The sequence below is a fragment of the Streptomyces sp. NPDC101219 genome (assembly GCF_044767675.1).
Classification (GTDB): domain Bacteria; phylum Actinomycetota; class Actinomycetes; order Streptomycetales; family Streptomycetaceae; genus Streptomyces.
On record NZ_JBIWOK010000016.1, the window covers coordinates 88,029 to 145,699 of the forward strand.

The window sequence follows — 57,671 nt, forward strand, 5'->3', positions numbered from 1 at the left end:
CCGGGCCGTCGTCACGATCCCGGGCCGTCGTCACGATCCCGGGCCGTCGTCACGAGGGCAGCGGCCACACATGCGGTCCTTCGGGGCCGTCCAGCCAGGCCCGGGCGCCGTCGCGGCCGACGGTGAGCCCGTAGCGCTCGCGCCCCGGCCCGCCCTCGCGCTCCCAGACGTCGTAGGCGTCCCGCGGCTCGACGGCCCCGGCGGTCAGCGTCAGCAGGAAGCGGAACAGTTCGTCCCGCGTGGCCCGCCGGGGCAGCCCGCTCGTGTCGGGCAGCACCGGCCGGGCCCGGCTCGCCCCGCGCAGCGGCACGAAGTAGGCGGGCGTCGACAGGAAGCGGCCCTCGGCGTGCCCGGCGTCGCGCACGGTGAGGACGATCAGCCCGGTGGCGAACGGCGCCAGGATGCGCGCGCCCGGCCGGCACTGGCCGAGCCAGGCGGGCGGCACCCCGGGCAGCGCGCAGGTGCCGATGATCCGGTCGAAGGGGGCGCGGGCCGGCACCCCGCGCGCCCCGTCGCCGGTGACGACGGCCGGACGGTACCCGGCGGCGTCCAGGTGCCGCCGGGCCGACTCGGTGATCTCCGGGTCGAGGTCGATCGTGGTGACCAGGTCGTGGTCGCCGAGCCGGTGGGCGAGCAGGGCGGCGTTGTAGCCGCTGCCGGTGCCGATCTCCAGCACCCGGTCGCCGTCCCGCACGCCCAGTTCGGCCAGCATCACCGCCATCAGCGACGGCTGGCTGCTGGAGGAGAGCAGCTCCCCGTCGCGCAGCCGGGTCGCCAGCGCCATGTCCTCGTAGGCCCCGCGCAGCCATTGGGCCCGGTCGCGGGGGTCGGGGCTGCCCTCCCAGCGGCGTTCGTGACCGCCGACGACGCCGATGTAGTAGTACGGCACGAACAGGTGCCGCGGCACGGCGGCGAACACCTCCCGCCACACCGGGTCGGTCTTGAACGCCCCACTCGCGTCGATCACGCGCACCAGTTCCGCCCGCGCCGCGGCGGCGGCACCGTCCCCGTCGGCCCGGTCGCCGGCTGCCTCCTGCCGCCCCGCGTGCGCGCCCATCCCTCCACAGTACGAGCAGGCGCCCGCGGCGGCGGCCCGGCGGAGGGCGCTGGGGGCCGGCCACGGGGAGGCCCTGTGCACCGGGCGAGGGGGGTCCTAGGCCTGGAGTCCTATGACCCCGCGTCTGAGAGCATGGACGGCGTGACAGAGATTCGGCGCGGCACGCTTCAGGAGCAGACGTTCTACGAGCAGGTCGGCGGGGAGGAGACCTTCCGCCGGCTGGTCCACCGTTTCTACCAGGGGGTGGCCGAGGACCCGTTGCTGCGGCCCATGTACCCCGAGGAGGACCTCGGCCCCGCCGAGGACCGGCTGCGGCTGTTCCTCATGCAGTACTGGGGCGGGCCCCGGACGTACAGCGACACCCGTGGTCACCCGCGGCTGCGGCTGCGGCACGTCCCGTTCAAGGTCGACCGGGCCGCGCACGACGCGTGGCTCAAGCACATGCGCGACGCCCTCGACGAGCTCGGCCTGTCCGAGGAGCACGAGCGCACGCTGTGGGACTACCTGACGTACGCGGCCGCCTCCATGATCAACTCGCCGGACTGACCGGGCCGGTGTCCGGCAGGGCCGCCGCCGGGCCCCGCACGCCTGTGCTCGCCCTCGCCCGCTTCTGCCGGCGGCGGATCCGGTCACTGGACGTGCGCATTCCGGTATCCGTACACCGGATTTCGGTCACGAAGTGGTCAAGTCCCGTCCGAGAGCGCTTACATCCGAGCGGTTGCCTCTGACAACATCACCCCCGGGTCAAGACGACACAGGGGGCACGGGTGGGGAGCGCCGGGGGGCTCGCACGGTTCGTTATCGCCCGCGCACGGGCCCACCGGCCCCTGCTGGCCGCCGCCCTGCTGACGGTCCTGCTCACCACGGCCGTCCTGGCGACCCTCACCGCCTACTCCGGGGCCATCGGCGACGCGGCCCTGCGGCACGCCCTGCGGGACCCTCGGAACGCCGCCGACACCGCTCTCGTCGTCAGGGCCGCGGTGCCCCCGGACGAGCGCGCCGCCGCCGAGGCGGTCGTACGCGAGCGCGCCCGCACGGCCTACGACGGGCTCCCGGTCACCCTCGGCACCCTGACCCGCTCCGGCCCGTACGCACTGCCCGGCACCCTGCGCCCCTCCGACGGGCGCGACACCCCGGCCGAACAGGCCGAACAGGCCGAACAGGCCGAACAGGCCGACAGCGGCGCGCCGGGCGCCCGGCAGCCCGACCTCACGCACTTCGCCGCCCTCGAACCGGCCAGGATCCGGATCACCGGGGGCCGGATGCCCGCGGCGCCCTCCGCGACGGCGGCCGGCACGGCCGTCGAGGCCGCCCTGCCCGAGGCCGCCGCCGGCCGGCTCGGCCTGGAACCGGGCGCGCGGCTGCGTCTGACCGACCGCCTCGGCGGACCGGCCGTCGACGTACGGATCACCGGCGTGTACCGGCCGGTGGACGCCACCGCGGCCTACTGGCAGCTGGACGACCTGCGCGGCCGCGGCACCGTCAAGATCGACTTCACGACGTACGGCCCCCTGCTCACCGACCCCGCCGTCCTCACCGGCGACCGGGTCAGCGCCGGGGAGTCGGCCTGGCTGGCGTCGGCGGACTTCGCCACGGTCGGCACGGACCGGATCGGCGCCCTGCGCACCGCCGTGCGGGACGGCGCCGCCGCCCTGCGCGAGGAACCGGCACTGGGCGGTGCCGCCGAGGCCACCAGCGCACTGCCCACCGTCCTGGACCGGACCGAGCGGTCGCTGCTGGTGTCCCGCACCACCCTCCTGATCGTCGGACTCCAGCTCGCCCTCCTCGCCTGCTGCACCCTGTTCCTGGTGGCCCGGCTGCTCAGCGCCGAACGCGCGGGCGAGAGCCGGCTGCTGCGGGCGCGCGGCGGGTCCCGCGCCCAACTGGCCCGGTTCGCGGCGCTGGAGGCCCTGCTGCTGGCCCTCCCCGCCGCGGCCGTGGCGCCCCTGCTGGCGGGGCCGCTCACCGGACTGCTGGCCGGGCGGGGCGCCCTGGCCCGGATCGGCCTGCACCTGGACACCTCGCTGGGTGCGGTGGCCGGCCGGGGTCCGGTGTGGCTGGTGGCGGCGGGCGTGGCGCTGGGCTGCGCCCTGGCCGTCACCGTGCCCGCCCTCACCTCGTCGTTCGCGGCCGGACGGGCCCGGCCGCTGCCCGGGGCGGTGCGCGCGGGCGCGGACGTGGGACTGCTGGCGGTGGCCGCCGTCGCGTTCTGGCAGCTCGGCCGTCAGCCGACCGGCGCCGTCGGCCGCGACCTGAGCGTCGACCCGCTGCTCGTCACCGCGCCCGCCCTGGCCCTGCTGGCGGGCACGGTGCTGACCCTGCGGCTGCTGCCGCCGCTGGCGCGGCTCGCCGAGCGCCGCGCTGCCCGCGGGCGAGGACTGCCGGGGGCGCTCGCGGGCTGGCAGATCAGCCGCCGCCCGATGCGCGGCGCGGGCCCCGTGCTGCTGCTGGTGCTGGCCGTGGCCCTGGGCATGCTGGCGATCGGCCAGGGTTCGTCGTGGGAACGCTCGCAGAACGACCAGGCGGACTTCCGCGCGGGCGCCGCGGTGCGCGTCCTGGGCGCCGGTGACGGCGAGCCGGCCACGACCGGGGCGTACGCGACCGTGCCCGGCGTCCGGGCCGTCGCCCCCGCCCACCGCACGACGGTGCCGCTGTCCGGCAACCGGACGGCGACCGTCCTGGCCCTGGACACCGCCCACGCCTCCGGCACCCTGCTGATGCGCTCCGACCTCGCGGACCGGCCGGTCTCGGGCCTGCTGGACGGTCTGAAGCCCGAGGGCGCCACGGCCGGGACGCCGGTCCCCGCGGACACCGCCCGGCTGTCCCTGACCGCCCGCATCCAGGGCTCCGCCGCGGCCTCCGGGGGCGCGAAGAACGGCGACACGGACGGCGGCGACGACGCGAAGAACGGCGACACGGACGGCGACGACGACGCGGGGGACGGCGCCCCGGACGGCGGCGACGACGCGGGGGACGGCGCCCCGGCGGCCGAGGTCCGGGCGACCCTGGTGGACGCCCACGGCATCCCCCACAAGCTCCCCCTCGGGCGGCTCCCCGCCGACGGCCGCGCCCACACGCTCGCCCTGGACCTCGCCGGAACCGGCACGGTCCCGCCCGGCAGCATGACGCTGACCGGCCTGCACCTCGCCCTCACCCAGCCCGTCGGGGACGCCGAACAGCACCGGTTCACCGTGTCCCGGCTGACCCTGACCGACACCGGCGGCCGGGACCGGCGGGCGGACCTGCCCACCGACTGGGAGGCGACCGCGCGGGCCCCCGCCGCGGTCGCCTCCGCCGACGAGGCCGCCGCCCCCACCCGGCCGCGGGTCACCTCCACCCGCCCGCTCACCGTCACCTACGGCACCGGCTACGTCCCCCGGGACTCCGCCCGGGAGGTCTCGCCGCTGACCGTGCGTCTGCAGGTGCCCCAGCCGTCGGCCTCCGAGGTCACCGCCCTCGCCACCGACCGCTACCTGGACTCCACCGGTGCCCGCCCCGGCCAGCGGGTGGACGTCGCCCTCGACGGCTCCACCGTCCCGGTGCGCATCGTCCGCTCGGTGCGGGACCTCCCGTCCACCACACCCGGCGGCGCCGACGACGGCGGGGCGCTGCTGCTCGACCTGCGCGCGGTCAACCGGGTCCTGCAGACCCGCCACGACGCGAGCGCGCCACCGAACGAGTGGTGGCTGCGGACCGCGCCCGGCGCCACCGACCGGGTGGCCGCCGCGCTGCGCGACCGGCCCGACGTGGAACCGTCGAGGGTGCTGGTGCGCGACGAGATCGCCGCGGAGCTGCGCGACGACCCGTTCGGCGCCGGGCCCGAGGCGGCCTTCGGCGCCGCGGCCCTCGCGGCGGCCGCCCTGACCGCGGTCGGCTTCGCGGTGAGCGCGGCCGGCGCGCTGCGCGAGCGGTCGGCGGAGTTCGCGGTGCTGCGTGCCCTGGGCGCCTCCCGGCGGCGGCTGGCCCGGGTGGTGCTCGTCGAACACGGGGTGCTGGTCGGGCTGGCGCTGGCCGTGGGCGTACTGCTCGGCGCGGTCCTCGCGCGGGCCGTGATCCCGCTGATCATGCTGACGTCGGAGGCGGCCCGGCCGGTGCCGCAGGTCCTGGTGGAGCTGCCCGCCGGGCGGGTGGCCGTGCTGCTGGCCGCGGTGGCGGCCGTTCCGCTGGTGGTGACGGCGGTGCTCTCGCTGCGCCGCGCCGACCCGGTGACGTCGCTGCGGGAACGGGGAGGTGAGTGAGGTGACCGTCCGGTCCCCGAGGTCGAAGGTGATCGCCCCCTGGGTGCGCACCCGCCTGCGCACCGCCCCCGGCACCGCCCTCGCCCTGGCGCTGCTGGTGGCGGTGACCGCGTTCCTGGCGGCCGCGCTGCCCCGGTCGGTCGACCGGTACGGCGACAGCGGCCTGCGGCAGGCCGTCGAGTCGGCCGGGGCGGGCCGCACGGTCGTGCAGTTCAACGCCCCGCCGGACTACGGGGCGCCCCCGCCGGAACGCGACGCGGGACTGCGCGGCGCCGCGCTGGAGAAGGACCACGCCGGCATCCTCCGCGCGACCGGCCGCTCCCTGCCCCTCGACCGGGCCCAGTCCGCCTCCGGTGTCCGCAGCACCGAGCCGCAGGAGATGGCCGAGCCCTGGCTGCCGCGCCCGGACGGGCTGCCCCCGCGCCTCGACGTGGTCGCGCAGAGCGGGCTCGCCGAGCACTCCCGGCTGGCAGCGGGCCGGCTGCCCCGGGCCCCCGAGGACGTCACCGCCCGCACGCCCCGCGTCGAGGGCGCCGTCAGCACCGACACCGCCCGGCGCCTGAACATCGAGGTCGGGTCCGTCCTGCGCTTCCCCGGGGTCCAGCGGGGCGCTCTCGAAATCCGCGTCACCGGCATCGTCGAGCCGCGCGACCCCCGGGGCTCGTACTGGTCCGTCGCACCCCTGATGCGCACCCCGGTCCTGACCGTCCTGTACGGCGACCCGGAACTGCGGCAGTACTGGAAGGGCGCGCTGCTGCTGCCGCCGGACGCCGCCCCCGCCCTGCTGGGCACGGCCACCGAGCCGTACCGCTACTGGAATCTCGCCCCCGCCGTCGACAGCCTGCACGGCCACGACGTGCCCCGGCTGCGGACCGCCGTCGCAGCCACCGAGTCCGGCCCCGCGCTCCAGCGGGTGCGCGAGGCCACCTCGCCGCTCGTGTCCGCCACCAGCGACCTGGACGAGGTGCTCGCCCACTACGAGAGGCTGCGCACGGCCATCGGCCCGCTCGTCGCCGTCGCCGCCTTCGGCACCGGCACGGTCGCCGCCGTGGTCCTGCTGATGGCGGGCGGACTCGCCGCCGGCCGGCGGCGCGCCGAGCTCACCCTGCTGCGGGCCCGCGGCGGCTCACTGACCGGCCTCGGCGGCCGGCTGCTCGCGGAGACCGCCGTGGTCGCACTGCCCGCGGCCGCCCTGGGACTCGCGGCGGCCTGCCTCGCCGTCCCCGGTACCCGGCTGCCGTACGCGGTCGCCGCCGCCGGCGGGGTCGCCCTCCTCGGCTGCCTCGCCCTGCCGCTGCGGGCCGTCGCCGCCCACCGCGCCGTCGGCGTCCACACCGCCCGCGAGGACGTCACCGCCGCCCGGCCGTCCCGCCGCCGCACGGTCGCCGAACTGACCCTGCTCGCCCTCGCCGTGGGCGCGGTGGTGGCACTGCGCACCCGCGGCACGTCGGACGGGTCCGACGCCACCGGCGACCAGCTGGTGTCGTCGGCCCCGGTCCTGGTCGCCGTGATCGCCGCCCTGGTCCTGGTGCGCCTGTACCCGCTGCCGCTGCGCGGACTGGCCCGCCCGGCCCGGCGGCTGCGCGGCGCGGTCGGCCCGCTGTCGCTGGCCCGCGCGGGCCGCGGCTCGGGCTCCTCGGTCCTGCCCCTGCTGGCCCTGCTGACCGCGCTGACCACCGCCGCGTTCGGCGGTTCCGTGCTCAGCGGCGTGGCGGACGCCCGCGACCGCACGGCCCTGCTCACCGTCGGCGCCGACGCCCGCGTGGAGACCCTGCACGTCCTCCCGTCCGGCCTGGTCGACCGCGTGCGCCGCACGGCGGGCGTCGACGACGTCACCGTCGCCGGCATCTCCTACTACGCCCGCCCGCAGGACGGCCGCGACGCGGTGCCCGTGGCCGCCGTCGACCCGGCCCCGTACGCGGCGCACACCCGGCGGACCGGCATCGGCGCGTTCGACGCGTCGGTGCTGCGGACGGGGGGAGCCTCCGGGACGGGCGGGGCGGACGGGGCCGGGAGCCCGGCCGCCGGTCCGGCCGGTGGGCCGGCCTCGGGTGACGGCGACGCGGACGCGGCCGGCCCGTTGCCGGCGGTGGCGTCGCCCAAGGTCGCCGAGCGGCTCGGCACCCGTCCGTTCCCGGTGCGCATGGAGGACGGCAGCACCGTCACCCTGCGGATCACCCAGGTCCGGGAGCGGACACCGGCCGTCGCCGGCGACCACTTCCTGGTCGTGGACCGGGCCGGGCTCAGCGCCCGCGCCGCCCGGCCCACCGCGCTCCTCGTGACCGGCGACGGCCTCGACGGTGCCGCGCTGCGCCGGACGGTGGGCGACACGGCTCCCGTCCAGGTCCGCGCCGACGAACGCGCCACCTACGTCGACTCCCCGCTCCAGGCCGGCGCCGAACGCGTCTACGCCACCGCGGTGGCCGCGGGCGCCGGGTACGCCGTCCTCGCCCTGCTGCTCACCCTGGTGCGCGCGGCGCCCGAACGCTCCGCCCTGCTGGCCCGGTTGCGCACCATGGGCCTCACCCGCGCCCAGGGCCGCCGCCTGCTCGTCCTGGAGTCCCTCCCGCAGGCCCTCCTCGCGGCGGTCGGCGGCACCCTCACCGCGTGGGCCACCGTCCGGCTGCTCGCCCCCGGCATCGACCTGACGACCATGGCCGTCCCCGGCACCGTCTCCTCCCCCGCTCGCGCCGCCCTGCGCACCGACCCGGTGTCGCTGCTCGTCCCGGCCCTGGTGGTGGTCGCCCTCACCCTCGGCATCGCCGTCGCCCAGGCATGGTGGACGGGCCGGCGCAGCTCGGTGCGCGAGCTGAGAGCGGGGGACGCGCGATGACGCCGGCCGCCCCGGCACTGGACGCCCCCGGGGACGACGTCCACCTGAGGACCACGCCTTCCGGGCACGTCGGGCGGGCCTGGGGTGCAGGAGACCGCCTTCGCCCAGGAGACCACCCGCCTCGTCCAGGAGACCGCCTTCGCCCCGAGGACCCGCATCGTCCAGGAGACCGCCGATGACCACCCACCCCACGCTGGCCGATCTGGCGCGTCGCGTCTCGGCCGACCGGAACCGTCCGGCCTTCGGCCACGACGCGCTGATCACCTGCGACCGCCTGGTCCGGGTCTTCACCGCCGACGGCGTGGAGGTCCAGGCGCTCCAGGGCCTCGACCTCCTGGTGCGCGAGGGCGAGTTGATGGCCCTGGTGGGCGCCTCCGGAAGCGGCAAGTCCACCCTGATGAACATTCTCGCCGGGCTCGACACCCCGACCGCGGGAGCGGCCCGGGTCGCCGGGCGGGACCTGCTCACGATGACCGCGAAGGACCGCCTCGCCTACCGGCGGGAGGTCGTCGGCTTCGTCTGGCAGCAGACCGCGCGCAACCTGCTGCCGTATCTGACCTCCGCCCAGAACGTGGCGCTGCCCATGCGGCTGCGGGGCGGACGCGGCCGGGCCGCGCGCCGCGCGAGTGCCGAACGCGCCCTGGAACTCCTCGACCTGCTGGAGGTCGCCGACTGCCGCGACCGCCGCCCGCACGAGATGTCCGGCGGCCAGCAGCAGCGCGTCGCCATCGCCGTGGCCCTGGCCAACGAGCCGTCGGTGCTGCTCGCCGACGAACCGACCGGCGAACTCGACTCCCACACCGCCGAGCAGATCTTCGCCGCGTTCCGGACGGCGAACGAGCGGCTCGGCACCACCATCGTCATCGTGACCCACGACCAGGCCGTCGCGAGCGAGGTCCGCCGCACGGTCGCCATCCGCGACGGCCGCACCTCCGCCGAGGTGCTGCGCCGCAGCGAGGTCGACGAGGCCACCGGTCACGAGACCCTGGTCGCCCGCGAGTACGCGATGCTCGACCGCGCGGGCCGCCTCCAGCTGCCCGCCGAGTACACGCAGGCCCTGGGCATGCGCGACCGCGTCGCCCTGGAACTGGAGCCCGACCACATCGCCGTCCGCCCCGACGACAGCGAACGCGACTGAGCACACCGCTCAGGTGAGGGGGCGCACCTCAGCGACGTCGTATTCGGCCACCGCGGCGGCGAGGATCGCCGCGCCCTGCTCGTCGCCCGGACCATCGCCCCGGAACGCCTCGACGTCCGCCTGCGTCGCCCACCGCTCGAAGACGTTGACACGCCCGGCGTCCACCAGGTCCGCGGTGAGGGCGAAGTCGAGACAGCCCGGCGCGCTGCGGGCCTGCTCGACGACGGTGACACAGCCGGCCAGATACGCCTCACGCTGCTGAGGGTCCACGACGATGTGCCCCGCGATGATCACCACTGCTGCTCCCTGGTCGGGTCCGAACCACCTGTCGCCGACTATGACCGTCGGCCGGGGCAGGACTCATCGGCCGGGGCAGCACTCGTCGGCCGGGGCAGCACCCTTCGGCCGAGGCGAGGATCATCGATCGGCGCCGGACGGTGGTCGAGGCCGGACCCGTCGACGCCGGGGACGCCGGGGACCGGGGACGCCGGGCAACCCGGGGACACCGGGGACCGGGGGAACGGAGGTCGGCACCGGATCCGGGCGAGCAGAGACGGAGATCGTCGGGGGACCCGGGCGCCCGGGGACGGAGATCGGCACCGGATCCCTATGCCCGTGGGCCGGGATGGGCCGGGGCCCTGGGGCCTGGGCCCGCTCAGCGCACGCTGAGTCCCAGTCCCGCGCCGAGTCCCGCGCTCCGTACGGCGATCGACCCGTACGGCGTCCGCAGGCGCAGCCAGGCGCCCGAGGCGAGGAGGGCGGTCGGTTCGGCGCCGCGGAGGAAGCCCAGCGACTGGGCGGCGTGCACGGCACGGACCGGCAGGCCGGTGTCGCCGACCGTGCGGGACCAGATGTCCCGTCCGATCGTGTCGAGTTGGGCGCGGGTCCGCGCCTCGGGCGCCAACTCCCCCGTCCGCGTACGGAATTCCGCGACCGCGGCGGAGACGAGCGCGCGCAGGGCGTCCGGTTCCGGCAGCCCCGGTTCGGCGGCCCGCCAGCCCCGGCGGGGCGGCAGCACCCCGGCCCAGGGCGGGCCGGTCACGGCCGCCGGAACGTTCGCCGTGGCAGCCGCGAGGTCCAGCGCCTCCAGCAGCTCACCGGCGGACACGGTCACGTCGAGGGTGACGTCGAGCCCGTTCTCGTACGGCTTGGCCAGCCGCACCGCGCGGATCGCCAGCACCTCGAAGGACGGCGGCCGCCCGAAGACGGCGAGGGCGGTACCGGCCGCCTGGAGCCGTACCGCCGCCGCACGGTCGTAGTGGAGCAGCCGGGAGAGGAAGGCCGCGAGGTCCGCCGCCTCCCTCTCGTCGGCGAGCTGGAGCGCCGTCATGCCGCGACGGCCTCCTCCTCGGCGTCGTCCGTGTACTCGCGCAGGAACTCCCGCTCCTCCTCCGTGAGTCGGCGCGGGCGCTGCGCCGCGAAGTCGAACGGCACGATCACCGTCGACGCGCGGACGTAGACCAGGTCGTCGTCCTTCACCTCGTAGGTGAGGGTGAAGGACGCCGCCCGTATCTCGGTGACCCACAGCTCGATGTCCACCGGTGTGTGCCGGTGGACGAGCTGCCGCTTGTAGTCGATCTCATGGCGTGCCACCACGGACCCCTGCTGGAAGTCCTTCTCCGGGCGGAACAGGAAGTCGATACGGGCCTCCTCCAGGTAGCGGAGGAACACCACGTTGTTGACGTGGCCGTACGCGTCCATGTCCGCCCAGCGCAGCGGGCAGCGGTAGATGTGCCGCAAGACCGATCAGCCCCGGGTCAGCTTCTTGTAGGTGGCGCGGTGCGGACGCGCGGCGTCCGCACCGAGCCGCTCGATCTTGTTCTTCTCGTACGACTCGAAGTTGCCCTCGAACCAGAACCACTTGGACTCGCCCTCGTAGGCGAGGATGTGCGTGGCGACGCGGTCCAGGAACCACCGGTCGTGGGAGATGACCACGGCGCAGCCGGGGAACTCCAGCAGGGCGTTCTCCAGGCTGCTGAGGGTCTCGACGTCCAGGTCGTTGGTCGGCTCGTCGAGGAGCAGCAGGTTGCCGCCCTGCTTGAGGGTGAGCGCCAGGTTCAGGCGGTTGCGCTCACCGCCGGAGAGGACGCCGGCCGGCTTCTGCTGGTCGGGGCCCTTGAAGCCGAACGCCGACACGTAGGCGCGCGACGGCATCTCGACCTGGCCCACGTTGATGTAGTCCAGTTCGTCGGAGACGACGGCCCACAGCGTCTTCTTCGGGTCGATGTTGGCGCGGTTCTGGTCGACGTAGGAGATCTTGACCGTGTCGCCGACCTTGATGGTCCCGGAGTCGGGCTCCTCGATGCCCTGGATCATCTTGAACAGCGTCGTCTTGCCGGCACCGTTGGGGCCGATGACACCGACGATGCCGTTGCGCGGCAGCGTGAAGCTGAGGTTGTCGATGAGCAGCTTGTCGCCGAAGCCCTTGCTGAGGTTCTCGACCTCGACGACGACGTTGCCCAGGCGCGGGCCCGGCGGGATCTGGATCTCCTCGAAGTCCAGCTTCCGCATCTTCTCGGCCTCGGCGGCCATCTCCTCGTAGCGCGCCAGACGCGCCTTGGACTTGGCCTGCCGCCCCTTGGCGTTCGACCGGACCCACTCCAGCTCGTCCTTCAGGCGCTTCTGCCGCTTGGCGTCCTTCGCGCCCTCGACCTTGAGGCGGGCCGCCTTGGTCTCGAGGTACTTCGAGTAGTTGCCCTCGTAGCCGTGCAGGCGGCCGCGGTCGACCTCGCAGATCCAGCCGGCGACGTTGTCCAGGAAGTACCGGTCGTGGGTGACGGCGACGACGGTGCCCTCGTACTTGGCGAGGTGCTGCTCCAGCCAGTTCACGGACTCGGCGTCCAGGTGGTTGGTGGGCTCGTCGAGGAGCAGCAGGTCGGGCGCCTCCAGCAGCAGCTTGCACAGCGCGACGCGGCGCTTCTCACCACCGGAGAGGTTGGCGACGGGCCAGTCGCCGGGCGGGCAGCCCAGGGCGTCCATGGCCTGCTCCAGTTGGGCGTCGAGGTCCCAGGCATTGGCGTGGTCGAGCTGCTCCTGCAGCTTGCCCATCTCGTCCATGAGCTCGTCGGTGTACTCGGTCGCCATCTGCTCGGCGATCTCGTTGAACCGGTCCAGCTTGCCCTTGATCTCGGCGACACCCTCCTGGACGTTCTCCAGGACGGTCTTCTCCTCGTTCAGCGGGGGCTCCTGCAGCAGGATGCCGACGGTGTAACCGGGGGTGAGGAAGGCGTCACCGTTCGACGGCTGCTCCAGCCCGGCCATGATCTTGAGAACGGTCGACTTACCGGCACCGTTCGGGCCGACGACTCCGATCTTCGCTCCCGGCAGGAAGCTCAGGGTGACGTCGTCGAGGATCACCTTGTCGCCGTGCGCCTTACGCGCCTTGCGCATGGTGTAAATGAACTCAGCCAAGAGAAACCGTCCGGCAGCTTGAAATCAGGCAGTGGGCAGATACACCCCATCTTGCCGCACCGCCACCCCTGGGAGGAAACGCGTTCAGCGCGGGCGCTCTGACCTGCGGGTTTGCCGACGTCGAGGGTGAGGTGTCCGTGACGGTGAGTGGTCGGCCGTCGGATTCCGGCCGGTCGGAGGGCACGGGCCGGGTGAGGGCGGAGCGCTGGGGAGGAGGCGGGGGCCGGGGAGGCTGGGGGCGCGGATGCCGCGCGGGGTCCGGGGCGGAGGCGGGGCTATGGTGCCGTCGTGACCAGCACGGCGCTCCGTCCCGTCCTCTTCCTCGACGTCGACGGCCCGCTCATCCCCTTCGGGTCGCCGCCCGGAAGGCTGTCCGCCCCTGCTGCCGGCCTCCCGGCCACCCCCGGCGAGGACAACCCGCTGCTCGGGCGGCTGGACCCCGGGCTCGGGCCGCGTCTCAGCGCCCTGGGCTGTGACCTCGTCTGGGCCACCACGTGGGGCGAGGACGCCAACGACGTCATCGCTCCGCGCCTCGGACTGCCGCGGCTGCCCGTCGTGCCGTGGCTGGACGACGGGGCCGCCGCCGGGCCGAGCGGCCTCCACTGGAAGACGCGGCCGCTCGTGGAGTGGGCCGGCCGCCGGCCGTTCCTCTGGGTGGACGACGAGATCGGCCCGACGGACCGCCTCTGGGTCGAGGCCGCGCATCCCGGGCCCGCTCTGCTCCACCGCGTCGACCCGGCCCGGGGCCTCACCGACGCCGACTTCTCCGCACTCACCGCCTGGCTCGGCGCACTGGCGGTATGACGCACCTCGCGCCGCAATTGCCTTGAGGAGGGATGCGGGGCCTCGGGATCATGCTCGTATGAGCCCCGCATTACGCCGCGCCGCCGGCCTCACGACCATCCTCCTCGCCTTCGCCCTCGCCTCCTGGCTGGCGCTCGGCCCGTCACGGGACTGGGAGGGCGGCACGAGATGGCTCCGTCATGGCCTCGCCCTCGGCTCCCTCGGACTCCTGAGCCTCGGCGCCCGCCTGTCCGTCCCTGCGCGTAGCCGTGAGGCGACGGACACGACACCGGAGTAGCCGGCCTGTGCTCATGTGTCTCCCGGGCTACTCGGGCCACTCGGACCTCCTGGGTCACCGCACGATTGCCGCCCGACCGGTGGTGTGACGGCCGCATGCGACCCGAGGCGTGTGTGACCAGGAACCACATCGAGGTGTGGCACGACGGCCTGATCCCGTCCGGGGTCCGGCTCGGGCTGTGGACGGTCCTGCGCTGCTCGCTGCTGCCGATCCTCGTCTGGACCGGCATCGCGTGCTTCACCTGCCTCGTCCACAGCCCCGTCGTGACGGTGGTCCTCGGTGGGCTCTTCGTCCTGTCCTTCGCCGTGTCGTTCGGACGACGCCGCAGGGCACGGCACACGCGCCGCTGCAGCGCCTACGGGGCGCTGGGCGGCGTGCTGAACGCGTCCATGGCCGGCTTCTGAGCGGCGGGCCCGCCCGGCCGGTGGCGGGCCCGCACCGTCAGGGATCAGCGAGAGGGGCGGGGCCGGGGCCCTCCCCGGTCAGTCGCCGGGCGGGGTTTCGCGACGGCGGGCGATGACGAGGCCGGCGCCGCCGAGGACGACCAGGCCGATGGCCGTACCGGCGATCCACGGGGTGGCGCTGGAGGAACCGGTCGCGGCGAGGTTGGTGTTGTCGGCCGGGGCACCGCCCAGCGGGGTGGGGCTGGGGGCGTGGTAGGTCTGCGCGGTGGTCCCCGTCTCGGCCGCCCGGGTCAGGCAGTCGAGCATGCCGGTGAACCGCTGCTCGAAGCCGTCGGACCCCGTGACGGTGAAGTCGTAGGGCGTGTCCTCGCTCAGCGGGACCGTCACCGTGCGGGACGCGCCCGCCGCGACCGTGTGCTTCTGGCCCACCACTTCGAAGGTGAAGGGTGCGTCCCCCCGGTTGGACGCGGTGATGTCCACCCCGCCCTTCGCGCAGTTCTCCCGCGCGGAGACGGCCGGGAGGGCTCCCTCGTCCGCCCACGTGGCGCTCGCCGTGGCCGAGACCGTCGACTCGCTGGAACCCGCCAGAATCTGGGTCTGGCTGCGGCTCTCGGAGGCGAACGCCCGGCCGACCGGGACGGTGGTGGAGGCCTGCGCGGTGAGACGAGCCGTGCCGGGCGCCGCGTCCTCGGGGACGTCGAAGAAGACCTGGCTGCCGTTGACGGCCTCGGTGACGGGCTCGCCGTTCTTGTCGACGAGACGTACCTCGTCCCGGGCGGCGTTCGCCTGCGGGGCGACCGTCACGCTGCGGGCGTCCGTGCGGACCGTCACCGGCCCCACCCGCTCGCCCGGACGGCCGGAGACGGCCGGCGGGTCCAGGGTCAGCGAGGCACGCGGCTCCGTCAGGTCGCGCGCGCTCTTCTCCAGATAGTCGGCGAGCTGCTCGGCCTGGGGGTCGACGGCGTCCACGGTGACGTCGTCGGCGTAGCGCCAGATGGCGACCTGCGTGCCGGCCGCCGCGTCCTGCTCGGTGAGCGCGCCGCGCACACCCGCCTTCTTCGCGAGCGCCGCCAGATCGTTCACCTGGGGGTAGGAGTTCTGCAGGATCCAGCGGATCCGTCCGGCGTCGTCGTTGACCCCGAGCGAGGTGCTGCTCCAGGGAGCCTCGTGGTACTTGGCGTCCTTCTGCGTGGGGGTGTGGATGTCGACGCAGTAGGTCTGGAGCATGCCGCCGCCGTCGACGGACATCTCGAACAGGCCCGCGGACACCTGCTGGTCCCCGCTGTCCATCCGTATGACGGCCGCGCCGAAGGTCTTCAGCCCGCCTATGGTCGCCGTCGCCCCGCCCTCTCGCGGCGTCGCCTCGTCGGCCACGGCCGGGCCCGCACCGGCCACCATCACTCCCGTGACGGCGAGTCCGCACACCACCGCCCCCGCGGTGAGACGGACCGGTCCACGCCCGCGCAGAGACCACGCAGAGAACGAAGCAAACACCGAATTCCCTTCCGAGCAGGACCCGTTGACGTGGGGGGCACGGTCCCACCAGCAGAATCACCGGCCCCGAGAGCCCCGGTGGCCATGCCCGGCATCCTAAGGAGGCCGCGCACCGCGCCTACCGGTGATCGCGTCGGACGAGTGATCCGATCCGCAATCGTTATCGCGAGGGGGCTTGAGAGCAGGGGTTATCGATAAATCCACTCAAGGAAGTTCGGCACGCAGCCACCGATAAGCCGCACTTCGGTCGGTGTGGAGGGCCGGTCTCCGCCCCTGGGCCAGTGGGCGGGACCGACGGACGGGAGGAGACGGGCGGCCGTCCTGCCTCGCACCCCGTCACCCGACATCACGTCATGACGGTTTCGGCGGACGGCAGTTGACTCCCTGCCCCGTGGGCTCCAGGCACTGGAGCGGGGGCGGGAGCGGGTACGGGTGGTGCGGGCGCTGTTGCCGGTCCGGGTGCCGGCGCCGTTGTCGGTGCCGCCGTCGGTGGCACTCCCGGTGCTGCTCCGGGCACCGGCCCGGACACCGGCTCCGGATCCCGTGCAGGGTCGCTCGCAGGTGCCGTCGGCCGAGCCGCCGCATCGGGCGGAGTCTCCCAGTTGGGTTCGGAGCGCTCGGGGGCCACGGCTGCCGCCGGCTGTTCCGGGCGGCCCGAGCGCCGGAAGGCGGACGTCCCCCGCGCGAGGTCGTGGCCGATCGTCACCGCGTCGATGTCGGCGGAGACCCGGCCCTGCTGCCCGTCCCGTTGCTCCGTGCGCACCTTCAGCCGGCCCTGTACGACGACCGGTTCGCCGACCGACAGTGAGGCGGCGGCGTTGGTGGCGAGTTGCCGGTTGGCCCACACCGTGAAGAAGTTGGTGTGGCCGTCCGTCCACATGCCCTTCTCGCGGTCCCAGTACCGCGCGGTGACCGCCAGCCGGAACCTGGCCGACGGGCCCGACGCCAGCTCCCGGTACACCGGTGACGTCGCCACGTTGCCCACCGCGCAGACCATCGTCTCGTTCATCGCGTCTCCCTCCCACGCCCGGCACCACTGGCGGCGCCCGGCGGATACGCGTACGGGCCCCTCCCGTACGGCTGTGTCCGGTGCGACGGCCGCGCATCCTGCCGCGATCGCCGCGAAAGCCAGACTGCCGCTCCCGGGACGGGCCCGCCGAGCGCTGTGGACACCTCCGGAGCTGTGGACAAACCGGCCACCCGTACGAGGGAACCGGCCGGGTGAACCCGCCCGAGGAATCAGACGGCCCGGCGCACCGACCGTGAACCGGCCCGGCGAACGGTCCGGGCCGCGGTGGCCCCGGACCGCATGCGGCCCAGCCTCCGCCGGGGCGGCGGCCCGCCCCCGCCTCACCGGGTCGAGGCTGTCCCCACGACCCGCACGTACTGCTCCCGCACCTCCAGATACCGCAACAGTTCCGCGGCCACCGGGTCGAGCACCCGGGCCCGTCCGCACCCGGCCGCCGCCTCCCGCAGCCGTCTCTCCGCGTCCTGCCCGTACCGCCGGGCCGGGCCGCGGGCCGCCATGCGGCAGCTCCACTCGATGAGCGGGCCGCCGATGATGCCGATCAGCATCAGCAGCACCGGCACCCCCAGGTTCGGCGACATGAACCCGATGATCTGGCCCAGCAGCCACAGCCCGCCCAGGAACTGAAGCACCGTCATGGATGCCTGGGCCAGCACGGCCGCCGGCCACCACCCGGGCCGGGGCGGCTTCCCCGGGGGCAGGCCGGCCCGGGCCGCCAGTTCGTCCAGCGCCTCGGGCAGCCCCTGCGCACCCCGTACCGCGGCCTCGCGCACCGCCTGCGCCCAGGGCACCGGCAGTCCGGCCGAGGCGCGCTCGGCCACGGTCCGGACCGCCTGCTCCACACGCTGGCGGGCCGTGGCCTCCTCGTCGGGCTGCTGCGTGCGCAGGGAGTGGCGGCCCGTGGGCGGCTCGCCGCGGTCGTTGTACCAGCGCCACAGCCGCAGCCAGGGCGTGCCGCACGCGCGGTTGGCGTTGCGCAGCCAGGCGCGTTCGGCCGCCTCGCCCGCCGCGGTGGCGCCCACGGCGTCCGCGAGCCGGGCGGAGAACTCGTCCCGGGCCTCCTCGCTCAGCCCGCAGCGCTTGCGTGTGGCGTAGACGGGCCACAGGCGGGCCGCCGCGATGTCCACGTCGGCGGCGATCCGGCGGCCCGCCGCTCCGCGTTCGGACACGAACTGGCCGAGCGCCTCGCGCAGTTCGCCGACGCCTTCCCCGGTGAGCGCGGAGAGCGCCAGCACGGTCGTGCCGGGTTCGTCGTACTCCCCCAGGGCGATGCCGTCCTCGTCGAGGAGCCGCCGCAGATCGTCCAGGACCTGCTCGGCGGCCTCGCCGGGCAGCCGGTCGACCTGGTTGAGGACGACGAACATGACCTCCGCGTGGGCCGCCATCGGCCGCAGGTACCGCTCGTGCAGCATGGCGTCGGCGTACTTCTCCGGGTCCACGACCCAGATGACGGCGTCGACCAGCGACAGCACGCGGTCGACCTGTTCCCGGTGCCGTACGGCCGCCGAATCGTGGTCGGGGAGGTCCACCAGGACCAGCCCGCGCAGCTGGTCGTCCGCGTCCGCCATGGCCTGCGACGGGCGGCGGCGCAGCCGGGGCGGAATGCCGAGGCGTTCGATGAGGCCGGCCGCGCCGTCGCTCCAGCTGCACGCGATGGGTGCGGCGGTGGTGGGGCGCCGCACGCCGGTCTCCGAGATGGTCACCCCGGCGAGGGTGTTGAACAACTGCGACTTGCCGCTGCCGGTGGCTCCCGCGATCGCGACGACGGTGTGCTGCCCGGAGAGGCGGTGCCGCGCGGTGGCCTCGTCGAGGACACGGCCCGCCTCGGCGAGGGTCCCGCTGTCGAGCCGGGTGCGGGACAGGCCCACCAGTTCGCGCAGCGCCTCCAGGCGTGACCGCAGGGGCGGGTCGTACGTCAGGGGGGTGACGGTCTGGGACGCGGGCGCCCTCGTCTCCGGCGCCGGACGCTGCTCGGTCCCGGCGACGGCCGCGTTCACCCGCCGCGCGATCAGTCCGTCGTCCCAGGGCCCCTGGGCGGCGTCGTCCCGCTCGCCGACGGCCGCACGCGCGGGCTCGTCGTCCGTCGCGTCGGGGCCGTCCTGGCCCTTCTTCTTCGCCCGGCGTCCGTCGTCGCCGTCAGCCCGTTCGTCCGCAGGCCCCGACCGCCCGAACCGCCCGAAGCGGGCCAGCCGTCCGGTCCGCTCGGCGCGCCGGGAACCGTCGGCGTCCCCGCTGCCGGCGCCGTCGCCGCTGCTCGCGGGCTGCGTGGCCTCGTCCCCCCGTACCGCGTCCTCCGTCGTGCCCTTGCCGCCCTTGCGGCCCTTCCCGCCCCTGGGGTCGTCGGAGCCGCCGGCGCCGTCCGTCGTGTCGGGCCGGCGGGACCCCTCGTCCGCGTTCTCCGCGCGGTCGGAGGGCTCGGGACGCTGTGCGTCCTCGGAATGCTCGGGGTGCTCGGTGTGGTCCTGGTCAGTGACGGCGGTCACCGGGCACCTCTCCTTCTGCAGTACGGACAACGCGGCGATGAGTTCGGCCTGCGGTTCCGGGTGCACGTCGAGTCCGTCGAGCGGGGCGAGGCGGCGCTCGCGCTCGGTGTGCATGATCCGGTCCATGTGCTCCAGGAGCAGCCGCCCGCCGCGATCGCGCAGCCGCAGCGCGCCGTGCGCGCCGATCCACTCGGCGAGCCGCTCGCCCGCCGTCCGGGTCCGCCGGCCGCCCAGCAGCACCGTGGCCACCAGGGCGGCGACCGTCTCGGGTTCGGGGGCGAGGTTGCGGTCGAGCTCGCGCACCTCCTCCTCGGCGTACTCCTCGAGCTCGCGCCGCCACCGCCGCACGGCGAGCCCGATCCGGTGCTCGGGACTCTCGGCCTGGCCGTCGCGCCCGCCGAGTTCCGGAGCGTCGGCCGCCGGTTCCCGCCGCCAGGCGTCGTCGACGCGCTCGTCGGCGGCGGTGATCGCGCAGAGCAGCAGCGCGCTGAGGCTCTCCACGAGGGTGTCGAGGAGCTCGCCCGCCGTGCAGTCGAGGGGGAAGGCACGCCACCGCTTGAGCGCGTCCCCGGCGAGGACGGCCCCGGCCTGGAGCCGCCCGCGCACCCGCGCGTGCTCCCTGTCGTACGCGCTCTCGACGGCGGCGGTGAGCCGCAGAGCGGCGGCGTACTGGGCGGCGGCGGCGCCGGCCAGCTCGGGCATCCGGGAGGAGAGGGAGTCGAGGATGCCGTGGGCGGTGCGGGCCAGGACCTGGCTCCGGGCGGCCGGGTCCTGCGCCTGGTGGACGAGCCAGGTCCGCAGCGACGCCACCGCGCTGGCGGGCAGCAGGCCGCCGCCCCAGGCCGACTCGGGCAGCTCGGGCACCGTGAAGCGGGGCACATGTCCGAGTCCGGCCTTGGTGAGCAGGGCGCCGTACTGCCGTGAGACCTCGGCCACGACCTGGTGCGGCACACGGTCCAGGACGGTCACGAGGGTGACGTCGTACTCTTTGGCGGTGCGCAGCATGTGCCAGGGCACGGCGTCGGCGTACCGGGCGGCGGTCGTCACCATGATCCAGATGTCGGCCGCGCAGATCAGTTCGGCGGCCAGGACCCGGTTGTCGGTGACGAGGGAGTCGATGTCGGGCGCGTCCAAAAGGGCGAGGCCGGGCGGCAGGCTCTCCGCGGTCTCGATGCGCAGGACGCGTGCGGGGTTCTCGCCCGGGAGGAGCAGGTCGTCCGTGGGCTCCTGCTGGGGCACCCACACGCGCGTGAGGTCGGGCAGCACGCGCATCCCGCTGAACCAGTGCTGATCCTCCGGATGGCAGACGAGCACGGGTGTGCGTGTCGTCGGCCGCAGCACCCCGGCTTCGCTGACCCGGCGGCCCACGAGCGAGTTCACCAGGGTGGACTTCCCCGCCCCGGTGGAGCCTCCGACGACGGCGAGCAGCGGGGCCTGCGGCTCTCTCAGCCGGGGCACCAGATAGTCGTCGAGCTGCGCGAGCAGTTCGTCGCGGTTGGCACGCGCGCGTGGAGCGCCCGTCAGGGGCAGCGGGAAGCGTGCGGCGGCGACACGCTCGCGCAGGGCGGAGAGTGCGTCGAGCAGCTGAGGCCGTACGTCCAAGGTCACCACATGGGAAGAATGCCCAATTTTAGGGGAATTCTGAAGCATATGAGCATGTCTGCGCGCCGATCGCACACAAGGGATGGAAGGGACGACTGGGACACGGGCGCGGTCCAGGCATAACGAGTGCACAACACCCGTTGCGCACGGCACCCAAAATCGATGCACGATTCGTACCTGCCTGCGATTATCAGGACCGCTTCACTCAACCTCCACATCGAGCCACGGAGGCGAGGCGACAGGGACGAGGATGCGGGAGCCCTATCCTTGTCCCCGGCACCGTCACGGTCCGCCCCCACCAGGGCACCACGACGCAGGCCAGCACAACCGGCCCCCGTAGCTCAGTGGATAGAGCAGGCGCCTTCTAAGCGCTTGGCCGCAGGTTCGAGTCCTGCCGGGGGCGCCACCCGCCACCAGCCAGAACGCCCCAGAGGGGATCTTCCCTCCAGGGCGTTTCGTGTCTCTGACGGCAACGCTGACGGCAACGGCCCCGTCACTCGACGGCCGGCAGGCCCCCCAGCCGGTCCGGAGCGGCCCGCTTCTCCGTCATGTCGGCGTGCGCGTAGATGTTCATGGTCACGTCCAGTGCGCTGGGCCCCACGATGTCGCGGACGCTGTGAGGCGGGACGCCGAGGCCGAGCAGCAGCGTCACGCAGGTGTGCCGGAGGTCATGGAACCGGACCTCCAGGCCCAGCCGCTCGCGGATCGGGTAGAAGTGCCGGTTCAGGTTCCGAGGCTCGATCGGGGTGCCAAGATGGGGTGTGTCTCGCCGTGACCCGGAGCAGCAGTGATTAGCCCATCGAGCGATTGTGGGCACTGCGCCGACACTGTACGTTCCCGCTCACGGATCGATGTGTCTCAAGGGGGCGGGGATGTCTGGATACGGCCGCGCGGACAGTGAATGGGACGAGCTGGCACATGCCGGTCATGGCTTTCTCATCGAGCGAGCAAAGCTGGGCAAGCTCACCTCGTACACCGAGTTCAGCGTGACTCTGGCCAGACGAACAGGTTGCCGTCCCTTCGACTTCGAGCGTGCTGACGAGCGGGCCGCGATGGGGCATCTGCTCGGACTGATCGTGGAACGAGACCAGGAGATCGCCCCCTCAGACCCGCCTCTCATGCTCTCGGCCCTGGTGAACTACCTGGGTGCCAACGACGCCGGCTCTGGCTTCTATCAGTTGGCCAAGGAGCTCCAGCTTCTGCCCATGAGCGCATCGGCCGATGAGAAGTTCGGCTTCTGGGTCAACCAAGTGAAGCGGCTCTACGAACGCCATGGAGCTGGCAGCGGTGGCCTGAGATCAAGCACCCTGAGTGTCTGACTGCGTGATAGCGCCAACAGACAGCGGCAGACACCTGCACGCATCTGCGGACCATCGCAGCAGGTAAGGGGCTCCGGCCTGTGGTCGAGCGCCCACCCGAGTTGCTTCGGGACGAAGAGGTCAGCCATCCATGTCTTCTGGATCGACGTCACAGAAGACACTTCTGATCAGGATGGCCGGATGGCGATGGAGCTGACCGTGCCGTTGCCCCACACGGTGGTGGTCAACGACGTCCGGCCGTCGAGGGAGACGGCCGAGAACTCGGGTACGAACCGCGTCGTGAACAGGGCCGCGAACCAGCTCCGCAGCTGGTCGACTTCACTGGCCACCAGGTCCCAGTCATCCAGGAGCCGAACCTGGGCCCAGGCGTGATGGCTGGCTGGCTCCTCATCCGGCCCCGCATAGTTGACCCCGAGCAGGAACTCCCGGTCGCTGTCGAAGAGCCCGTACGTCGCGGCCATCCGAAACCAGCCGGTATTGACCTTCTCGGGCATCTCCGGAGCGTTCACGTCGGCGATCTCGTCCGCTGGTGCGTCGAACCGACCATGCTCGGGCAGAGCACTCGCAGGGCCGTAGCCCGGCGGCAGAGCGGGAAGGCGCACTTCGCCGTCATCCCATCGGCGTATGAAACGAAGCCCGGCAGGCGCGAGTAGGGCGGTCATCTCGGCATCGGTGAGCGTCACCGGCGCAACATAACCGCAGCCCCCCATCGGCTCCACCGAGATTCCGCGCGATCGCCGGGGCGATACCAGACCCCCCGCGCCAATCAACGATGGCCGACGCGTGCTCTCCTCACAACGAAGCCTTACGCCGGGCGAACAGGAGCAACTACATGGGCTACCAGCTGAGAGGGCGTTTCTGTCCAGTCTTCCCCCGCCTGCGGCTACGCGGAAAAGCGGACGGCGAGATGCTTGAACGTGCGGAGGAGGGCGCAGGGTTACTCGAGGACGTATCGAAGCTTGCCCAGGCCCTTGATATGCGGGCTGCCTTGCGGGAGGTGACCGGCAGGATCCGGCGTCTGCGCCGCCCTCCGCCGGCCGACAGGTGTCAGCTCCCCGCCCTCCGAGGGCAGTGCAGATTGTCGCGGACGGCGGCAATGCGACGAAGGACTGCGGAGCGTCGAAGGACCGAGGTACGGCTTGAGCAGGTCACCGCGCGCCCGTCTCTCGAGACAGCCCGACGACAAGGCCGGTCTGACACGCTCGCCCTGCGCAACCCATAGGCGTCGATGGTGGCAGGTGTTCACTCAGCAATAGGCCCGGGAGTACAACCCTGCTCCCGGGCGGCATCCGTGGCGCGGCCGGGAGCCAGTACCGCCGTGACGACCGTCCCCGACGACGCGCGGACGTCGGAGACGAAGCGGTGGCGGGTGAGGCCAAGGTGGTGGAGGGCTCGGCCGTGGTCGGTGGCGACGACGAGGGCGGCGGTGAGCAGGAGGAGGCGCCAGAGGGTCATGACGGGGCGGCGCAGGGGGCGGTGCAGGGCGGTCAGGGAGGCGTGCAGGCGGTCGCAGTGGAAGGGGACGTGGCGTTCCTCGTCGGCGAGGATGCGGGCGGCCACCTCCCTGGTGAGGGGGTCGGTGGTGCCGTCGCGCAGGGCGCGGTAGTACCGCAGGGCGACGACTTCCGCGACCATCAGGACCAGCAGTTCCATGCGCAGGCCCATCAGGCGCCGCAGCCGGACGAAGACCGTGTCGCTCCAGTGGCCCGGCAGGGTCGGCCGGCCGCCCGCGGTCAGCAGCCGGGCCAGGAGGCGGGCGTGGTTCTGTTCCTCGGCGACGAAGAGGCGGACCGCCCGCGTGTAGTCGGGGTCGTCGGCCTCGGCCGCCTTGGCGACGAGGTTGCCGCCGTCGCCGTCCTCGCCCACCTGGAAGCGCTGGATGCTCGCCCAGACGGCCGGGGGCAACGTCGCGCCCAGGTCCCAGTCCGGGTCGCCCAGGGCCCGTCTGCGTTCGCGTTCGTCCTCGAACCGCCCGGTCCACCGGGCGAAGTCCGCCGTGCGCACCCGTTCCACCTCCACCTCCCCGGGGGGCGCGACCGTCGAGCCCCCGGTGAGGGGGACGCCCGTGAGGCTGCCGGCCGTTCCCGGTTTCCGGGCGTCCGCCGGTCCGGCGGACCGTTCGGGCGGGCACTGTGGGCTCAACTGTTCAAAAAGGGTGATACCTGCCGGGACGCCGTGACCCGCCGCGTCCCCCCGCGTTGAACGGGGAGCGTGGCAGCGTCCTGTGCCGCCGCGCTCAACGATCAGAAGGAGAACGTGATGTCGCGCATCGCGAAGGCGGCCGGTGTCGCTCTCGGCACGGGTGCCGTGGTGCTGGCCGGAGCCGGTGGGGCCATGGCGGACGCGGGCGCCCAGGGCAAGGCGGTCGGTTCGCCCGGCGTCCTGTCCGGCAACGCCATCCAGGTTCCGGTCCACGTGCCGGTCAACCTGTGCGGGAACACCGTCAACGCCGGCGGTCTGCTCAACCCGGCCTTCGGCAACACCTGCGTCAACGTCGACCGCCACGGCCACCCCGGCCATGGCGGGAACGGCTACGGGAACTGACACCCGTACCCCCACACCAAGGGCGGAGCCCCGGCACCTCGAGCGCCGGGGCTCCGCCCTTGGGTACGCGTCCGTACGCGTAGCGAATGCTTCACGGATGTCCGTCACGCTCCGCGGGCCGCCTCGGGGTCCGTCAGGCGTAGCGGTAGATCCGCTCGTGGCTCTCCAGGGAGTCCGGGGTCACGTTCCACGGAGGCATCCGCTCGTGCCGGGCCACGATCCTGCGGTACTGGGCGTTGTTCCGGCCCGGCGGCTTGGCCGGCAGGTAGCGGTGCTTGCGGTGGCGTTGCTGCCAGCGCGACCACTGGAGGTCGATGAAGGCGTGGTGCAGCCAGAAGACCGGGTCGTTGACGGACGCGCCGCCGACCATGGCGCCGCCGACCCAGCGGTGCACGCGGTTGTGGTTGCGCCAGGAGACGGTGCCGCGTCCGCTGCCCCAGCCCTCCAGCTTGTTGCGGAAGCCCTTCGTGGCCGTCGAGTCCCAGGGGGCGGCGTCGTAGACCGGGTCCTTCAGGGCCCCCTCCAGGTCGCTCTCGGTGGGCAGGTCGATCGGGTCGCGGGAGCGGCCCAGGTCCCGGGTGAGGTAGTTCTCGTCGGTGACGTTCTCCCGCAGGGTCCAGTTGCCCTCGGCGAAGGCGAACGGGCCCGTCGTCACGAGGCGGTCCGGGCGGCGGCCGTTGCCGCCGAGCAGGTCGTCGGTCCAAGGCGGGCCGGAGGGGCTGCGGTCCCGGGTCCAGTCCCAGTACGGCACGGTCACCGAGTCGTCGACCCGGCGAAGCGCGTTCTCCAGGTCCAGCAGGAAGCGGCGGTGCCAGGGCAGGAAGGACGGCGTCATGTGCGCGGCGCGCAGGCCGCGTTCGCCGTCCGCCGTGTAGTAGTCGATGTGCATCCGCACGAACTCGTCGTACTCGCCGCGTCGTTTCACGGCCAGCAGCGCGTCGACGAACCGCCGTTTCTCGGAGCGGGTCAGCGCGGTCACGTTCTTACGCGTGTACGCCACGGTCGCCCCCTTCGCCCGGCCCGTGCCCGGTGCCGGGCTCGCGCAGCCGCCGGCCGGGGCCCAGTTCGTCGACGGCCGCGCGGGCCGCGGCCAGCGGGGTGGGGTACGACGCGTAGTGGTCGACCATGGTGAGGTAGGTGCCGTCGGCGCGGCGCATCAGGTGCAGCGGACGGCCGTCCACGGTGACCCGCCAGGCGCCCTCCCCTCCGCCACCGCCGGCCGCGCGGTCGGTCGTCGACCGGACGCCGCGCAGCCGGCGGCCCCGGTAGACCTCGTCGAAGGCCACCTCCTGGGAGGCGTTGCCGCCGGCGTGCGGCACGTCGCCGGGATGCTTGTCGGCGTGGTGCTCCGTGGCCCCGGGAGTGCAGGAGGCGACGGCCGGGACGAACACCGCCGCGAGACCGGCGCCCAGCAGCCCCCGGGCCACCTGTCGTCTGGTCCCTCCGGCATCGGACCGGCCGGGTCTCGACGTGGCGTCACCCCGTCCCTCACCGTGACCACTGCCCCTGACGACCATGCTGTGCTCCTCCCGCGAGTGTGTGCGTGCGTAGCGGTAACCGTCCGACGGCCCCCGCGGTCACCGCCGCGGGGGCCGTCCGTGTCGGGAGGCCGCCTGCCCCGGCCGGACGGATCGGCGGTTCAGCTCGGCAGGGGCAGGCCGCCGAGGAGACCGCCGGTGGAGTTGAGGGCGTCGGTCGCGTCGTTCACCGTGCTGAGCGCCGAGTCCTTGTTCTCGGTGTTCAGGGCGTCGGACTGGTGCTTCAGCGGCATCACGTCGATCGGGCCCCGGGTCAGGGAGTTGACGGCGCCATTGAGGCTGGTGGGGGTCAGCTCGGCGGTGCTGTCGTAGGCGAACGCGGGGGCGGCGACGCCCGCGACGACGAGCGAGCCGGCAACGACAGCGGCGGCCTTCAGGGACTTCATCACGGTCCTTTCTTCGGTGACCGCGGTCCTTCGGATCCTTCGGACGCGGTCGCCGGGGAGCAATCTGACGCCCTGCCTAACGACCCCCGGCCGAAGCGGAAACCCCGAACACCGAAAACACCGCCGGACGGAGCCTTCGGGCAGCGGAAACGGAACGGCCGTCGCGCCGGTGGCGGGGACCGGCGCGACGGTGAGACACCACAACGGCCCCACGGGCCCTGCGGATTCAGGCGGGCGGCTGCGCCACGGTGAAGGGCGCCGCCGTCGAAGGGGCGGCCGGCACGGACACGGGCGGCACGGTCGTCGACGGCGCCGTGCTCGACGCGTCCGGCGTGGTGGGTCGGGCCTGGAGGCCGTCCAGGCTCGGGACGGGCAGGCCGCTGCCGACCAGGGTCGCGGCGATGACGTTCACCAGGCCGTTCACCGCTTCGACGACGGCGGGTACGACCTGGGCGACATCGTCGCCGGTGGCGGCCTTCAGCACCGCATCGACGGCCTTCTGCAGGGCGGTGAGCGCCTCGGCCGTGAGGTCAGACGGAGCCTTCGCCCGGTTGCCGGCGGGGGTTTCGGCGTCGCCCGCCGGCATCGCGGGCAGCGCCGGTGCGGGCAGCGTCGACGCCTCAGGCACCGTCGCACCGGGCGTGGCCGTGCCCGGGGCGGCCCCCTCGGGCGTCGTGGTGTCCGGAGTGACCGCTTCGGGGGACGTGGTGTCCCCAGTGACGGCTTCGGGCGTCGTGGTGTCCGGAGTGACCGCTTCGGGGGACGTGGTGTCCGGCGTCGTGGTGTCCGGCGTCGTGGTGTCCGGCGTCGTCGGGGACGGCGAGGTGGCCGGGAGGGCGGCTGTCGCCTGGGCGATGGCGTCCTTGACGGCGGTGCTCAGTTCGGTCGCCTGCGCGTCCGTGAGCCGGCCGTTGTCCGACTCCAGTACGGCGTCGAGGAGTTGGGTGACGGGAGTGAGGACGCCGCTGAGACCGGCCACGCTGCCGACCTGCTCGAGCAGCACGTCGGCTTCCGGTACGGGCGCCTGGGACGACACGTGGGTGCGGTCCCGGGTCGCGTCGCCGTCGGCCGCGACGGCGGCCGGTCCGGTGACACCCAGGACGAGCGCGGCGCTGAGCGCGGTGGTCGCGATACGGCGGGCGGGCAGACGCATGGGGGGTCCTTTCGATGGTGCGTCGGGTCTTGTGCCCACCGTGGGAGGGGTGACCACACTCCGCAACCGTTCGAATACCCGAGGTCCGCGCCCCGTCTGCTGATCTTTTTCGTCACCACTGGTGGGACGACGTGCCGACGCCCACTCCGGCACGCCCTCCGGCCACCCCCATCCGGGGCAGCGCGAACCGGCCGCCCGCCCGGGGGAGACGTCGGGCGGACGGCCGGTTGCTCATGTGCCGGAAGTGCGTCAGTCGTTCACGCACGTGTTGCCGAACGCCGGGTTCAGCAGGCCGGGGATGTTGACGGTGTTGCCGCAGACGTTGAGCGGGACGTGGATCGGGAGCTGGATGACGTTGCCCGACAGCACGCCCGGGGAGTGAGCGGCAGCGGCCTGCGCGCCACTGTCGGCGGCGGCGACACCGGCGGTGCCGGCGACGGCGGCGGCGGCAACGGAGGTCAGGGCAAGGCCCTTCGCAATACGCGACATGGAGAAGTGCTCCTTGGGAGTTGACACAACATCCGGGCGGATACCCGGCGTTGTGTCAACGCTTCACGCCTGCCCGGGTTGTGCCGCCAAAGGAGTGATCTGACGCGGCACGGCGCCCGCAACCGCCGCACGCCTTCTCACTGCGGCGCTCCCTCGCCGACCGCCACCCCGACTGCGCGCCGGACCCGATCACCCCGCGTCCGGCGCCTCACCGAGGCCCCGGGGCCGACGCTCTCCGGCCCTGCCCTCAACCGTTCGGCCTGCACCCTGCTCGCCGCGCCGCACGTCCGGCCCCCACCGCCGCACCGTATGCGCTCCCTGCCGTCGCCCATGCGCGGCCCACGACAACCGGCCCGACAGCCCGCACTTATGTCCGGTTTCCGACACACTCACACCCACATGAAGGGGTTTTTACATATAAGGGCTAGAGTTGCGGCGCCCCCAACGCTCTGCCCTACGGGCGCATCGCACTCATGACGGCCCCCTGACTTACGCCGGACGCCGCTCGGACCATCGGCCGACGGCCGGGGGGCGCTCTCCGAAAGGGTGACGCCGGCTGTGCGCATTCCCCCGGTTCCGCTGCCGCGCCGTGTCCGTGCGCATACGGACGGCACCGTCCGCCTCCCCTGCGCATCGCCACCGCCTACCGCCCCCGCACCCGCCGGCCACCACCCCACCACTCGAACACCCACCCGCCCCCACCTCCGTTCGGGCGACCCGAATGCGGCCATCACCGGGCCGAAGCGGACTCCCGTCGGGCCCGTCCCGTCCGATACGGACAGCCTCGGCCCCGACCCGAGCAGGCTCGGTCGCGGCCAGGTGCCGCGGACCGCGGGTGACCAGGTGGCCGTCCGGCTCGTTGCCCTGCCGGACGCGGCAGGGCCCGACGCGCCCCGCGCCGCCGCCGACGCCCGGTAGTGAGGCGCGTTCCCGACCGTCCCGAGCCCCGTCCGTATGCGAGGAAGCCGCGCATGCATAAGCCACCGACCGGCCCCCGGCCACGGGTCGTGCACGTGACCCAGCCCGTGGACGGCGGCGTCGCCCGTGTCGTGACGGACCTGACGCGGGCTCAGCTCGCGGCGGGCTGGCGGGTCACGGTCGCCTGCCCGGCCGGGACGGCCCTCGCGGCCACGCTGGGCGCGCTCGGCGCCGACGTGCGGCCGTGGGCGACCACGCGGTCGCCGGGACCGTCCCTGGCCGGTGAGGTGCGGCGGCTGGCCCGCCTGGTGGCCGAGGTGCGGCCGGACCTGGTGCACGCGCACAGCGCCAAGGCCGGGCTCGCCGGACGGCTCGCGGTCCGGGGGCGGATCCCGACCGTGTTCCAGCCGCACGCCTGGTCGTTCGAGGCGGTCGGCGGTGCCACCGCCGCGCTGGCGCTCGCCTGGGAACGGTGGGCGGCGCGCTGGACGACGTGGACCGTGTGCGTCAGCGAGGCGGAGCGGCTGCGCGGGACGAGGGCCGGGATCCGCGGCCTGACGCGCGTGATCCCCAACGGCGTCGACACCGGCCGTTTCCGCCCGGCCGCGGCCCCCGGCTCCCCGGCCGCCGTTCCGCCCGCCCGGTCCGTGCTGCCAGGGCTGCCCGGGATCGACCCGGCGGCCCCGTTGGTGGTGTGCGTGGGCCGGCTGTGTCCGCAGAAGGGACAGGACGTCCTGGTGCGCGCGTGGGAGTCGGTGCGGGGGCGGGTGCCGGATGCCCGGCTGGTGCTGGTCGGCGACGGTCCCGACCGCGACCGGCTGCGCGCCCTGGCGTCGGAGCCGGTGCTGTTCGCGGGGGCGGTCGCGGACCCGGTGCCCTGGTACCGGGCGGCCAACCTGGTCGTCCTGCCGTCGCGCTGGGAGGGCATGGCGCTCGCCCCGCTGGAGGCGATGGCCTGCGGGCGGCCGGTGGTGCTGAGCGACGTGGACGGCGCCCGGGAGAGCCTGCCGCCGGACCTCGCCCCGCACTGCCTGGTGCCGCCGCGGGACCCGGCCGCCCTGTCCGACGCCGTCACCGCACTGCTGCTCGACCCGCCGCTGCGCGCCTCGCTGGGCGAGCGGGGGCACCGGCACGTCCTGTCCACGCACGACGTACGGCACACCACGCGGGCGGTCGCGGCCCTGTACCGCGAAGTCCTCGGCGCGGGGCCCGTGACGTCCGTCGTGCCCACCGAGTGCAGGGAGCCGATCCACTCGTGACCGCGGAAAGCACCGTCCCCACCCCCGCAGGCCAGCCCCGGGAGACCGGGTACCCGGCCGTCTCGGTGATGCCGCCGCGCGGCTCGTCCGCCGGTTTCCGGTTCCCCCTCCGGCGACCACCGGCCCGGCCCCGGTCGCCGCTGCCCCTGCTGGCCGCGGACGGTTCGGCCGCGCTGCTGGGCGCGCTCGCGCTGACCGGCGACCGGCGGGGGGCGCTGCTCTCGGCGGTGCTGGTGGCCGCGTCCCTGCTGCTTCTCCCGCGCCGGGCCGGGCGGGTGACGGGAGTGCTGGACGAACTGCCCGCCGTGTGCGGGCGGATCGCGGTGGTCTGGCTGGCGCTGGCGGCGCTGGTCGCCGCGTACGCCCCGCATCAGGCGCTCACCGCGCCGACCCTGCTGCTGGGCTTCGTCGCGCAGACCTCGGCGGGCCTCGCGGGGCGCGGTCTGGTGCACCGGCGGTGGCGGGTCCGGCTGCTGCACCGGCCGCACGCCGCGCTCGTCGTGGGTCCGGCGCCGGTGGCGCGGCGGGTGGCCGCGGCCCTGCTGCGCCATCCGGCGTGCGGGGTGCGGCCGGTGGGGATCGTCTCGGAGGACCCGGACGGTGTCGCCGGGCTGCCCGTGCTGACCACCGGTGAGGAGGTCGAACGCGCCCTGATCCAGAACGGGGTGCGGGAGGTCCTCGTCGTGCATCCCTCGGTCCGGCTGCGGCAGGGGCCGCTGCTGCGGGCGCTGGACGAGTCGGGCTGCGCCGTCCGGGAGGTCGACGCGGGCACGCCGTCGCACGGCTGCCCGGAGCGGCTCGCCGGGTTCTCCTGCCGCCGCCTGTTCCCGGGCTCCGCACGCCCGGACGGGGCCGGCAAACGGGCGCTGGACGTGACGGTGTCCGCGGCACTGCTGCTGCTGGTCAGCCCGCTGCTGCTGGTGTGCGCGGCGGTGCTGCGCGCCACGGGCGGGCCGGGGGTGGTGTTCCGGCAGGAGCGGATCGGGCGGGACGGCCGGCCGTTCACGCTGCTGAAGTTCCGCACTCACCGGCCGGTCGACGCGCACGAGGCGGCGACCCGGTGGAGCGTGGCGGACGAACACCGGATGCCGTGGTTCTGCCGCTTCCTGCGCCGCACCTCCCTCGACGAGCTGCTCCAGCTGTGGAACGTCCTGCGCGGCGACATGAGCCTGGTCGGCCCGCGCCCCGAACGGCCGTACTTCGTCGCCCAGTTCAGCCAGACCTACCCCGGCTACGCGGCCCGGCACCGCATGCGCACCGGCATCACCGGGCTCGCGCAGGTGCACGGGCTGCGCGGGGACACCTCGATCGAGGACCGGGCGCGGTTCGACAACGCCTACATCGACACCTGGTCGCTGTGGCAGGACGTCTGCATCCTGCTGCGCACCGCCGCCACACTCGTCCGGCCGACGGGGAGCTGACCACCATGACCGATCCGGTGCCCGTGCCGCGCGCGCAAGGCGTCACGCCGGTGCTGCCCGTGGTGGCGGTGGTCGTCGCCCTGGCCCTGCCACTCGGCCCGGGCGCCGGCGGGCCGGGCCCCGCCGACGTGCTGTCCGCGCTGGTGGTGGTGTACTGCGCGGTCCGGCTGCTGCGGGGCCGGCGGCGCCCCCTGCCGCGTACGGCGGCCGTGGTGTTCGGGCTTCCGGTGGTGGCCCTGGCCCCGGCGGCGGTCACCGCGGTGTCCCCGGCCGCCGGGCTCTCGGGGCTCGGCCGCTACCTCCAGGTGTTCGTGCTGGTGCCGCTGGCCGTGCTGCTGCTGATCCGCGACCGGCGGGACTTCCGGCTGCCCGCGTGGGCGCTGGTGGGGCTGGCGGTGTGGCAGGGCGCGGTCGGGGTGCACCAGTACGTGACCCGCACCGGCGCCTCCTACCAGGGGCAGCCGGTGCGGGCGGTGGGCACGTTCGGCGCGCAGGACGTGATGGGCATGGCGACGGTGGTGTCGCTGGGGCTGGTGTGCGCGCTCGGGCTGGCGCTGGGCCGGGCACCGCTGCGGGAGCGGCTGGTGGCCGCCGGGTTCGTGCTGGTGCTGCTGCCGCCGCTGGCCCTGTCGTTCAGCCGGGGGGCGTGGATCGCGACGGCGGTGGCGTGCACGGTGCAGCTGCTGCTCGCGGGACTGCGGCGGGCGCTCGCGGCGGGGGCGGTGGTCGCCGCGGTGGCGGTCGTCCTGGCCGGCGGGTTCGGGGTGGGCCAGTCGATGCTGCAGGAGCGCGTCGGCAGCATCACCCGCGTCACCGACGCGCCGGACCGGTCGGTGACCGACCGGTACACCATGTGGGCGGCCGCGGCCGGGATGTGGCGCGAACAGCCGTTGACGGGCGTCGGGTTGAAGGGCTTCCCGGAACACCGGGACTCGCACGCCTCGCTCGCGCTGTCCTCGGGAAGCGACACGGAGGGCGCGGGCGCGGCGTTCCGCAGGCAGCCGCTGCTGTCCCCGCACAACATGTACCTGCTGGTCCTCGCCGAGCAGGGGCTGATCGGGCTGATCGCGCTGGCCGGCGGCTGGCTGGTCCTGCTGGGCTGCGCGGTGCGGGGGGTGTGGCGGGTGCGCCGGCACGGCGGGCCGGGCCTGGACTGCGGTCTGGTGGCGTGCGGGCTGCTGGTCCGGCTGCTGACGGACTTCTCCTACGCGGACATCGGGGGCCCGTCGACCGTGCTGACGGCGGTGTGTCTGGGCCTGGCGGCCTGGTGGGCGCTGGCCGGCGGCACCGTGCCGCGGCCAGCCGGTCCCGGCCCGGCACCGGCCGCGCACGGCGCGGCCGAGGGGGCGGGAGCACGATGACGACGACACCGCCCCGTACTCCGGTGGCGACACCGCCCTGCAAGCCGGTGCCGGCATCGCCCCGCACGCCGGTGGCGGCACGGCCCGCCGCACCCGGGGGCGTTACCCGTGCCGCCTCGGGGACGGCCCGCTGGGGCACGGCGGCCGGCCCCGCCGGGACGCCGGCCCTCGGGCGCCCCTTGGGGGCGTCGGGGTGCGGGCCGGGTGCGGGGACGGGTGCGGGTACGGGCCCGACCGTGGGCCCGGCCTCGGGTGTGGCTGCGGGTGCGGTCGCGGACATCGACGCAAGGACAACCGCGGGCCCCGACGGCACTACGGCCGCAGGCGCGGACGCCGGCCCGGCCGCAGAGACGGTCGCGAGCTCGGACGGAGCTGCGGCCGCAGGCGCAGTCACAAGGACGGTCGCGGGCCCGGAGGGAGTTACGGCCGCGGGCGCTGTCGTCGGCCCAGTCGCAAGGACGGTCGTAGCTGCGCACGGAGCTGCGGCCGGGGGTGCGGTCGTAGCTGCGCACGGAGCTGCGGCCGGGGGTGCGGTCGCCGCCCCGGACAGAGCCGTGACCGCGAGTGCGGTCACGGGCCCGGCCGCGGGCGCCGTCGCGGGCCCGGATCAGAGCGCGGTCGTAGCCCGGCAAAGCCCTACGCCCGCAGGCACGGGCGCAGACCCAGCCCCCACCTCGCCCCCGCTCCCGCTCCCGCAAGAAGACCCCACCGCCCCCGCCGCCCCCGCCCAGAACCCCCCACCCTCCCCTCCCCCACCCCCCGTCCACCGGGCCGGCGGCAACCTGCCCCGGGGTTTCCTCGGCCGGGCCGCGCTGGTGACGGGGGTGCTGTCGGTGGCCGGGGCGTTGCTGGGGCTGGTGCGGGACCAGGCGCTGGCGCGGCTGTTCGGGGCCGGGAGCGAGACCGACGCCTTCCTGGTGGCGTGGACCGTCCCGGAGTTCGGGGCGACGCTGCTGATCGAGGACGGGCTGGCCATCGCGCTGATCCCGGCGTTCAGCCTGGCGCTCGCCCGGCGGGCCCGGGGGGCCGCGGGCGACGACCCGGTGCGCGAGCTGGTCGCCGTCACACTGCCCCGTCTGTCGCTGGCCTTCGTCGCGGTCGGCGCGCTGCTCGTGGCCGCCGCCCCGCTGGTCGTGGCGCTGCTCGCGCCCGGCCTGTCCGACCCGGCTCTCGCCGTGGACTGCACCCGGCTCACCGCGACCTGCGTGCTCGGCTTCGGTCTCGCCGGGTACTGCAGCGCGGCCCTGCGAGCCCACCACCGCTATCTCGCTCCGGCGGCCGTCTACGTGGCGTACAACACCGGCATCATCGGGGTGATGCTCGCTCTCGGCGAGCGGTGGGGCGTGCGGGCGGCGGCCGTCGGGGTGGCGGTGGGCGGCTGCCTGATGGTGGCGGTGCAACTGCCGGACCTGGTGCGTCAGTTGCGCAAGGGCGTCACGCGGGCCGCCGGGACGGTCGCGGGCGATGCCGGGCCCTCGATGGGGCTGGGACTGCTCCTCGCGGTCCTGCTGTTCGCGCTGTGCCGCCAGTCCCAGGTCCTGGTGGAGCGCTTCCTCGGCTCGTCGCTGCCCGCCGGTGCGATCTCGCACCTGAACTACGCCCAGAAGGTGGCCCAGGTCCCCATGACCTGGTCGCTCATGCTGGTCACGGTCACCTTCCCGGTGGTCGCCCGGGCGCTGGCCGACGGGGACACGGAGCGGGCGCGGGCGCGGGCGGAGCGCGATCTGGCGCTGGCCGCGGCCGTGGTGCTGCTGGGGACCGCCACCGTCGTCGCCTGCGCCCCGCAGATCGTCGGACTGCTCTTCCAGCGCGGGGCGTTCACCGCCAGCGACACCGCGGCCACGGCGGGCGTACTGCGGGTGTACGCGCTCGGGCTGCTCGCGCAGACCCTGGTCGGCGCGCTGATCCGCTCCTACTTCTCGGCGGGCCGGGCCACCTGGTACCCGCTCGGCGCGATGGCCGTGGGGCTGGCGGTCACCGCCGGGGCCGGTGCCTGGGCGGTGGGCCCCTGGGGGGTGGCGGGGATCGCCGCCGCCAACGCCGCCGGGATCACCGTCACCGCGGCGCTGCTGCTGCGGGGGCTCGGGCCGCGGGGCATCCCGGTGCACACGCGCCGGGTCGTGGCCCGGCTCGTCCGGCCGGTGGCCGCCGCGGTGGCCGCCGCGGCGGCGGGCGGGCCGGCCGCCCATCGGTTCGAGGCGCCCCTCCCCGCGCTCGCCGCCGGAGTCGTCACCGTGGCCGCCGTGTTCCTGCTGTGCGGCCGGGTCCTGGGCGACCCGGGCTGCGTCACCGTCTGTTCCGCCGCCCGCGCCCTCGTGCAGCGCGCGGCCCGCATTCGACCCCTCACCCTCACCCGAAGGTTCCGCCATGGCCGCACCCGCACCCGCACCCGTTGACCGCCCCGCCCACGCCGTCCGCCCGGCGGGAGGCGTGCCGTGGGTGGCGATGTACCACTCCGTCGGCGACTGCTCCGACGATCCGTACCGCGTCACCGTCACGCCGGAGCGGCTGGCCGGCCAGCTGGCCTGGCTGCGGCGGCGCGGGCTGCGGGGCGTGTCCGTGGGCGAACTGCTCGCCGCCCGCGCGCGGGGCGGGGGCCGCGACCTGGTGGGCCTCACCTTCGACGACGGGTACGCCGACTTCCTCACCGGCGCCCTGCCGGTCCTCACCGCGCATGGCTGCACCGCCACCCTGTTCGTGCTGCCGGGCCGGCTCGGCAGCACGAACGCCTGGGACCCGCTCGGCCCGCGCAAGCCGCTGCTGAGCGCCGACGGCATCCGCCGGGCCGCCGCCGCGGGCGTCGAGATCGGCTCGCACGGGCTGACCCACATCGACCTGACCCGGGCCGACGACCCGACGCTCGCGGCCGAGACGGCCGGCAGCAGGGCGCTGCTGTCGGGGCTGACGGGCGCACCCGTGGACGGCTTCTGCTACCCGTACGGCACCCTCGACCGCCGCACCGTGGACGCGGTGCGGGACGCCGGGTACGCCTACGCCTGCGCCATCGACCCCGGAGCGCTCACCGGCCCGCACGCCCTGCCCCGCGTCCACGTCGGCCAGCGGGACACGCCCGTGCGGCTGTTCCTGAAGTACCGGCTGCACCGGTTGCGCCGCCGTCCGGTGGAGGGCGTGCGGTGAGGGCGCTGCACGTCATCACCGGCCTCGGCGTGGGCGGCGCCGAGCAGCAACTGCGGCTGCTGCTGCGGCATCTGCCGGCCGACTGCGACGTGGTGACCCTGACGAACCCGGGCAGTGTGGCCGAGGGTCTGGCGGCCGACGGGGTGCGGGTCACCCACCTGGGGATGGCCGGCAACCGGGACCTGGGCGCGCTGCCCCGGCTGGTGCGGCTGATCCGCGCGGGCGGCTACGACCTCGTGCACACCCACCTCTACCGGGCCTGCCTGTACGGCAGGATCGCGGCGCGGCTGGCGGGGGTGCGGGCGGTCGTCGCCACCGAACACTCCCTCGGCGACACGCAGATGGAGGGCCGCCCGCTCACGCCGGGCGTGCGCGCCCTGTACCTGGCCGGGGAGCGGCTGGGCCGCACCACCGTCGCCGTGTCCGCCACCGTTGCCGCCCGGCTCGAACGCTGGGGGGTGCCGCCGTCGCGGATCGTGGTCGTCCCCAACGGTGTGGACCTGGACCGCTTCCGCTTCGACGCGGACCGCCGCGCGCGCACCCGGCGCCGACTCGGGCTGCCGGACGGGGCGTTCGTCGTCGGGGGCGTCGGCCGGCTCGTGACGGGCAAGCGCTTCGACGTCCTGATCCGCGCGCTGGCCCTGCTGCCCGCCGACACGTGGCTGCTGCTGGCGGGCGGCGGGCGGCAGGAGAGCGCGCTGCGGGCCGTGGCGCGGGAGGCCGGGGTGGCGGGCCGGGTCCTGTTCACCGGCGAACGCCCCGGCGAGCCCGACGGCACGGCGGGACCGGACCTGCCGTCGCTGGCCTGCGCGATGGACGTGCTCGCCTCGCCGTCCCCGCAGGAGGCGTTCGGGCTGGCGATCGTGGAGGCTCTGGCGTGCGGCCTGCCGGTGCTGTACGCCTGCTGCCCGGCGCTCGAGGACCTGCCCGCGTCCGCCGCGCCGTCCGCCCGCCGGGTCGACGGCGGGCCCGAGGCGTTCGCGCGGGCTCTGGCCCGGGCGCGGGAGGACGCCCCGCCGTCCCGGGAGGCGCCCGGGGCCGCCCGGCACTACTGCGTCACCCGCACCGCGGGCCTGCTCGCGGACGTCTACGCGGCCGCCCTGACGGGTGCCGCCCCACCGCCGTCGCCCCCACCGCCGTCGCCCCCACCGCCGTCGCCCCCACCGCGGTCGCCCGCGTCCCCACCGCCGTCGCCCGCGTCCCCACCTTCGCCGTCGCCGTCCCCGTCACCCGAGGGAGTCAGTTCCGCATGACCGAGAACCCCGCCGGGCGGCGCCGCCCGGCCGCCGCCCTGTCCCGCCTCCGGGCCCTGCCGCCCTGGTCGCTGCCCGCGGCCGGTGTCCTCGCCGGGGCCGTGCTCGGCACCACCTACGGGCTGGTCGCCACGCCCGCCTACACGGCTACCAGCTATGTCGTGGCGGTGCCGAAGGAGAACTCCGACCCGGGCACCGCGCTCGGGTTCGCCCAGGCGTACGGCCGGGTCGCGGGCCAGCTCGCGGTGCTCGGCGACGCGCAGGTGTCGGCGGGCGTGCCGGTGCGCACCCTGCGGGAGAACGTCCGCACGGCGACCTCGCCGGACGCGCCCATGGTGTCGGTGACGGCGACCTCGTCCCGCCCGGACGTGGCCGCCGACATGGCCAACGCCGTCTCGCGCGCGCTGACCCGGCACGCGGCGGGCGCCGAGCAGGCCACCCGCGTGGAGCTGCGGCAGTTCGCCCGCGCCACCGAGCCCACCGAGCCGTCGTCGGCGCCGTGGACGGTGACCGGGGCGGTCGGGGCAAGCGCCGGGGGCCTGCTGGGCGGGCTGGCGCTGCTGGCGCGGCCCCGGCGGGCGGTGCCGGAACCGGCGCCGGCGGCGTCGGTGCCGGCCCCGGCGCCCGCCGCGGACGTGCACGGGCAGCTGTGACGTACACCGTCGAACGGGTCACCGACGCGGGCGCGTTCGCCGCCCTGGGCGAGGACTGGAGCCGGCTGTACCGGCGGTGCGGGACAGCCACGCCGTTCCAGAGCCACGCCTGGCTGTCCTCCTGGTGGCACACCTACGGCAGCCCGGGCGGCCTGCGGCTGCTGCTGGTGCGCGCAGGCGGTGAACTCGTCGCGGCGGCACCGCTGATGCGGGTGCGGCGGCCGTGGCCGGCGCTGGTGACGCTGGGCGGCGCCGTCTCCGACTACGGCGACGTGCTGCTGGACGACGCGCACGGCCGAGCGGCGGTGGACGCGCTCACCGGCGCGCTGGCCGCCGCCGCCCGCACGGCCCTGATCGACCTGCGGGAGGTGCGCCCCGGGGCCGCCGCCGAGCGGGTCCTCGCCCGCTGGCGCGGGCCCCGGCACCGGCTGGACGACTCGCTGTGCCTGGAGCTGCCCGCCGTGCCGATGGCCGAGCTGGTCGCCCGGCTGCCGTCGGCGAAGTCGCAGCAGCGGGTGCGGGCCAAGCTCCGCAGGCTGGACCGGCTGGGCGTCCAGCGGCACGTGGTCCCGCCGGACGGGGTGGACGCGGCGCTGGCCCGGCTGCTGGAGCTGCACCGGCTCCAGTGGGCGGGCCGGCGGATCACCCCGGAGCACCTGCGCCCGCGTTTCCGCGCCCACCTGGCGGGCGCCGTCGGCCCGATGGTGCGGGCCGGGGACGCGGTGGTCACCGAGTTCCGGCTGGCCGGGGAGGTGGTCGCCGTGGACGTGACGCTGATGTCGCCGCAGGTCGCGGGCGGCTACCTGTACGGCGCGCATCCGCGGCTGCGGGAGCTGCGGGCGGACGTGGCGGTGATGCTGCTCGACGCGTGCACCACGCACACCAAGGACGGTGCCCACGCCACGCTGAGCCTGCTGCGCGGCGACGAGCCGTACAAGCACCACTGGCGGCCCGAGCCGGTGGTGAACGGCCGGCTGCTTCTCGCCCGGCGGAGCACCGCGCCGCTGCTGGCGGCGGCGCTGGCGGACGCGGCGGCCCGGCGCCGGGGCCGGGAGCTGCTGCGCCGGCGGGGACGCGACGCGGGCGGCGGGCCCTGACCGGGCCCGCCGCCCCGCCGGGCGTCCGGGCCGGTGACGGCCGTCCAGCCGCGTGCCGTGGGCGGCTAGCGGGTGCGCGACCACCAGTCGAGGCGCAGGCACAGCCGTCCGCCGATCCAGTACTCGACCCACTGCCCGAGGTCCAGGGGCGTGCAGTCGAAGGGTGCCGGGGGGACGGTGCCGGACACGGCCTGCTGAGGGTCGGCCGCCGGAGTGCCGGCCGCCGGGGCGGAGCCGCGGCCGGACAGCACGGACCGGTAGACGGCGGAGGACTCGGGATTGTGGCCGCACTGCCACACGCCGTGCGGGCAGTAGTCGGTGAGCGTGTTGTACAAGGGTCTGTGCTCGTCCATCCAGTCGAGCATGCCCTTCATGTACGCGGTGTTGTCACCGTTGCGGAAAAGGCCCCATTCGGGATAGGAAATGGGTTTGCCGTGCTCCTTCGCGAACTCCACGTGGTGCCGCAGTCCGTAGGGTTCCTCCACCTGTTCGTCGAACGGCATTCCGCGCGGCTGGTCGTAGGCGTCCATTCCGATGATGTCGACGGTGTCGTCACCCGGATAGCACTCGGTCCACGGGACGGCGTCCCGGCCGCGGCTCGGGGTGAAATCGAACCGGAATTCCTGGCCCGGCACCGAACGCATGGCGGTGACGATCCTGTTCCAGTACGTCTTCCAGGCCTCGGGGTCCGGCCCGCACCGGTGGGTGTACGTGATGCCGTTCATCTCCCAGCCGAGCACCAGCACCGTGTCCGGCACGCCGAGGTGGACCAGCCGCTCGGCGAGTGCGCGGAAGTGATGGTCGTAGCGGCCGGCGGCGCCCTCCCGCAGCAGCCTGCGCACCTCGTCGTCGCCGAGCCCCTCCTCGTTGCGCTCCAGCATGGGCACGTTGAGGACGAGCATCCGGTCGTCGGCGCCGCGCCGCCAGTTCGCCCACACGTCGAGGAAGCCGGGGCGTCCCTCGATGTTGCTCCAGCGGTCCCCGGGCAGGTAGGTGTGGCCGACGCGCAGCTGGGCGCCGCCCAGCCACTGGCTGAGCTCGGCCATGCGGGTCACGCCGCGAGGGCCGTAGTCGAGGTAGGCGCCGAAGGCGGGGGCGCTCTCCTCGGGCGCCGCGGCCGGCGGGGTCGCCGTGGCGCCGGGGGCCGTGGCGCCGGGGGCCGGGGCCGAGGGGCCCGGGGCGCGCGGGCCGTCGTCCGTCCCTGCGCCGGCGGCGAAACCGGGACCGGCTGCCAGGGTGGCCGCCGCGGTCACGGCCGCGGCGACACATGCCAGACGCCGCCGCAGCCGGGACCGTCGCTGCTGTGGGGCCATTCCTGCTCCTTGGGTTCGTCGTTGCGGTGCTGCTTCGTACGCCGTGCGCCGGATTCTGTGTCCCTCCTTTTCTACTGCCGTGCCGACCGCCGTACTGACACCCAGTCACATGACAAGCCATCACGCCACCGCCGCTACGGCTTTCGAGTGCCGCAGTCGCCCGCACCGGTGACCGAATCGAAGGAATGAACCCGTGTCCCTGCTCGATGTCCGTGTCCCCGCCGTTCTGCTGCGGATCGACCGGAATCCCTTTCACCACGGAACGCTGGGCGCATTGCGGTCGCTCGGCCGGGCGGGCGTGGAGGTGCACGTGGTCGCCGATTGCGGGCGCAGCCCGGTCGGCGCGTCCCGCTTCGTGACGGCGCTGCACACCCCTCCCCCGCCCGGGTCGGGCGCGGCCGAGGTGACGGCGGTCCTGCTGCGGGTGGCCGCGCGGATCGCGCGGCCCGCCGTGCTGATCCCGATGGACGACGCGGGGGCGCTCGCGGTGGGCCGCGGCCGCCGGGAGCTGGCGCCGGCCTATCTGCTGCCCGAACTGTCCGGGGCGCTGCCCGAGCAGGTCGCCGACAAGGCCGGACTGGCCCGGCTGTGCGCCACGCTCGACGTCCCGCACCCGCTGACGCTCACCCCGGACAGCGCGGACGAGGCCGCCGCGGCGGCCTGGCGGCTGGGGCTTCCGGTGGTGGCGAAGTGGAGCAGGCCCTGGCTGCTGCCGCCGGGCAGCGGGCTGCGCAGCACGGTGCTGGTGCGCAGCGCCAGGGAGGCGCGGGAGCTGTACGCGCGGCGTGAGGAGGCGGGCAGCACGCTGCTGTTGCAGGCATTCCTGCCGCCTGGCCCGGACCGGGACTGGTTCTTCCACGGGTACGCCGACCGCGTGGGCGGCGTGCGGGCGGGCGGTACGGGGCTGAAGCTGCGTTCGAGGCCGCGCGGGGCGGGGCTCACCGCGGTCGGCCGCTGGGCGCCGAACCCGCAGGTGCGGACGCTGGCGGAGCGGCTCACCGTCGAACTGGGCTATCGCGGCATCCTCGACCTGGACTTCCGCCGGTGCGCGGACACCGGCGACTACCACCTGCTCGACTTCAACCCGCGTCCGGGGGCGCAGTTCCGGCTGTTCACCGACACGGCCGGGCTGGACGTGGTCCGGGCGCAGCACCTGGACCTGACGCACCGTCCGCTGGCGGCGGGCGCGCCGGTGCCGGGGCGGGCGTTCGTGGTGGAGAACTACGCGCCGCTCGGCGCGCTGCGGCGGACGCCGGGCGGGCGGGAGCTCGCCTGGTACGCGCGCGACGACCGGGCGCCGGGGCGGGCGATGTGGGGCCTGTGGGGCCGGCACGTGGCGGGACGGCTGCTGGAGCGCCTGCGCCGGCCGGGCGGCCGCCGGGCCGAACCGCAGCCGGGGGCGCGGGTGGTGCGTCAGGGCGCGGCGCCGTCACCGGAGGGCGCGGGGTGCGTCGACGACGAGCGGGCGGGCAGCCGCTGACACGCGCGAGCCCCCGTCCCCGGGCACGCGCGGCGGCGGGTGCCCGGGGACGGGGGCGGCTGTGACGTCGGGGTCAGCGGCGGGAAGCCGCGCGGGACCGACGGTAGAGGACGGCGCCGCCCGCGATGAGCGCGAGGCTCGCGGCCGCGGCGCCGGCCATGTTCTCGCTGCCGGTCTCCGGCAGGCTGGGCGGGGTCGTCGGCGGCGTGGTGGGAGGCGTCGTCGTCGGCGGCGTCGTCGGCGGCGTCGTGGGAGGCGTCGTCGTCGGCGGCGTGGTGGGGGGCGGCGTCGTGGGAGGCGGCGTCGTCGGCGGCGGCGTCGTCGGCGGCGTCGTGGGAGGCGGGGTGGTGGGCGGGGTCTCACCGTAGCCGGGGGGCTCCGGCGGCGTCTCACCGTAACCGGGGGGCTCCTCCGGCGGGGTCTCACCGTAACCGGGCGGCTCCTCCGGCGGCGTCTCACCGTAGCCGGGCGGCTCCTCCGGCGGCGTCTCACCGTAACCGGACGGCTCCTCGTTGGCACAGGAGTTGCCGAAGGCGGGGTTGAGCGCGCCGCCGGCGTTCACCGAGTTGCCGCAGACGTTGACCGGCACGTCGACAGGTACCTGGACGTTGTTGCCGGAGCCCACACCGGGCGAGCCCTCGGTGTGCCCGTCGGCGGAGGCGCCGCCGCCGGAGCCGTACCCCTCGTCACCGCCCCGCCCGTCCCCGTCGTTGCCGGAGTCGCCGTCCGGGCCGTTGCCGGAGTCCGCGACCGGGCCGTTGCCGGAGTCGTGGTGGTTGCCGGGAGCATCGTGGTCCGGCCTGTCGTTGTCCTTGCGGTGTTCCGTGTGGTGTTCCGACACGTTGGCGCACTTGTTGCCGAACGCCGGGTTCAGAGCAGCGATCACGTCGACCGTGTTGCCGCAGACGTTGACCGGGACGTGCACCGGGGCCTGGATGCTGTTGCCGGACACGACGCCCGGCGAGCCCTGTGCGGCGCTTTCCGCCTGCGCTTCGGCGAGGGCGGTGCCGCCGCACAGGGACAGAATGCCCGTCGCGGCGGCCGCCGCGACCATTCCCTTACTCAGGGTCTGTCGCATTGTCGTTGTCTTCCTGCTTGAAGAATGGTGGGAGAAGGGGTACGGCCGACCCGGGAACGATCACTGTTCACCGGGCCGGCCGTGGTGCGCGGCCGTGACGGCCGACCGGGACTTCGTCAGTCGTTCACGCACACGTTGCCGAAGGCCGGGTTCAGCCCGCCGGGCGTATTGATCGTGTTGCCGCACAGGTTGACCGGGATGTTGACCGGGACCTGGATCACGTTGCCGGAGAGGACACCGGGGGAGCCGATCGCGGCACCCTGGGCACCCGAGTCGGCAAAGGCCGGGGAGGCCATGCCGAGGGCCACGAGTGCGCCTGCGACGACAGCAGCGCTCTTCTTCATGAAGTTTCCCTTCTCTGCGGTCATGCCCGAGTGACGGCCGAAACCGAGCGAGCGACTGTACGGCTCGCACCATGACCTGCAGCCTGCAAACGAGGAATTGACGCGCGAAGCAACCACGGAACGGGCAACACCGGGGAATTCACCCGGATGCTCCGCATCACGTCAACGACATACCTCCGGGCGGGCGTTTTGTGACCCGTGCCGGTCGGCCGAACGCGTGCGGCCGGGGGTCCGTCTCCGTGAACGGGAACGAACCGCCCGGGCCGCGTGCGATACGAGTCAGTCCTCGACGTTGGCCGAGAGGACCGACAGGTCCTCCAGGATGTGCGACAGGGCGCCGTCGCCCTTGGTCTGGGTGGAGTTGTCGGCGCACTGCTGGTTGAGCTCGTCCGACAGGATCGGCACGTCCTGGATCGCCGGGACGGCGGCGGCGGAGGCGATGTTGACGTCCTCGACACCCAGGCACGGCTTGTTCAGCGAGCCGTCGACCAGCGAGAGCTGCGGGCTCATGTCACCCTCGGTCGACGAGTTGCCGAACGCCGAGGAGGCGCCGTTGCCGTTGGCGACGTTGGGGCCGGAGTCGTCACCGATGGCCAGCGCCGTGGGAGCGGCCGCCACCGACATACCGATGACCGCCGCGGCGACCATAGCCTTCTTGAGCACTTCGCGTTCCTTTCCTCGTAGCGACGCATGTCGTAGCGACGCAAGTCCTACGGCCTCATCAACCGGCGCCACGCTTTTTGGTTGCGGGCGTTCACCCGGTTGGCCCGCATGACTTTCCCGGGACCTGGGAAATAGGGGACTCCCGCCCCGCCCGGCCCATTTCTCATATGGGCCGACAACACGCATCCGTTGTCGGCCGTCGGGGTGAACGGGAGAAACCCTTACCGGTGCGGGCAGTTGACCAGGTCGCCTCGGTGGACGGGGTTTCGTCAGAAAGGACTTGGCCAGTGATCAAGAAGGTTATTGCCGCTGCGGCGATCGCCGCCTCCGCCATGGGCACCAGCGTCGCCATGGCACCGCAGGCGCTGGCGATCGGGGACGACTCCGGTCCCACCATCGCCAACGGCAACGCCGCGGTGCAGAACTACGGCAACTCTGCCACCTACGGCAACATGAGCCCGCAGATGGCGCTGATCCAGGGCTCGTTCAACAAGCCGTGCATCGCCGTGGACGACGTCCCCGTCGCCCTGCTCGGCGCCACTCCGCTGCAGGGTCTCAACATCCTGTCGGACGAGTCGAACCAGCAGTGCACCGAGAACTCCACGCAGGCCAAGCGCGACGGCGCGCTGTCCCACCTGCTGGAGGACGTGTCGATCCTGTCGGCCAACGGCGAGAGCTGAGACGGACGTTCACGCGTCCGCGCGGCGCGGGCGAGGGCGGGGTCACCGGGAGTGCCGGTGGCCCCGCCCTCGTCGTGTGTCCGCGTGGTGGGTCGGCGTGCGGAACGCCCTGTGCGCCGGTGCGCCGGCTCAGGCGTAGAGCGTGTCTATCTCCGCCGCGAACGCCTCCTGCGCCGCCTGCCGTTTGACCTTCAGGGAGGGGGTCAGCAGTCCGTTCTCCTCGGTGAACTCGCCCTCCACCACCGTGAAGGCGCGGATCGACTCGGCGCGGGAGACGGCCTCGTTGGCGTAGTCGACGGCCTTCTGCACGTCGGCCAGCATCCGGGGGTCCCGGATCACCTCGGACAGGGGGGTGCCGGCGGGCATCCCGCGCACGGACAGCCAGTGGGCGACCGTCTCCGGGTCCAGGGTGATCAGCGCGCCGACGAAGGGCCGGTTGTCACCGACGACGAGGCACTGGCCGACGGGCGGGCGGCTGCGCAGCCGGTCCTCCAGGACGGCCGGGGAGACGTTCTTGCCCCCGGTGGTGACGAGGATGTCCTTCTTGCGTCCGGTGATGGTGAGGTACCCGTCGGCGTCGAGGGATCCGAGGTCGCCGGTGGTGAACCAGCCGTCGGACAGCACCTGTCGACTGGCATCGGGGTTGTTCCAGTAGGAGCCGAAGACGATGCCGCCCCTGATGTGGACCTCGCCGTCGTCGGCGATGCGCACGGCGGTGCCGGGCACCGGCAGGCCGACCGTGCCGGGGCGCGGGCCGAGCGGCGGGACGACGGTGGCGGCGGCGGTGGTCTCGGTGAGGCCGTAGCCCTCGTAGATGAGAATGCCGGCGGCGTAGAAGAAGAGGTTGAGGTCGCGTTCCAGCGGGGAGCCGCCGCTGATGGCGTAGCGCAGGCGGCCGCCGAGTTCCTTGCGGACGCGGCGGTAGACCAGCAGGTCGTAGAGCGCCCAGGCGGCGTACAGGCCGGGGCCCGGGCCCCTGCCGCGGCCGAGGAACCGGTCGAGGTGCGCGGCGCCGAAGCGGACGGCGAGGCGGTGGGCGCGTTCGAAGGAGGCGCCGCGGCCGATCTTCTCGGCGGTGGCGCGGCCGGTGTCGTGGATCTTCTCGAAGAGGTAGGGCACGCCGACGAGGAAGGTCGGGCGGAACGCCATGAGGGCGGGCCGCAGTTCGTCCGGCTTGATGCTCGGGAAGTGGCCGACCTCGATGCGGGCCGAAAGACAGGCGATCTGGAGCGTGCGGCCGAGAATGTGGGCGAGCGGGAGGAACAGCAGCGTCGAGGCGACCTGGTCGGTGACCTCCTTGAAGATGGGGTGCAGCAGCTCGACCGTGTTGGCGGCCTCGGCGTGCAGGTTGGCGTGGGTGAGGACGCAGCCCTTGGGGCGGCCGGTGGTCCCGGAGGTGTAGCAGATCGTCGCGACACTGTCCGGAGTGAGGGCGGTGCGCCTCCCGGTGACCTCCTCGTCGGGCACGTCCCGGCCGAGGGCGCTGAGCCGGTCGAGGGCTCCGGCGTCGATCTCCCAGAGGCGAGGGCGTTCGGGGTGGGCCGCCGTGGCGGTGGTGACGGTGGCGGTGTTCTCCGGGGTCTCGGTGACGACGTGGCGGGCGCCGGAGTCGCGGACGATCCATTCCACCTGGTCCGCGGAGGAGGTGGCGTACACGGGCACGGTGACGCCGCCCGCGGACCAGACGGCGAAGTCCAGGACCGACCACTCGTAGCGGGTGCGGGACATCACCGCGACCCGGTCCCCCGGCCGGAGACCGGCCGCGATCAGGCCCTTGGCCACGGCGGTGACCTCCTGCGCGAAGGCCGCCGCCGTGACCGGGTGCCAGGTGCCCTGCCGTTCGCGGCGCAGTACGACGGCGTCCGGCGCCTCCGCGGCGTTGGTGAACGGGATGTCGGCGGTGCTGCCGGTGGCCGGCCGCGGGGCCAGGGGCGCCGCGCGGACCTCGCGGACGACGCCGTGGCCGTCCGCGACGGTCTCGATGCCGACGCGGGCCGTGAGGCCGGTGCGTCGTTTGGCTCGTTTCAGGTCCCTGCGTACGCCCATGGCGGCTCCCGGTCGCGGCTGGAGGCTGTCGTGCTGGTGCTGCCGTGCTCCTGAGGTCTTACTTACTCCAGAGTAAACTTACCTGGGCGTAGGGATCAGTCAACGGCCGGGCACCGCGCGTGGGCACCGCCGGGCGGCCGGCTCAGGTCAGCCGGTCCGCCGGGCGGCCGGCTCAGGTCAGCCGGTCCGCCGTGCGGATCGCCTCCGCCAGGTCGCGGACGGCGTCGTCCTCGGTCCGCGCCGCCAGGTCGCCGGCGCGTTCGGCGAGCCGGCCCAGGCCGGGGGCGCCCGGCAGGGCCCCGGGACGCTCGTCGCGGGAGCGCAGCGCGTCCGCGAAGTAGGCGGCGGTCGCGGTGACGGTCAGGCCGGGGTCCGCGCGCCAGACGGAGCCGCCGAGGGCGTCCGCCTCCAGGTCGCCGGTCTCCTCGTGCGGGGCCCGGCTGTCGGGGTCGAGCCAGCGGACGGTGGCCGTGGCGAGGTGGCCCTCGGCACCGGGCCGGGTGCGCACCGCGTACAGGGCGGTGACGGTGTGGCCGGGGCCGACCTCGCCGCCGTCGACCCGGTCGTCGCGGAAGTCCTCGTCGGCGACCCGGCGGTTGTCGTAGCCGACGAGCCGGAACTCGGCGACCGTCTCCGGGTCGAAGGCGACCTGGGCCTTGGCGTCCCGGGCGGTCAGCTCGATGTTGCGCGGGAGGTCCTCGCAGAACACCCTGCGCGCCTCCTTCTCGTCGGAGACGTAGACGGTGTGGCCGTCACCCTTGTCCGCGAGACGCTCCATCAGCGCGTCGCCGTAGTCGCTGCCCACGCCGACACCGAACAGGGTGATGCCGTGCTCGCGGCGGGAGTCGGAGATGCGTTCCAGGATGGCGTCGGCGTCCGTCTCCCCGGTGTTGGCGAGCGCGTCGGAGACCAGCACGACCCGGTTGGTGGCGCCCTTGCGGAGCCCCTCGACGGCGGTCGCGTAGCCGGTCTCGACGCCCGCGCCCAGATTGGTGGACTGCGCGGGCCGCAGACCGGCGACGGCGTCGTGGACCCGGCCGCGGTGGCCGCCGAGACGGGTCATGGGCAGCACGGTCTCGGCCTCGTCGCTGAAGGTCACGACGGCCACCGCGTCGTCGTCGCGCAGCCGGTCCGTCATGGTGGCCAGCGCGCTGCGGGCGAGGTCCAGGCGGCCGGGTTCGGCCATCGAACCGGAGACGTCGACGACGAAGGTGAGGGAGGCGGGCGGCCGGTCGCCGGAGTCCTCGGCGGTCCGGGTGGCCAGGCCGACCCGGACCAGGGACCAGTCCTTCTCGGGCGTGCGGGCGCCGTCGACCGTGACCGAGAAGCCGTCCCCGTCGGGGCGTTCGTAGCCCTGGCGGAAACTGTTGACGAACTCCTCGGGCCGCACCGTCGACGGGTGGGGCAGCCGGCCGTCGGCCAGGGTGCGGCGGGCGTAGCCGTAGGAGGCGGTGTCGACGTCGAGGGCGAAGGTGGAGAGATGGCCGGGGTCCGGCTCGGGAGCGACGTCGCCCTCGCTCTCCCCCCGCCGTTCGCCGCCCCGGGGGGCGTCGGGCGCGGGCAGCGGTGCCGTGCGGTCGCCCCCTCGCTCGTAGGAGGAGTCCGTCGTCCGCCGCCCGGAGTCGTCCCCGGCGGAGCACCCGGTGAGCAGCAGGCCGCCCGCCGCCGTGAGGGCGGCCAGCGCGCCGCCCCACCTCCGCCTGCCGTACCCCCGTGCCGTCCGTGCCCCGTGCCGCTTCATCGTCCGTGTCCCCTCTGCCGGTTGACGTCGACTTCCTGCGACTGTGACGGCGGAACGGGCCGGAACGTGCGGTACGGGGGATTGCAGATGCGTCTCGAAGAGGGCACGGAACCCGCCCGCCGAGACCGGTAGGTGACCCTCCGTTGACCTCGGCGGACGGACCGGGGGCGGATAGGGCCTCTCGTTCGGCTCATGCCGGGCTCGCGGGCCCCGGCACCGCGCCGCGCCGCGTTGTCGTCGGTTGGCAGGGCCCCGCCCTGCCGCCCTCCTCCGCCTTGCGACGCTCCCCACTGCCCGAACGGCGTGGGAGGTACCCCCATCACCGGACCCCGCTCCCTGATCCGGCCTGATCCGAACGAAAGACCCTAGCTAGGAGACGACGTCCTTGCGGGTGAAGTGCCGGAAGGCCAGCGCGAACAGCACCAGCGCGTACGTGACGGAGACGGAGGCGCCCTGGATCATGCCGGACCACTCGGGGGTGGGCTGGACGGCGTCCGCCCAGGCGAACTGCCAGTGCGCGGGCAGGAAGTTGCGCCAGTCGCCGAGCGCCGTCACCGCGTCCAGCACGTTGCCGACGATGGTCAGGCCGACCGCGCCGCCCACCGCGCCCAGCGGCGCGTCGGTGCGGGTCGACAGCCAGAACGCGAGCCCGGCGGTCACCAGGTTGGAGACGAACAGGTACGCCACGACGACCACGAGCCGCTGGGCGGCCGTGCCGGGGTCCAGGGAGCCGCCGGTGGGGATCTGCAGCGGCCCCCAGCCGTAGGCGGCGGTGCCGACGGCGAGGGCCACCACCGGCAGCAGCACCGTCGCGGCCAGGCTCAGCCCGAGTCCGACGGCCAGCTTCGACCACAGCAGCCGCATCCGGGGCACGGGGGCGGCGAGCAGGTAGCGCAGCGACGACCAGCCCGCCTCGGAGGCGACGGTGTCCCCGCAGAACAGGGCGACGGGGATGACGAGGAGGAACCCGGCCGACACGAACAGGTTCACGGCGGCGAAGTTGGCACCGGACGCGGTGGCCGTGTCCATCAGGGTCACCCGGCCGTCCCGGCCCTCCGGCTCGCCGCCGATGGCGAAGGCGACGACCAGGACGAACGGCAGGGCGGCGAGGATCGCTCCCATGACCAGCGTGCGGCGGCGCTTGACCTGCCGGACGAGTTCCACGCGCAGCGGCAGGGTGTGGCCGGCGCGGTAGCCGTCGGCGACGGCGGTGGCGGGCCCGGGGGCCGTGTCCCGCCCGTCGCGCTCGTCCCGCTCGGTGAGCGTGCTCATGCGGAACCTCCGATCAGGGTGAGGAAGGCGTCCTCCAGGCGGCGGTGCGGGCCCACCGACTGCACCGGCACGTCCAGCCGTACGAGGTCGGCGACCAGGCGGGCGGCGGTGCCGTCCGCGTCCAGCCGTACCAGCAGCCCGTCGTCGGCGCGCACGGCCGAGGCGACGCCCGGCAGTGCGGCCACCTTCTCGGCGAGCGGCTCGTCGACGGGGGCGCCGGTGCCGACGAGCAGGGTGTCGCCGGTGCCGACGATCTCGTGCACCGGGCCCGCCTGGACGAGCCGGCCCCGGTCCATGACGACGAGGTGGGTGCAGGACTGCTCGACCTCGGCGAGGAGGTGGCTGGAGACGATCACGGTGCGTCCGTCGGCCGCGTAGCGGATCATCACTTCCCGCATCTCGCGGATCTGGGGCGGGTCCAGGCCGTTGGTCGGCTCGTCCAGGATCAGCAGGTCGGGCAGGCCGAGCATGGCCTGCGCGATGGCGAGGCGCTGGCGCATGCCCTGGGAGTAGGTGCGCACCGCGCGGGAGAGGGCGTCGCCGAGACCCGCGATGCGCAGGGCCTCGTCGAGGTGGGCGTCCTCGGCCGGGCGGCCGGTGGCCCGCCAGTACAGTTCCAGGTTCTCCCGCCCGGACAGGTGCGGCAGGAAGCCCGCGCCCTCCACGAAGGCCCCGACCCGGGACAGCACCGGCGCGCCGGGCCGCACGGTGTGGCCGAAGACCCGGATCTCGCCCTCGTCGGGTGTGATCAGGCCCATCAGCATGCGCAACGTGGTGGTCTTGCCGGCGCCGTTCGGGCCGAGCAGGCCGAGGACCTGGCCGCGTTCGACGCGGAAGGACAGGTCCCGCACGGCGTACCGGTCGGCGGAGCGGGCGTAGCGCTTGCTCAGTCCGGTGATCTCCAGTGGCAGGCCGGCCCGTTCGGGGTCGGGCGCCGGGGCGGTGGTGCGGCGGCGGCCGGTGAGGACCAGGACCAGGGCGGCGACGGCTCCGGCGAGCGGCAGCCACCACACCCAGGCGGGCAGCGGGGCCGCCGCGGTGGTCACGGCGGGCGCGGTGGGCACCGTCAGGTGGCCCTCGATGCCGACGGTGTGGGTGGCGGGGGCGGCCGGGGAGGCGTAGCCGAGGTCGGTCGAGGCGATGACCAGGCGGAGGCGGTGGCCCTTGCGCACCTCGTGGTCGACGGCGGGCAGCGTGATCGTGACGTCCTGGCCCGCCTTGGCGTTCTCGACCCGCAGCGGGGTGACGAGCTGGGAGGGCAGCACCTGCTGCCGGCCGTCGGGTCCGACGTCGTAGAGCTTGCCGAACAGCACCGCGTCGTCGCTGGTCGAGGTGACACGCGCGGTGATCTGCGGGGAACCGGTGATGCGCAGATCGCGGTTCAGGGGCTCCGACTGGAAGCGGGCGTGCTGGCCGGGGAAGTCCAGCGAGACGCCGACGCCGAGCGAGGACAGCTGGGAGAGGCCGCCGCCGGCGCCGGAGAGGCCCGGGAGGGCGGACACGGCGGGTGGGTTGGCCCCCGCCGGGTTGTCGAAGCGCTGCTGGAATCCGGTGAGGCGGACGGTCTCCGGTCCGCTGCTCAGGCCGGGGTACCGGTCGGCGCTCGCGCCGCGGAGCGTGGCCCGCCCGTCGGTGGAGTCGACGCCGCCGGTACGGCTGACGCGGAACGCGGGGCCGGTGCCGGTGTTCCGGTCGCCCTTGAGGTGGCGGTCGAACCAGGCCCGTACGCGCCGCTGGACGCGGTCGGTCTCGGGGTCGCCGCCGTCGTGGCCGCCCGCGATCCAGTCGACCTCCACCGGGGCGCCGTTGGCGCGGATGGCGCGCGCGGCGGCGTCGGCGTGGCCGAGCGGGAACAGCGAGTCGGACTGACCCTGCACGAGGAGCGCGGGCACACCGATGCGGTCGGCGACGGCGGACGGCGAGCGTTCCTCCAGCAGGGCGCGGGCCTCGGCGTCCGGCACACCGGACTCGGCGACCCGCTCGTACATCGCGCACAGCGCGGGCTCGAACCGGTCGCAGCCGCCGCCGGAGTTGACGAAGATGCCGGCCCACAGCTTCTTGAACACGCCATTCGGGAACAGCGCGTCGGCGAGGTCGAAGTAGGTGATGGCCGGGGCGATCGCGTCGACCCGGTCGTCGTGTCCGGCGGTGAGCAGGGCGATGGCACCGCCGTAGGAGCCGCCGGCCATGCCGACGCGCGGGTCGCCGTCCTTGTCGAGCTGGATCTCGGGCCGGCCGGCCAGCCAGTCGAGCAGCCGGGAGACGTCGGCGACCTCGCCCTCGGGGTCGTTCAGCCCGATCTTCCCGGTGGACTTCCCGAAGCCGCGCGCGGACCAGGTGAGGACCGCGTACCCGTCCCGGGCGAGGTCCTCGGCCTGCTGCCGCACGTCCTCCTTGCTGCCGCCGAAGCCGTGCCCGAGCAGGACGGCGGGACGGCGGCCCTCCGGGCCGGAGGTGAAGTAAGAGGTGTCGATGCGCACCCCGTCGCCCGTGGTCAGGGCCCGGTCCTCGCGCACCACCTCGGCCGGTGCGTCCTCCGAGGCGACGGCGGTCCAGGTGCCGGCGCCGGCGAGCACGACGACGGCCGCCGTCGCGGCGGCCCACCTTCGGCGGCGCCCGCCGCCTCGTGCACGGGCCCGCAGCCGGATCTTTCGGAGGTCCATCCTGGAACCATAAAGGAGGCCGCCGCGCACTCCGGCGGCCCACAGGGGGATCCCGGCGCCCACCCCCGGTCGTACACCGGCGGGTGGCGTACACCGGACGCGGTACACCGGCGCGGGAGCGCGACGGGGCGGGCGGGGGCCCGGCGGTGTCGCGGGTGCGCGGTGCCCCGGACCGTCGACCGGCCGGTCCGGGGCACCCCTGGCCGTGGACGAGCCCCGTGTCAGCCGGCGCGACGCGCTCTGACGCCGTCGGCCTCGAAGTCGTAGACCCGGTTGTTGATGCGCAGGCCGTCGACGGCCCCGATCCACATGTGGTCACGGGCGGGTCGTGGCCCTCGGGTTGTCACCGCGGACGTGTCTCCACGGCCGGGGCCTCGTCCCCGTCCGACGGCATCCGATGTCGGTGGCGTCTTCCGCGGGCGAGGGCAGGGAGTGGGCCACGTCGCGGGAACGGTCACGGCGGACGGAACGCCCGCGGGCCGGAGCCGTGTGCGGTGAGCACGGCTCCGGCCCGCGGGTGCCGGTCCGGACGGTCGGTCAGTGGTTGCGGGGGAAGCCCAGGTCCACGCCGGCCGGGGCGTCGGCCGGGTCCGGCCACCGGGTCGTGACGACCTTGCCGCGGGTGTAGAAGTGCGTGCCGTCGTTGCCGTAGATGTGGTGGTCGCCGAAGAGGGAGTCCTTCCAGCCGCCGAAGCTGTGGTAGCCGACGGGGACCGGGATCGGGACGTTCACGCCGACCATGCCCGCCTCCACCTCCAGCTGGAAGCGGCGGGCGGCGCCGCCGTCGCGGGTGAAGATGGCGGTGCCGTTGCCGTACGGGGAGGCGTTGATGAGGTCGACGGCCTCCTCGTAGGTCTCGGTGCGCAGGACGCACAGGACCGGGCCGAAGATCTCGTCCTGGTAGGCCTTGGCGGAGGTCGGCACCTTGTCGAGGAGCGAGATGCCGATCCAGTGGCCGTCCTCGTAGCCGTCGACGGTGTGGCCGGTGCCGTCGAGGACGACCTCGGCGCCCTCGGCTGCGGCGTTCTCCACGTAGGAGGCGACCTTGTCGCGGTGGGCCTTGGTGATGAGGGGGCCCATCTCGGACGTGGGGTCGTCGCCGGGGCCGATCTTGATCTTCTCGGCGCGCTCGCGGATCTTCTCGACCAGGGTGTCGCCGATCGCGCCCACGGCGACGACCGCGGAGATCGCCATGCACCGCTCACCGGCGGAGCCGTAGGCCGCGGAGACGACCGCGTCGGCCGCCGCGTCGAGGTCGGCGTCGGGCAGCACCAGCATGTGGTTCTTGGCGCCGCCGAGGGCCTGGACGCGCTTGCCGTTGGCCGAGGCGGTGGTGTGGATGTAGCGGGCGATCGGGGTGGAGCCGACGAAGGACACGGCCTTGACGTCGGGGTGCGTGAGGAGGCGGTCGACGGCGAGCTTGTCACCGTGGACGACGTTGAAGACGCCGTCGGGAAGCCCGGCCTCGGCCATCAGCTCGGCGAGCCGGACCGCGGCCGACGGGTCCTTCTCCGAGGGCTTCAGGACGAAGGTGTTGCCGCAGGCGATGGCCAGCGGGAACATCCACATCGGCACCATGGCCGGGAAGTTGAACGGGGTGATGCCGGCCACCACGCCGAGCGGCTGGCGGATGGAGGCGACGTCGACGCGGCTGGCGACCTGAGTGGACAGCTCGCCCTTGAGCTGCACATTGATGCCGCAGGCCAGGTCGACGATCTCCAGTCCGCGGGCGACCTCGCCGAGGGCGTCGGAGTGCACCTTGCCGTGCTCGGCGGTGATCAGCTCGGCGATCTCGTCACGGTGCGCGTCGACCAGGGCGCGGAACCGGAACAGGATCGAGGTCCGGGTGGCCAGCGACGACTGGCTCCACGACCGGTAGGCGTCCTTCGCGGCGGCGACCGCCGCGTCGACCTCCTCGACGGAGGCGAACGCGACCTTCGTGGTGACCTCGCCGGTCGCCGGATTCGTCACCGGCCCGTGGGTACCCGAGGCGCCTTCGGCGGTCTTCCCGCCGATCCAGTGGTTGACGATCTTCGTCATGACCGAGAACTCCTTACGCATGGGGCGGCGTCGGGGTGGGACGTGCCGGGTGTACAGCTCGCGTGCCGTGCGCCGCGGCGGACGGGCGGAGCGCCCGCCGTGCCGCGGTCGGGCACGGTTCCATCCCAGCAGGTGCGGCCGGGCGGCGCTCCCGACACAGTGTCGGCCGTTGCGGTCCTCGTGTAGACACATGTGCGGCGCGCGACGGCCGTGCGCCGCCCCGCCCCACGGGGGCCCGGGTCCGGGGTGGAGAGCCGGGACCTCCGGCGCGTGGCCTTGGCGGGCGGGGAGTCTTCGCACGCCTCTTCACTCCTGCCAAAGCGAAGGGGCCGTTCGCGCCGGAGGCGATCGGTGCCCGGGGGATGCGGGCGCTGTACCGCACGGCTCTCCGGGGTTTCTATCCGCGGTACGACGCCCTGTCAATGTTTTGTCCGGACATACTGACGATTTCGCGTCGCCCGCGTGTTCGGCAGGACACCGCGCCGGGAACGACTGCCTGGTCACAGGGCTGATCGGCTCTCCGGTGAGGAGGAAGTGAGAGGTTGCTGTCAACTGACCCCGCCGTCCCGGACGGCGTACGCCGTTGCGTCACGCCTGTCACGGAAGTACCGGTTGTGTCACACATGTCCCGCCTACGCGGACCTTTCGTCACATCCGGACCACAGCCCCCACCTCAGCCCCGGTCGGCGTCGTTGACCGGGCACAACGCTTGATGATCGCCAGCGCAGCACCCGGCTCCCCCTGACGGCCACCCCTCGGCCGCCGCCGCGGTGCGCGCGGGGAGGTGCCATTCATGACCGACCGACGGCTGTGGTCGTACAAGGACATCGCGGCCCACATCAAGGTGCAGCCGGACACCGTGCGCTCCTACCGCAAGCACGGCCTGCTGCCCCCGCCGGACCACGTCGAGGCGGGGAAGCCCTACTGGTACGCGGACACCGTCCGCACCTGGGTTGCCTCCCGGCCCGGCAACCGGGGCCGCAGAGGCTGACTCGGGCCGCAGGGGCTGACCGGGGCCGCAGAGGCTGACCGCCGCCGAAATCCGCTGTGCCCCACCCCGCGCGGTGGGGCACAGTGCTGCCCATGAGTTTCGCCCGGAAACCCACGCTCACCGGGGAGCGCACCGTGCTGCGCCCCTTCACCGCCGCCGACGCGGACACCATGTGGGAGATCCTCCAGGACCCCGAGGTGGTCCGCTTCACCTTCGACGGGTCGACCGACCTCACGCCCGCCAAGGTGCGCTCCTGGTACGCCTCCCGGTCCGCTCAGCCGGACCGGCTGGATCTCGCCGTCACCGACCGCGCCGGCGGGGAGCTGGTCGGCGAGGTCGTCCTCAACGAGTGGGACCCGGACGCCCGCAGCTGCACCTTCCGCACACTGATCGGGCCGCGCGGCCGGGGGCGGGGACTGGGCACCGAGGCCACACGGCTCATCGTCGGGCACGGCTTCGAACAGCTGGGGCTGCACCGCGTCCAGCTGGAGGCCTACGGCAACAACCCGCGCGCGCTGCGCGTGTACGAGAAGGCCGGCTTCGTGGTGGAGGGCGTCCGGCGGGAGGCGCGGTGGCGGGACGGGGAGTGGGTCGACGAGGTGATCATGGCGATGCTGGACCGGGAGTGGGCGGCGTCGGGGTCTGCGTCGGCGTCGGGGTCTGCGTCGGGGTCGGGGTCTGCGTCTGCGTCTGCGTCTGCGTCTGCGTCTGCGTCTGCGTCTGCGTCTGCGTCCACGGTGCGATGACGGTGACGCCCGGGCCCGGTGCCGTGTCCAGGGCCGCGAGGGCGGCCGGGGCGTCGTCCAGGCCGATCGTCCGGGTGACCAGCAGGTCGGGGCGCAGCCGCCCGGCGCGGACCAGTTCCAGCATCGGCGGGTAGCCGTGGGCGGCCATGCCGTGGCTGCCGAGGAGTTCCAGTTCGAGGGCGATGGCACGGGCCATGGGGACCGGGGTGGTGCCGGTGGCCGAGGGCAGCAGGCCCACCTGCACGTGCCGTCCCCGGCGGCGCAGGCCGTTCACGGAGGCCGCGCAGGTGGCGGGGGACCCGAGGGCATCCAGGGAGAGGTGCGCGCCCCCGCCGGTGAAGTCGCGGACCGCTTCGGCCGGGTCGTCGGCGGACGAGGCGTCGAGGCACTCCGCCGCGCCGAACCGCCGGGCCATCTCCAGCGCCCCCGGCGCAACGTCCACGGCGACGACGCGCGCCCCGGACGCCGCCGCGATCATCACGGCGGACAGTCCGACGCCGCCGCAGCCGTGGACGGCGACCCACTCGCCCGCCGCGACCCGGCCCTGCTGCACGACCGCGCGGTAGGCGGTGGCGAACCGGCAGCCCAGGGAGGCGGCCGTCGCGAACGACATGTCCTCGGGGACGGCGACCAGGTTGACGTCGGCGTGGTCCAGGGCCACGTACTCCGCGAAGGAACCCCAGTGGGTGAAGCCGGGCTGGGTCTGCAGCTCGCACACCTGCTGGTCCCCCGCCGCGCAGGCGGCGCAGCTGCCGCAGGCGCAGACGAACGGCACCGTGACCCGGTCCCCCGGGCGCCATCCGGTGACCCGGTCGCCGACCGCCTCGACGACACCGGCGAGTTCGTGGCCCGGTACGTGGGGCAGGACGATGTCCGGGTCGTGGCCCTGCCAGCCGTGCCAGTCGCTGCGGCACAGGCCGGTGGCCTCGACGCGCACGACGACGCCGTGTCCGGCCGGCTCCGGGTCGGGGACCTGCCGCACCTCGGCCGGTCCCCCGTACCGCTCGAACACCACCGCCCGCATGGCCGCCCGCCTTCCGTCCGCGCCGGGGCGGGGCCGGGGCGCGGCGGGCGCGCCCGGTGCCCCGCCTCCGGCGATCACCGCGCTGTCGGCGGAACGCTATCCGCGGCTCCTCACCGCGTCGCGCGCGGCCCCGGCCCGGGCGCCGTCACCCCCGTCGCCGTGCTCGCCGTCACCCCCGTCGCCGTGCTCGCCGTCGCCGCCGTCGGCGCCGCGCCCGCCCTCGCCACCGTCGTCCGCGCCGGTGGCGCCGTCGTTCTCGCCGGTTGCTCCGGCGGGCGGCTGGGGGGCGGGGG

The 57,671-nt window shown here is 74.5% G+C and carries 46 protein-coding genes, 1 tRNA gene and 3 pseudogenes (1 of these 50 only partly in view); 22 read left to right on the forward strand and 28 right to left on the reverse strand.

The features are described 5' to 3' along the window. Positions 1-49: 49 nt before the first annotated feature. Positions 50-1,057, reverse strand: a complete 1,008-nt coding sequence (locus ACIRPP_RS26900) for a methyltransferase domain-containing protein (RefSeq protein ID WP_403647800.1) — start codon at positions 1,055-1,057, stop codon at positions 50-52. A gap of 132 nt (positions 1,058-1,189) precedes the next feature. On the opposite strand from ACIRPP_RS26900, the gene ACIRPP_RS26905 reads away from it, so the two are divergent. The 4 genes from ACIRPP_RS26905 (at position 1,190) to ACIRPP_RS26920 (ending at position 9,266) form a co-directional block, all read left to right on the forward strand. Continuing rightward, the gene (locus ACIRPP_RS26905; protein ID WP_403647803.1) at positions 1,190-1,603 is read left to right on the forward strand and encodes a globin; all 414 of its coding nucleotides are present in this window, start codon (positions 1,190-1,192) and stop codon (positions 1,601-1,603) included. A 221-nt stretch (positions 1,604-1,824) separates the two neighbouring features. Further along, positions 1,825-5,295, forward strand: coding sequence for an FtsX-like permease family protein (locus ACIRPP_RS26910; RefSeq protein WP_403647805.1), 3,471 nt, complete (start codon positions 1,825-1,827; stop codon positions 5,293-5,295). A 1-nt stretch (position 5,296) separates the two neighbouring features. Then, entirely contained in the window at positions 5,297-8,128 is a 2,832-nt protein-coding gene (locus ACIRPP_RS26915) for an ABC transporter permease (protein ID WP_403647807.1), read from the forward strand. A gap of 175 nt (positions 8,129-8,303) precedes the next feature. After that, positions 8,304-9,266, forward strand: a complete 963-nt coding sequence (locus tag ACIRPP_RS26920; RefSeq protein WP_403647810.1) for an ABC transporter ATP-binding protein — start codon at positions 8,304-8,306, stop codon at positions 9,264-9,266. A gap of 9 nt (positions 9,267-9,275) precedes the next feature. On the opposite strand, the gene ACIRPP_RS26925 is transcribed toward ACIRPP_RS26920, so the two are convergent. The 4 genes from ACIRPP_RS26925 to ettA all read right to left on the reverse strand — a co-directional run bounded on the left by ACIRPP_RS26925 (position 9,276) and on the right by ettA (position 12,677). After that, positions 9,276-9,563, reverse strand: a complete 288-nt coding sequence (locus ACIRPP_RS26925) for a putative quinol monooxygenase (protein WP_403647813.1) — start codon at positions 9,561-9,563, stop codon at positions 9,276-9,278. Between the two features lie 358 nt (positions 9,564-9,921). Continuing rightward, on the reverse strand, positions 9,922-10,596 hold the full coding sequence (locus tag ACIRPP_RS26930) for a hypothetical protein (protein ID WP_403647816.1): 675 nt from the start codon (positions 10,594-10,596) through the stop codon (positions 9,922-9,924). Next, positions 10,593-11,006 carry a thioesterase family protein gene (locus ACIRPP_RS26935; RefSeq protein WP_164350470.1) on the reverse strand — a complete coding sequence of 138 codons (414 nt, stop codon included), beginning with the start codon at positions 11,004-11,006 and terminating at the stop codon, positions 10,593-10,595. Before ACIRPP_RS26935 ends, ACIRPP_RS26930 begins: the two co-directional genes overlap by 4 nt. Positions 11,007-11,012: 6 nt before the next feature. Then, entirely contained in the window at positions 11,013-12,677 is a 1,665-nt protein-coding gene (gene ettA, locus ACIRPP_RS26940) for an energy-dependent translational throttle protein EttA (protein WP_403647819.1), read from the reverse strand. A gap of 288 nt (positions 12,678-12,965) precedes the next feature. On the opposite strand from ettA, the gene ACIRPP_RS26945 reads away from it, so the two are divergent. The 3 genes from ACIRPP_RS26945 to ACIRPP_RS26955 all read left to right on the forward strand — a co-directional run bounded on the left by ACIRPP_RS26945 (position 12,966) and on the right by ACIRPP_RS26955 (position 14,162). Further along, on the forward strand, positions 12,966-13,481 hold the full coding sequence (locus ACIRPP_RS26945; RefSeq protein WP_403647822.1) for an HAD domain-containing protein: 516 nt from the start codon (positions 12,966-12,968) through the stop codon (positions 13,479-13,481). Positions 13,482-13,539: 58 nt separating this feature from the next. Beyond that, complete coding sequence (locus tag ACIRPP_RS26950; RefSeq protein WP_403647825.1) at positions 13,540-13,758, forward strand: hypothetical protein; 219 nt, start codon at positions 13,540-13,542, stop codon at positions 13,756-13,758. A gap of 113 nt (positions 13,759-13,871) precedes the next feature. Further along, positions 13,872-14,162 (forward strand): hypothetical protein, encoded by a 291-nt coding sequence (locus ACIRPP_RS26955; RefSeq protein WP_403647828.1) that lies wholly within the window; start codon positions 13,872-13,874, stop codon positions 14,160-14,162. A gap of 78 nt (positions 14,163-14,240) precedes the next feature. Here ACIRPP_RS26955 and ACIRPP_RS26960 read toward each other — a convergent pair whose 3' ends face one another. From ACIRPP_RS26960 to ACIRPP_RS26975, 4 genes and pseudogenes are all read right to left on the reverse strand, one after another. After that, complete coding sequence (locus tag ACIRPP_RS26960; protein ID WP_403647831.1) at positions 14,241-15,656, reverse strand: Cys-Gln thioester bond-forming surface protein; 1,416 nt, start codon at positions 15,654-15,656, stop codon at positions 14,241-14,243. Between the two features lie 547 nt (positions 15,657-16,203). Then, positions 16,204-16,665 (reverse strand): annotated as a pseudogene (locus ACIRPP_RS26965) (single-stranded DNA-binding protein); the annotation flags it as partial. A gap of 341 nt (positions 16,666-17,006) precedes the next feature. Beyond that, positions 17,007-19,166, reverse strand: coding sequence for a GTP-binding protein (locus ACIRPP_RS26970; RefSeq protein WP_403647947.1), 2,160 nt, complete (start codon positions 19,164-19,166; stop codon positions 17,007-17,009). 6 nt (positions 19,167-19,172) lie between these two features. Then, a pseudogene (locus ACIRPP_RS26975) lies at positions 19,173-20,777 on the reverse strand (dynamin family protein); the annotation flags it as partial. A gap of 321 nt (positions 20,778-21,098) precedes the next feature. Between ACIRPP_RS26975 and ACIRPP_RS26980 the strand changes: the two are divergent. Further along, positions 21,099-21,174 (forward strand) — tRNA-Arg (locus ACIRPP_RS26980). An 87-nt stretch (positions 21,175-21,261) separates the two neighbouring features. Here ACIRPP_RS26980 and ACIRPP_RS26985 read toward each other — a convergent pair. Next, positions 21,262-21,585 (reverse strand): tyrosine-type recombinase/integrase, encoded by a 324-nt coding sequence (locus ACIRPP_RS26985; protein ID WP_403647833.1) that lies wholly within the window; start codon positions 21,583-21,585, stop codon positions 21,262-21,264. Between the two features lie 55 nt (positions 21,586-21,640). Between ACIRPP_RS26985 and ACIRPP_RS26990 the strand changes: the two genes are divergently transcribed. Continuing rightward, positions 21,641-22,087 carry a hypothetical protein gene (locus ACIRPP_RS26990; RefSeq protein ID WP_403647836.1) on the forward strand — a complete coding sequence of 149 codons (447 nt, stop codon included), beginning with the start codon at positions 21,641-21,643 and terminating at the stop codon, positions 22,085-22,087. A 167-nt stretch (positions 22,088-22,254) separates the two neighbouring features. Here ACIRPP_RS26990 and ACIRPP_RS26995 read toward each other — a convergent pair whose 3' ends face one another. Together ACIRPP_RS26995 and ACIRPP_RS27000 are read right to left on the reverse strand one after the other, a co-directional pair. After that, entirely contained in the window at positions 22,255-22,770 is a 516-nt protein-coding gene (locus ACIRPP_RS26995; RefSeq protein ID WP_403647839.1) for a hypothetical protein, read from the reverse strand. Positions 22,771-23,329: 559 nt separating this feature from the next. Then, a complete protein-coding gene (locus tag ACIRPP_RS27000; RefSeq protein ID WP_403647842.1) occupies positions 23,330-24,091 on the reverse strand; it encodes a ferritin-like domain-containing protein in 762 nt (253 codons plus the stop codon). A 255-nt stretch (positions 24,092-24,346) separates the two neighbouring features. Between ACIRPP_RS27000 and ACIRPP_RS27005 the strand changes: the two genes are divergently transcribed. After that, on the forward strand, positions 24,347-24,631 hold the full coding sequence (locus ACIRPP_RS27005) for a chaplin (RefSeq protein WP_403647845.1): 285 nt from the start codon (positions 24,347-24,349) through the stop codon (positions 24,629-24,631). Between the two features lie 133 nt (positions 24,632-24,764). Here the strand turns inward: ACIRPP_RS27005 and ACIRPP_RS27010 are convergent, their stop codons facing one another. From ACIRPP_RS27010 to chpG, 5 genes are all read right to left on the reverse strand, one after another. After that, entirely contained in the window at positions 24,765-25,631 is an 867-nt protein-coding gene (locus ACIRPP_RS27010) for a tyrosinase family protein (RefSeq protein WP_403647848.1), read from the reverse strand. Then, positions 25,615-26,058 carry a tyrosinase family oxidase copper chaperone gene (locus tag ACIRPP_RS27015; protein WP_403647851.1) on the reverse strand — a complete coding sequence of 148 codons (444 nt, stop codon included), beginning with the start codon at positions 26,056-26,058 and terminating at the stop codon, positions 25,615-25,617. Before ACIRPP_RS27015 ends, ACIRPP_RS27010 begins: the two co-directional genes overlap by 17 nt. A 212-nt stretch (positions 26,059-26,270) precedes the next feature. After that, on the reverse strand, positions 26,271-26,555 hold the full coding sequence (locus ACIRPP_RS27020) for a hypothetical protein (protein WP_403647854.1): 285 nt from the start codon (positions 26,553-26,555) through the stop codon (positions 26,271-26,273). Between the two features lie 226 nt (positions 26,556-26,781). After that, entirely contained in the window at positions 26,782-27,708 is a 927-nt protein-coding gene (locus ACIRPP_RS27025) for a hypothetical protein (RefSeq protein WP_403647857.1), read from the reverse strand. Positions 27,709-27,957: 249 nt separating this feature from the next. After that, positions 27,958-28,197 carry a chaplin ChpG gene (gene chpG, locus ACIRPP_RS27030; RefSeq protein WP_403647860.1) on the reverse strand — a complete coding sequence of 80 codons (240 nt, stop codon included), beginning with the start codon at positions 28,195-28,197 and terminating at the stop codon, positions 27,958-27,960. 971 nt (positions 28,198-29,168) lie between these two features. On the opposite strand from chpG, the gene ACIRPP_RS27035 reads away from it, so the two are divergent. The 8 genes from ACIRPP_RS27035 to ACIRPP_RS27070 all read left to right on the forward strand — a co-directional run bounded on the left by ACIRPP_RS27035 (position 29,169) and on the right by ACIRPP_RS27070 (position 39,297). Continuing rightward, entirely contained in the window at positions 29,169-30,374 is a 1,206-nt protein-coding gene (locus ACIRPP_RS27035; RefSeq protein WP_403647863.1) for a glycosyltransferase, read from the forward strand. Next, the gene (locus tag ACIRPP_RS27040; protein WP_403647866.1) at positions 30,371-31,795 is read left to right on the forward strand and encodes an exopolysaccharide biosynthesis polyprenyl glycosylphosphotransferase; all 1,425 of its coding nucleotides are present in this window, start codon (positions 30,371-30,373) and stop codon (positions 31,793-31,795) included. Before ACIRPP_RS27035 ends, ACIRPP_RS27040 begins: the two co-directional genes overlap by 4 nt. A gap of 5 nt (positions 31,796-31,800) precedes the next feature. Continuing rightward, positions 31,801-33,156, forward strand: coding sequence for an O-antigen ligase family protein (locus ACIRPP_RS27045; protein ID WP_403647869.1), 1,356 nt, complete (start codon positions 31,801-31,803; stop codon positions 33,154-33,156). Positions 33,157-33,710: 554 nt separating this feature from the next. Beyond that, complete coding sequence (gene murJ / locus ACIRPP_RS27050) at positions 33,711-35,552, forward strand: murein biosynthesis integral membrane protein MurJ (protein WP_403647872.1); 1,842 nt, start codon at positions 33,711-33,713, stop codon at positions 35,550-35,552. Continuing rightward, positions 35,524-36,294 (forward strand): polysaccharide deacetylase family protein, encoded by a 771-nt coding sequence (locus tag ACIRPP_RS27055; RefSeq protein WP_403647875.1) that lies wholly within the window; start codon positions 35,524-35,526, stop codon positions 36,292-36,294. The genes murJ and ACIRPP_RS27055 overlap by 29 nt, the downstream gene beginning before the upstream one ends. Continuing rightward, positions 36,291-37,547, forward strand: coding sequence for a glycosyltransferase (locus ACIRPP_RS27060; protein ID WP_403647878.1), 1,257 nt, complete (start codon positions 36,291-36,293; stop codon positions 37,545-37,547). Before ACIRPP_RS27055 ends, ACIRPP_RS27060 begins: the two co-directional genes overlap by 4 nt. Further along, positions 37,544-38,200 (forward strand): lipopolysaccharide biosynthesis protein, encoded by a 657-nt coding sequence (locus ACIRPP_RS27065; RefSeq protein WP_403647881.1) that lies wholly within the window; start codon positions 37,544-37,546, stop codon positions 38,198-38,200. Before ACIRPP_RS27060 ends, ACIRPP_RS27065 begins: the two co-directional genes overlap by 4 nt. Further along, on the forward strand, positions 38,197-39,297 hold the full coding sequence (locus ACIRPP_RS27070; protein ID WP_403647884.1) for a GNAT family N-acetyltransferase: 1,101 nt from the start codon (positions 38,197-38,199) through the stop codon (positions 39,295-39,297). The genes ACIRPP_RS27065 and ACIRPP_RS27070 overlap by 4 nt, the downstream gene beginning before the upstream one ends. Positions 39,298-39,362: 65 nt before the next feature. Here ACIRPP_RS27070 and ACIRPP_RS27075 read toward each other — a convergent pair whose 3' ends face one another. Beyond that, positions 39,363-40,610 carry a glycoside hydrolase family 26 protein gene (locus tag ACIRPP_RS27075; RefSeq protein ID WP_403647888.1) on the reverse strand — a complete coding sequence of 416 codons (1,248 nt, stop codon included), beginning with the start codon at positions 40,608-40,610 and terminating at the stop codon, positions 39,363-39,365. A 193-nt stretch (positions 40,611-40,803) separates the two neighbouring features. On the opposite strand from ACIRPP_RS27075, the gene ACIRPP_RS27080 reads away from it, so the two are divergent. Next, positions 40,804-42,090, forward strand: coding sequence for an ATP-grasp domain-containing protein (locus ACIRPP_RS27080; protein WP_403647891.1), 1,287 nt, complete (start codon positions 40,804-40,806; stop codon positions 42,088-42,090). A 73-nt stretch (positions 42,091-42,163) separates the two neighbouring features. Here ACIRPP_RS27080 and ACIRPP_RS27085 read toward each other — a convergent pair whose 3' ends face one another. From ACIRPP_RS27085 to ACIRPP_RS27095, 3 genes are all read right to left on the reverse strand, one after another. Beyond that, positions 42,164-43,144: a chaplin family protein gene (locus ACIRPP_RS27085; RefSeq protein ID WP_403647950.1), complete on the reverse strand. Its 981-nt coding sequence runs from the start codon at positions 43,142-43,144 to the stop codon at positions 42,164-42,166. A 140-nt stretch (positions 43,145-43,284) separates the two neighbouring features. Further along, positions 43,285-43,512, reverse strand: coding sequence for a chaplin (locus ACIRPP_RS27090; protein ID WP_403647894.1), 228 nt, complete (start codon positions 43,510-43,512; stop codon positions 43,285-43,287). A 279-nt stretch (positions 43,513-43,791) separates the two neighbouring features. After that, complete coding sequence (locus ACIRPP_RS27095; protein WP_403647897.1) at positions 43,792-44,175, reverse strand: rodlin; 384 nt, start codon at positions 44,173-44,175, stop codon at positions 43,792-43,794. A gap of 287 nt (positions 44,176-44,462) precedes the next feature. Between ACIRPP_RS27095 and ACIRPP_RS27100 the strand changes: the two genes are divergently transcribed. Further along, on the forward strand, positions 44,463-44,855 hold the full coding sequence (locus ACIRPP_RS27100; protein WP_403647900.1) for a rodlin: 393 nt from the start codon (positions 44,463-44,465) through the stop codon (positions 44,853-44,855). A gap of 129 nt (positions 44,856-44,984) precedes the next feature. Here the strand turns inward: ACIRPP_RS27100 and ACIRPP_RS27105 are convergent, their stop codons facing one another. The 5 genes from ACIRPP_RS27105 to mmsA form a co-directional block, all read right to left on the reverse strand. Continuing rightward, complete coding sequence (locus ACIRPP_RS27105; protein WP_403647903.1) at positions 44,985-46,901, reverse strand: AMP-dependent synthetase/ligase; 1,917 nt, start codon at positions 46,899-46,901, stop codon at positions 44,985-44,987. A 172-nt stretch (positions 46,902-47,073) separates the two neighbouring features. Beyond that, positions 47,074-48,642: a von Willebrand factor type A domain-containing protein gene (locus ACIRPP_RS27110; protein ID WP_403647906.1), complete on the reverse strand. Its 1,569-nt coding sequence runs from the start codon at positions 48,640-48,642 to the stop codon at positions 47,074-47,076. A gap of 369 nt (positions 48,643-49,011) precedes the next feature. Further along, positions 49,012-49,914 carry an ABC transporter permease gene (locus ACIRPP_RS27115; RefSeq protein WP_403647909.1) on the reverse strand — a complete coding sequence of 301 codons (903 nt, stop codon included), beginning with the start codon at positions 49,912-49,914 and terminating at the stop codon, positions 49,012-49,014. Continuing rightward, positions 49,911-52,577 carry an alpha/beta fold hydrolase gene (locus ACIRPP_RS27120; RefSeq protein WP_403647911.1) on the reverse strand — a complete coding sequence of 889 codons (2,667 nt, stop codon included), beginning with the start codon at positions 52,575-52,577 and terminating at the stop codon, positions 49,911-49,913. Before ACIRPP_RS27120 ends, ACIRPP_RS27115 begins: the two co-directional genes overlap by 4 nt. Positions 52,578-53,114: 537 nt before the next feature. Then, positions 53,115-54,617, reverse strand: a complete 1,503-nt coding sequence (gene mmsA / locus ACIRPP_RS27125; protein WP_403647914.1) for a CoA-acylating methylmalonate-semialdehyde dehydrogenase — start codon at positions 54,615-54,617, stop codon at positions 53,115-53,117. A 793-nt stretch (positions 54,618-55,410) separates the two neighbouring features. Here mmsA and ACIRPP_RS27130 point away from each other — a divergent pair. After that, positions 55,411-55,608 (forward strand): AlpA family transcriptional regulator, encoded by a 198-nt coding sequence (locus tag ACIRPP_RS27130; RefSeq protein ID WP_164333846.1) that lies wholly within the window; start codon positions 55,411-55,413, stop codon positions 55,606-55,608. Positions 55,609-55,778: 170 nt separating this feature from the next. After that, positions 55,779-56,093, forward strand: a pseudogene (locus ACIRPP_RS27135) (GNAT family N-acetyltransferase); the annotation flags it as partial. 118 nt (positions 56,094-56,211) lie between these two features. Here ACIRPP_RS27135 and ACIRPP_RS27140 read toward each other — a convergent pair. Beyond that, positions 56,212-57,378: a zinc-dependent alcohol dehydrogenase family protein gene (locus ACIRPP_RS27140; protein WP_403647918.1), complete on the reverse strand. Its 1,167-nt coding sequence runs from the start codon at positions 57,376-57,378 to the stop codon at positions 56,212-56,214. 96 nt (positions 57,379-57,474) lie between these two features. Next, positions 57,475-57,671 carry the 3' portion of an MMPL family transporter gene (locus ACIRPP_RS27145; RefSeq protein WP_403647921.1) on the reverse strand. 2,296 nt of this gene lie beyond the right edge of the window, so only the last 197 of its 2,493 coding nucleotides appear in the window; its start codon lies off the right edge, out of view; it ends in the stop codon at positions 57,475-57,477.

Bases quoted from the DNA above. Each gene is read 5' to 3' on its own strand.
- ACIRPP_RS27005 (WP_403647845.1), top strand. From the start codon at position 24,347: ATGTCGCGCATCGCGAAGGCGGCCGGTGTCGCTCTCGGCACGGGTGCC.
- ACIRPP_RS27045 (WP_403647869.1), top strand. From the start codon at position 31,801: ATGACCGATCCGGTGCCCGTGCCGCGCGCGCAAGGCGTCACGCCGGTG.
- ACIRPP_RS27140 (WP_403647918.1), bottom strand. From the start codon at position 57,378: ATGCGGGCGGTGGTGTTCGAGCGGTACGGGGGACCGGCCGAGGTGCGG.
- ACIRPP_RS27075 (WP_403647888.1), bottom strand. From the start codon at position 40,610: ATGGCCCCACAGCAGCGACGGTCCCGGCTGCGGCGGCGTCTGGCATGT.
- ACIRPP_RS27025 (WP_403647857.1), bottom strand. From the start codon at position 27,708: ATGCGTCTGCCCGCCCGCCGTATCGCGACCACCGCGCTCAGCGCCGCG.
- ACIRPP_RS27105 (WP_403647903.1), bottom strand. From the start codon at position 46,901: ATGGGCGTACGCAGGGACCTGAAACGAGCCAAACGACGCACCGGCCTC.
- ACIRPP_RS26920 (WP_403647810.1), top strand. From the start codon at position 8,304: ATGACCACCCACCCCACGCTGGCCGATCTGGCGCGTCGCGTCTCGGCC.
- ACIRPP_RS27085 (WP_403647950.1), bottom strand. From the start codon at position 43,144: ATGGTCGCGGCGGCCGCCGCGACGGGCATTCTGTCCCTGTGCGGCGGC.
- ACIRPP_RS27020 (WP_403647854.1), bottom strand. From the start codon at position 26,555: ATGAAGTCCCTGAAGGCCGCCGCTGTCGTTGCCGGCTCGCTCGTCGTC.
- ACIRPP_RS26950 (WP_403647825.1), top strand. From the start codon at position 13,540: ATGAGCCCCGCATTACGCCGCGCCGCCGGCCTCACGACCATCCTCCTC.
- ACIRPP_RS26930 (WP_403647816.1), bottom strand. From the start codon at position 10,596: ATGACGGCGCTCCAGCTCGCCGACGAGAGGGAGGCGGCGGACCTCGCG.
- ACIRPP_RS27115 (WP_403647909.1), bottom strand. From the start codon at position 49,914: ATGAGCACGCTCACCGAGCGGGACGAGCGCGACGGGCGGGACACGGCC.
- mmsA (WP_403647914.1), bottom strand. From the start codon at position 54,617: ATGACGAAGATCGTCAACCACTGGATCGGCGGGAAGACCGCCGAAGGC.
- ACIRPP_RS27130 (WP_164333846.1), top strand. From the start codon at position 55,411: ATGACCGACCGACGGCTGTGGTCGTACAAGGACATCGCGGCCCACATC.
- ACIRPP_RS27110 (WP_403647906.1), bottom strand. From the start codon at position 48,642: ATGAAGCGGCACGGGGCACGGACGGCACGGGGGTACGGCAGGCGGAGG.
- ACIRPP_RS27090 (WP_403647894.1), bottom strand. From the start codon at position 43,512: ATGAAGAAGAGCGCTGCTGTCGTCGCAGGCGCACTCGTGGCCCTCGGC.
- ACIRPP_RS27035 (WP_403647863.1), top strand. From the start codon at position 29,169: ATGCATAAGCCACCGACCGGCCCCCGGCCACGGGTCGTGCACGTGACC.
- ACIRPP_RS27055 (WP_403647875.1), top strand. From the start codon at position 35,524: ATGGCCGCACCCGCACCCGCACCCGTTGACCGCCCCGCCCACGCCGTC.
- ACIRPP_RS26900 (WP_403647800.1), bottom strand. From the start codon at position 1,057: ATGGGCGCGCACGCGGGGCGGCAGGAGGCAGCCGGCGACCGGGCCGAC.
- ACIRPP_RS27120 (WP_403647911.1), bottom strand. From the start codon at position 52,577: ATGGACCTCCGAAAGATCCGGCTGCGGGCCCGTGCACGAGGCGGCGGG.
- chpG (WP_403647860.1), bottom strand. From the start codon at position 28,197: ATGTCGCGTATTGCGAAGGGCCTTGCCCTGACCTCCGTTGCCGCCGCC.
- ACIRPP_RS26905 (WP_403647803.1), top strand. From the start codon at position 1,190: ATGGACGGCGTGACAGAGATTCGGCGCGGCACGCTTCAGGAGCAGACG.
- ACIRPP_RS26990 (WP_403647836.1), top strand. From the start codon at position 21,641: ATGTCTGGATACGGCCGCGCGGACAGTGAATGGGACGAGCTGGCACAT.
- ACIRPP_RS27065 (WP_403647881.1), top strand. From the start codon at position 37,544: ATGACCGAGAACCCCGCCGGGCGGCGCCGCCCGGCCGCCGCCCTGTCC.